Source organism: Vibrio sp. Y2-5 (genome assembly GCF_014596725.1).
Classification (GTDB): Bacteria; Pseudomonadota; Gammaproteobacteria; order Enterobacterales; family Vibrionaceae; genus Vibrio.
Window position 1 is genome coordinate 173,015 of sequence record NZ_JACVEG010000005.1, and the last position, 57,671, is coordinate 230,685.

General features: G+C 43.3%; 54 protein-coding genes and 1 riboswitch (2 of these 55 running past the window's edge). Of the genes, 37 read left to right on the forward strand and 17 right to left on the reverse strand.

Translation table 11 applies throughout. The features are described from left to right. Together radA and fusA are read left to right on the forward strand one after the other, a co-directional pair. A protein-coding gene (radA, locus tag HUO09_RS14285; protein ID WP_188234395.1) for a DNA repair protein RadA crosses the window boundary here: on the forward strand, positions 1-383 show its 3' end. The gene continues 997 nt to the left of window position 1, outside the view; 383 of the gene's 1,380 nt are visible here — the last part of the coding sequence; the start codon falls outside the window, past its left edge; it ends in the stop codon at positions 381-383. 198 nt (positions 384-581) lie between these two features. Next, positions 582-2,669, forward strand: coding sequence for an elongation factor G (gene fusA, locus HUO09_RS14290; protein ID WP_167410871.1), 2,088 nt, complete (start codon positions 582-584; stop codon positions 2,667-2,669). Between the two features lie 65 nt (positions 2,670-2,734). Here the strand turns inward: fusA and HUO09_RS14295 are convergent, their stop codons facing one another. Together HUO09_RS14295 and HUO09_RS14300 are read right to left on the reverse strand one after the other, a co-directional pair. Next, a complete protein-coding gene (locus tag HUO09_RS14295) occupies positions 2,735-4,420 on the reverse strand; it encodes an AMP-binding protein (protein ID WP_188234396.1) in 1,686 nt (561 codons plus the stop codon). Positions 4,421-4,543: 123 nt separating this feature from the next. After that, positions 4,544-5,290 carry a helix-turn-helix transcriptional regulator gene (locus tag HUO09_RS14300; RefSeq protein WP_223159456.1) on the reverse strand — a complete coding sequence of 249 codons (747 nt, stop codon included), beginning with the start codon at positions 5,288-5,290 and terminating at the stop codon, positions 4,544-4,546. A gap of 62 nt (positions 5,291-5,352) precedes the next feature. Here HUO09_RS14300 and HUO09_RS14305 point away from each other — a divergent pair, with 62 nt between their 5' ends. The 16 genes from HUO09_RS14305 (at position 5,353) to HUO09_RS14380 (ending at position 18,720) form a co-directional block, all read left to right on the forward strand. Further along, a complete protein-coding gene (locus HUO09_RS14305) occupies positions 5,353-5,586 on the forward strand; it encodes a hypothetical protein (protein WP_188234397.1) in 234 nt (77 codons plus the stop codon). A 217-nt stretch (positions 5,587-5,803) separates the two neighbouring features. Beyond that, complete coding sequence (locus HUO09_RS14310; RefSeq protein WP_188234398.1) at positions 5,804-5,983, forward strand: Flp family type IVb pilin; 180 nt, start codon at positions 5,804-5,806, stop codon at positions 5,981-5,983. A gap of 127 nt (positions 5,984-6,110) precedes the next feature. Next, a complete protein-coding gene (locus HUO09_RS14315; protein ID WP_188234399.1) occupies positions 6,111-6,287 on the forward strand; it encodes a Flp family type IVb pilin in 177 nt (58 codons plus the stop codon). Positions 6,288-6,304: 17 nt separating this feature from the next. Beyond that, positions 6,305-6,808 (forward strand): A24 family peptidase, encoded by a 504-nt coding sequence (locus HUO09_RS14320; RefSeq protein WP_188234400.1) that lies wholly within the window; start codon positions 6,305-6,307, stop codon positions 6,806-6,808. A gap of 33 nt (positions 6,809-6,841) precedes the next feature. Continuing rightward, positions 6,842-8,218: an ATP-binding protein gene (locus HUO09_RS14325; protein WP_223159457.1), complete on the forward strand. Its 1,377-nt coding sequence runs from the start codon at positions 6,842-6,844 to the stop codon at positions 8,216-8,218. Next, positions 8,215-8,961 (forward strand): Flp pilus assembly protein CpaB, encoded by a 747-nt coding sequence (cpaB, locus tag HUO09_RS14330; RefSeq protein WP_188234401.1) that lies wholly within the window; start codon positions 8,215-8,217, stop codon positions 8,959-8,961. Before HUO09_RS14325 ends, cpaB begins: the two co-directional genes overlap by 4 nt. An 8-nt stretch (positions 8,962-8,969) precedes the next feature. Further along, on the forward strand, positions 8,970-10,457 hold the full coding sequence (locus HUO09_RS14335; protein WP_188234402.1) for a type II and III secretion system protein family protein: 1,488 nt from the start codon (positions 8,970-8,972) through the stop codon (positions 10,455-10,457). Between the two features lie 12 nt (positions 10,458-10,469). Next, positions 10,470-10,724 carry a hypothetical protein gene (locus HUO09_RS14340; protein ID WP_188234403.1) on the forward strand — a complete coding sequence of 85 codons (255 nt, stop codon included), beginning with the start codon at positions 10,470-10,472 and terminating at the stop codon, positions 10,722-10,724. A gap of 12 nt (positions 10,725-10,736) precedes the next feature. Then, positions 10,737-12,080 (forward strand): pilus assembly protein TadG-related protein, encoded by a 1,344-nt coding sequence (locus tag HUO09_RS14345; protein ID WP_188234404.1) that lies wholly within the window; start codon positions 10,737-10,739, stop codon positions 12,078-12,080. A gap of 1 nt (position 12,081) precedes the next feature. Continuing rightward, positions 12,082-12,522 (forward strand): TadE/TadG family type IV pilus assembly protein, encoded by a 441-nt coding sequence (locus HUO09_RS14350; protein WP_188234405.1) that lies wholly within the window; start codon positions 12,082-12,084, stop codon positions 12,520-12,522. Further along, positions 12,519-13,010 carry a TadE/TadG family type IV pilus assembly protein gene (locus tag HUO09_RS14355; RefSeq protein WP_188234406.1) on the forward strand — a complete coding sequence of 164 codons (492 nt, stop codon included), beginning with the start codon at positions 12,519-12,521 and terminating at the stop codon, positions 13,008-13,010. Before HUO09_RS14350 ends, HUO09_RS14355 begins: the two co-directional genes overlap by 4 nt. Positions 13,011-13,030: 20 nt before the next feature. Next, the gene (locus HUO09_RS14360; protein WP_188234407.1) at positions 13,031-14,251 is read left to right on the forward strand and encodes an AAA family ATPase; all 1,221 of its coding nucleotides are present in this window, start codon (positions 13,031-13,033) and stop codon (positions 14,249-14,251) included. A gap of 17 nt (positions 14,252-14,268) precedes the next feature. Beyond that, entirely contained in the window at positions 14,269-15,759 is a 1,491-nt protein-coding gene (locus HUO09_RS14365) for a CpaF family protein (protein WP_188234408.1), read from the forward strand. An 11-nt stretch (positions 15,760-15,770) separates the two neighbouring features. Continuing rightward, complete coding sequence (locus HUO09_RS14370; RefSeq protein WP_188234409.1) at positions 15,771-16,739, forward strand: type II secretion system F family protein; 969 nt, start codon at positions 15,771-15,773, stop codon at positions 16,737-16,739. Positions 16,740-16,742: 3 nt separating this feature from the next. Beyond that, complete coding sequence (locus tag HUO09_RS14375) at positions 16,743-17,687, forward strand: type II secretion system F family protein (protein WP_188234410.1); 945 nt, start codon at positions 16,743-16,745, stop codon at positions 17,685-17,687. A 10-nt stretch (positions 17,688-17,697) separates the two neighbouring features. After that, positions 17,698-18,720, forward strand: a complete 1,023-nt coding sequence (locus HUO09_RS14380) for a lipopolysaccharide assembly protein LapB (protein ID WP_188234411.1) — start codon at positions 17,698-17,700, stop codon at positions 18,718-18,720. Here the strand turns inward: HUO09_RS14380 and HUO09_RS14385 are convergent. Further along, positions 18,714-19,868, reverse strand: a complete 1,155-nt coding sequence (locus HUO09_RS14385) for an HD domain-containing phosphohydrolase (RefSeq protein ID WP_188234412.1) — start codon at positions 19,866-19,868, stop codon at positions 18,714-18,716. The genes HUO09_RS14380 and HUO09_RS14385 overlap by 7 nt on opposite strands. Positions 19,869-20,209: 341 nt before the next feature. Here HUO09_RS14385 and galE point away from each other — a divergent pair, with 341 nt between their 5' ends. Genes galE through galM form a run of 4 tightly spaced genes read left to right on the forward strand, consistent with a single transcriptional unit; the run spans position 20,210 to position 24,534 of the window. After that, the gene (gene galE / locus HUO09_RS14390; protein ID WP_188234413.1) at positions 20,210-21,220 is read left to right on the forward strand and encodes a UDP-glucose 4-epimerase GalE; all 1,011 of its coding nucleotides are present in this window, start codon (positions 20,210-20,212) and stop codon (positions 21,218-21,220) included. Between the two features lie 21 nt (positions 21,221-21,241). Further along, complete coding sequence (locus HUO09_RS14395) at positions 21,242-22,294, forward strand: UDP-glucose--hexose-1-phosphate uridylyltransferase (RefSeq protein WP_188234414.1); 1,053 nt, start codon at positions 21,242-21,244, stop codon at positions 22,292-22,294. A gap of 11 nt (positions 22,295-22,305) precedes the next feature. Next, positions 22,306-23,457 carry a galactokinase gene (galK, locus tag HUO09_RS14400; RefSeq protein ID WP_188234415.1) on the forward strand — a complete coding sequence of 384 codons (1,152 nt, stop codon included), beginning with the start codon at positions 22,306-22,308 and terminating at the stop codon, positions 23,455-23,457. A gap of 12 nt (positions 23,458-23,469) precedes the next feature. After that, on the forward strand, positions 23,470-24,534 hold the full coding sequence (galM, locus tag HUO09_RS14405; RefSeq protein ID WP_188234416.1) for a galactose-1-epimerase: 1,065 nt from the start codon (positions 23,470-23,472) through the stop codon (positions 24,532-24,534). Positions 24,535-24,639: 105 nt separating this feature from the next. Here galM and HUO09_RS14410 read toward each other — a convergent pair whose 3' ends face one another. From HUO09_RS14410 to HUO09_RS14425, 4 genes are all read right to left on the reverse strand, one after another. Then, positions 24,640-25,659 carry a substrate-binding domain-containing protein gene (locus HUO09_RS14410; protein ID WP_188234417.1) on the reverse strand — a complete coding sequence of 340 codons (1,020 nt, stop codon included), beginning with the start codon at positions 25,657-25,659 and terminating at the stop codon, positions 24,640-24,642. Between the two features lie 183 nt (positions 25,660-25,842). Next, on the reverse strand, positions 25,843-26,394 hold the full coding sequence (locus HUO09_RS14415) for a gamma-glutamylcyclotransferase family protein (protein WP_167410850.1): 552 nt from the start codon (positions 26,392-26,394) through the stop codon (positions 25,843-25,845). Positions 26,395-26,572: 178 nt separating this feature from the next. Then, a complete protein-coding gene (locus HUO09_RS14420; RefSeq protein WP_167410849.1) occupies positions 26,573-27,511 on the reverse strand; it encodes a zinc transporter ZntB in 939 nt (312 codons plus the stop codon). A gap of 101 nt (positions 27,512-27,612) precedes the next feature. Continuing rightward, positions 27,613-29,064: a RimK family protein gene (locus HUO09_RS14425; RefSeq protein ID WP_188234418.1), complete on the reverse strand. Its 1,452-nt coding sequence runs from the start codon at positions 29,062-29,064 to the stop codon at positions 27,613-27,615. Between the two features lie 212 nt (positions 29,065-29,276). Here HUO09_RS14425 and HUO09_RS14430 point away from each other — a divergent pair, with 212 nt between their 5' ends. After that, complete coding sequence (locus HUO09_RS14430; RefSeq protein ID WP_188234419.1) at positions 29,277-30,371, forward strand: GNAT family N-acetyltransferase/peptidase C39 family protein; 1,095 nt, start codon at positions 29,277-29,279, stop codon at positions 30,369-30,371. 61 nt (positions 30,372-30,432) lie between these two features. On the opposite strand, the gene HUO09_RS14435 is transcribed toward HUO09_RS14430, so the two are convergent. After that, the gene (locus tag HUO09_RS14435) at positions 30,433-31,440 is read right to left on the reverse strand and encodes an adenosine deaminase (protein WP_188234420.1); all 1,008 of its coding nucleotides are present in this window, start codon (positions 31,438-31,440) and stop codon (positions 30,433-30,435) included. Positions 31,441-31,553: 113 nt separating this feature from the next. Continuing rightward, positions 31,554-31,653: riboswitch (purine riboswitch) on the reverse strand. Positions 31,654-31,833: 180 nt separating this feature from the next. Further along, the gene (locus HUO09_RS14440; RefSeq protein ID WP_167410846.1) at positions 31,834-32,979 is read right to left on the reverse strand and encodes a Na/Pi symporter; all 1,146 of its coding nucleotides are present in this window, start codon (positions 32,977-32,979) and stop codon (positions 31,834-31,836) included. 396 nt (positions 32,980-33,375) lie between these two features. Here HUO09_RS14440 and nhaR point away from each other — a divergent pair, with 396 nt between their 5' ends. Both nhaR and HUO09_RS14450 read left to right on the forward strand, forming a co-directional pair. Then, on the forward strand, positions 33,376-34,266 hold the full coding sequence (gene nhaR, locus HUO09_RS14445) for a transcriptional activator NhaR (RefSeq protein WP_167410845.1): 891 nt from the start codon (positions 33,376-33,378) through the stop codon (positions 34,264-34,266). A gap of 256 nt (positions 34,267-34,522) precedes the next feature. Beyond that, positions 34,523-34,816, forward strand: coding sequence for a helix-turn-helix transcriptional regulator (locus tag HUO09_RS14450; protein WP_167410844.1), 294 nt, complete (start codon positions 34,523-34,525; stop codon positions 34,814-34,816). An 85-nt stretch (positions 34,817-34,901) separates the two neighbouring features. On the opposite strand, the gene rpsT is transcribed toward HUO09_RS14450, so the two are convergent. Continuing rightward, positions 34,902-35,162 (reverse strand): 30S ribosomal protein S20, encoded by a 261-nt coding sequence (gene rpsT, locus HUO09_RS14455; protein ID WP_042484294.1) that lies wholly within the window; start codon positions 35,160-35,162, stop codon positions 34,902-34,904. 259 nt (positions 35,163-35,421) lie between these two features. Between rpsT and murJ the strand changes: the two genes are divergently transcribed. The 6 genes from murJ (at position 35,422) to ispH (ending at position 42,997) form a co-directional block, all read left to right on the forward strand. Further along, complete coding sequence (murJ, locus tag HUO09_RS14460; protein ID WP_188234421.1) at positions 35,422-36,984, forward strand: murein biosynthesis integral membrane protein MurJ; 1,563 nt, start codon at positions 35,422-35,424, stop codon at positions 36,982-36,984. Between the two features lie 71 nt (positions 36,985-37,055). Continuing rightward, positions 37,056-37,991 (forward strand): bifunctional riboflavin kinase/FAD synthetase, encoded by a 936-nt coding sequence (gene ribF, locus HUO09_RS14465; protein ID WP_167410842.1) that lies wholly within the window; start codon positions 37,056-37,058, stop codon positions 37,989-37,991. Between the two features lie 63 nt (positions 37,992-38,054). Next, complete coding sequence (ileS, locus tag HUO09_RS14470) at positions 38,055-40,916, forward strand: isoleucine--tRNA ligase (RefSeq protein ID WP_167410841.1); 2,862 nt, start codon at positions 38,055-38,057, stop codon at positions 40,914-40,916. Positions 40,917-40,930: 14 nt separating this feature from the next. Beyond that, positions 40,931-41,437: a signal peptidase II gene (gene lspA / locus HUO09_RS14475; RefSeq protein ID WP_167410840.1), complete on the forward strand. Its 507-nt coding sequence runs from the start codon at positions 40,931-40,933 to the stop codon at positions 41,435-41,437. Positions 41,438-41,580: 143 nt separating this feature from the next. Then, positions 41,581-42,012 (forward strand): FKBP-type peptidyl-prolyl cis-trans isomerase, encoded by a 432-nt coding sequence (gene fkpB / locus HUO09_RS14480; protein ID WP_042484279.1) that lies wholly within the window; start codon positions 41,581-41,583, stop codon positions 42,010-42,012. A gap of 22 nt (positions 42,013-42,034) precedes the next feature. After that, positions 42,035-42,997, forward strand: coding sequence for a 4-hydroxy-3-methylbut-2-enyl diphosphate reductase (ispH, locus tag HUO09_RS14485; RefSeq protein WP_167410839.1), 963 nt, complete (start codon positions 42,035-42,037; stop codon positions 42,995-42,997). A gap of 88 nt (positions 42,998-43,085) precedes the next feature. On the opposite strand, the gene HUO09_RS14490 is transcribed toward ispH, so the two are convergent. Further along, positions 43,086-44,570, reverse strand: a complete 1,485-nt coding sequence (locus HUO09_RS14490) for a carbon starvation protein A (RefSeq protein ID WP_167410838.1) — start codon at positions 44,568-44,570, stop codon at positions 43,086-43,088. 268 nt (positions 44,571-44,838) lie between these two features. On the opposite strand from HUO09_RS14490, the gene HUO09_RS14495 reads away from it, so the two are divergent. Further along, entirely contained in the window at positions 44,839-45,180 is a 342-nt protein-coding gene (locus HUO09_RS14495) for a DUF2799 domain-containing protein (protein ID WP_188234422.1), read from the forward strand. A gap of 60 nt (positions 45,181-45,240) precedes the next feature. After that, positions 45,241-47,031, forward strand: a complete 1,791-nt coding sequence (locus tag HUO09_RS14500; RefSeq protein WP_188234423.1) for a sodium:proton antiporter — start codon at positions 45,241-45,243, stop codon at positions 47,029-47,031. Positions 47,032-47,101: 70 nt separating this feature from the next. Here HUO09_RS14500 and HUO09_RS14505 read toward each other — a convergent pair whose 3' ends face one another. After that, the gene (locus HUO09_RS14505; RefSeq protein ID WP_167410835.1) at positions 47,102-47,425 is read right to left on the reverse strand and encodes a hypothetical protein; all 324 of its coding nucleotides are present in this window, start codon (positions 47,423-47,425) and stop codon (positions 47,102-47,104) included. A 62-nt stretch (positions 47,426-47,487) separates the two neighbouring features. Continuing rightward, entirely contained in the window at positions 47,488-48,600 is a 1,113-nt protein-coding gene (locus tag HUO09_RS14510; protein ID WP_188234424.1) for an anhydro-N-acetylmuramic acid kinase, read from the reverse strand. Positions 48,601-48,699: 99 nt separating this feature from the next. Here HUO09_RS14510 and nagZ point away from each other — a divergent pair, with 99 nt between their 5' ends. Beyond that, positions 48,700-49,689, forward strand: coding sequence for a beta-N-acetylhexosaminidase (gene nagZ / locus HUO09_RS14515; protein WP_188234425.1), 990 nt, complete (start codon positions 48,700-48,702; stop codon positions 49,687-49,689). Between the two features lie 49 nt (positions 49,690-49,738). Here nagZ and btsR read toward each other — a convergent pair whose 3' ends face one another. Continuing rightward, positions 49,739-50,455 (reverse strand): two-component system response regulator BtsR, encoded by a 717-nt coding sequence (gene btsR, locus HUO09_RS14520; protein ID WP_167410832.1) that lies wholly within the window; start codon positions 50,453-50,455, stop codon positions 49,739-49,741. Between the two features lie 26 nt (positions 50,456-50,481). Next, positions 50,482-52,158, reverse strand: coding sequence for a sensor histidine kinase (locus HUO09_RS14525; RefSeq protein ID WP_167410831.1), 1,677 nt, complete (start codon positions 52,156-52,158; stop codon positions 50,482-50,484). Between the two features lie 243 nt (positions 52,159-52,401). Here HUO09_RS14525 and HUO09_RS14530 point away from each other — a divergent pair, with 243 nt between their 5' ends. Both HUO09_RS14530 and tyrA read left to right on the forward strand, forming a co-directional pair. Continuing rightward, positions 52,402-53,475 carry a 3-deoxy-7-phosphoheptulonate synthase gene (locus tag HUO09_RS14530; protein WP_167410830.1) on the forward strand — a complete coding sequence of 358 codons (1,074 nt, stop codon included), beginning with the start codon at positions 52,402-52,404 and terminating at the stop codon, positions 53,473-53,475. Positions 53,476-53,487: 12 nt separating this feature from the next. Further along, positions 53,488-54,624 carry a bifunctional chorismate mutase/prephenate dehydrogenase gene (gene tyrA / locus HUO09_RS14535; RefSeq protein WP_188234426.1) on the forward strand — a complete coding sequence of 379 codons (1,137 nt, stop codon included), beginning with the start codon at positions 53,488-53,490 and terminating at the stop codon, positions 54,622-54,624. An 83-nt stretch (positions 54,625-54,707) separates the two neighbouring features. Here tyrA and HUO09_RS14540 read toward each other — a convergent pair whose 3' ends face one another. Both HUO09_RS14540 and ettA read right to left on the reverse strand, forming a co-directional pair. Further along, a complete protein-coding gene (locus tag HUO09_RS14540) occupies positions 54,708-55,082 on the reverse strand; it encodes a PilZ domain-containing protein (protein ID WP_188234427.1) in 375 nt (124 codons plus the stop codon). Positions 55,083-55,192: 110 nt separating this feature from the next. Next, on the reverse strand, positions 55,193-56,860 hold the full coding sequence (ettA, locus tag HUO09_RS14545; RefSeq protein ID WP_167410827.1) for an energy-dependent translational throttle protein EttA: 1,668 nt from the start codon (positions 56,858-56,860) through the stop codon (positions 55,193-55,195). A gap of 263 nt (positions 56,861-57,123) precedes the next feature. Here ettA and HUO09_RS14550 point away from each other — a divergent pair, with 263 nt between their 5' ends. Further along, positions 57,124-57,671, forward strand: the beginning of a protein-coding gene (locus tag HUO09_RS14550) for a transglycosylase SLT domain-containing protein (protein ID WP_188234428.1). The gene runs 1,396 nt beyond the window's last position; only the first 548 of its 1,944 coding nucleotides appear in the window; its start codon is at positions 57,124-57,126; the stop codon falls past the right edge of the window.

Genomic DNA, 57,671 nt, shown 5'->3' on the forward strand with positions numbered 1-57,671 from the left:
AGCAAAACCGTTTGTCACTACTGCTAGCGGTCTTACATAAACACGGCGGACTACAAATGGCTGACCAAGATGTGTTTGTTAATGTAGTGGGTGGCGTGAAAGTAACGGAAACCAGCGCTGACTTAGCATTATTGATGGCTCTGTTATCCAGTTTTCGTGACAAGCCGTTACCAAAAGATGTGGTTATTTTCGGTGAAGTGGGGCTTGCTGGAGAAATTCGTCCGGTACCAAGTGGTCAAGAGCGTTTGAATGAAGCGTTCAAGCACGGCTTCAAAAGAGCGATTGTTCCTGCTGCGAACATGCCTAAAGGTGGTGTAGCAGGTATGCAGATTCATGGAGTGAAGAAGCTTTCAGAGGCTATTGAAGCATTCGATGAACTTTAGATAGGTATCATTCCCAAAAGATAAGAGTAGAGAAAATATTTTTGAATTAGCTCGCGTCTTGGGATGGAATCGCCTATATTTCACGATCATTAGCTGTAGTTAAATATTTTTTCAGGGCAGCGGCTTGCGGGGGTATCAGTCTTGACAGATTGTGATATACTCTGCGCGCATTTTATATCCTATTAACAGAGTAAGACAATGGCAGATTTATCGAAATACAGAAACATTGGTATTTTCGCGCACGTTGACGCGGGTAAAACCACTACCACTGAGCGTATTCTTAAGCTTACTGGTAAAATCCATAAAACTGGTGAGGTTCACGATGGTGAATCTACTACAGACTTCATGGAACAAGAAGCAGAGCGCGGTATTACTATCCAGTCAGCAGCTGTAACGTGTGAATGGAAAAATCACCGTCTAAACGTTATCGATACTCCTGGACACGTTGACTTTACAGTTGAAGTATACCGTTCACTTAAAGTTCTAGATGGCGGTATCGGTGTATTCTGTGGTTCTGGCGGTGTTGAACCTCAGTCAGAAACTAACTGGCGTTACGCGAACGAATCTGAAGTTGCACGTATCATTTTCGTTAACAAACTAGACCGTATGGGTGCAGACTTCCTTAACGTAGTTGATCAAGTTAAAAACGTACTAGGTGCAAACCCACTAGTTATGACTCTACCAATCGGTCGTGAAGACGATTTCGTTGGTGTTGTTGACATCCTAAACCGTCAAGCGTACGTATGGGATGACACTGGTCTACCAGAGAACTACGAAATCAAAGAAATTCCAGCAGACATGGTTGACGATGTTGAAGCGTACCGTGAAATGCTGATCGAAACTGCAGTTGAGCAAGACGATGATCTAATGATGGCTTACATGGAAGGCGAAGAGCCTTCTATCGAAGACATCAAACGTTGTATCCGTAAAGGTACTCGTGACCTAGCGTTCTTCCCAACATTCTGTGGTTCTGCATTCAAAAACAAAGGTATGCAACTTGTTCTTGATGCAGTAGTAGATTACCTACCTAGCCCAACAGAAGTTGATCCACAAGACCTGACTGACCCACAAACTGGTGAGCCAACAGGCGAAAAAGCAATCGTTGATGCAGATCAACCACTTAAAGCGCTAGCATTTAAGATCATGGATGACCGTTTCGGTGCTCTAACCTTCGTTCGTATCTACTCTGGTCGTCTGAAGAAAGGTGATACAATCCTTAACTCAGCAACAGGTAAAACTGAGCGTATCGGCCGTATGGTTGAGATGCAAGCTGATGAGCGTACAGAACTTACTGAAGCTCAAGCGGGTGACATCATCGCTATCGTTGGTATGAAGAACGTTCAAACTGGTCACACTCTATGTGATCCAAAACACGAATGTACTCTGGAACCAATGATCTTCCCAGAACCAGTAATCTCTATCGCTGTTGCGCCTAAAGATAAAGGTTCTACTGAGAAAATGGGTATTGCGATCGGTAAAATGGTTGCTGAAGATCCATCTTTCCAAGTTGAAACTGACGAAGATTCAGGTGAAACCATCCTTAAAGGTATGGGCGAACTACACCTAGACATCAAAGTAGACATCCTTAAGCGTACTTACGGTGTTGAACTGACTGTTGGTGCTCCTCAGGTTGCTTACCGTGAAACGATCACTAAAGCAGTTGAAGATAGCTACACGCACAAGAAACAGTCTGGTGGTTCTGGTCAGTTCGGTAAGATCGACTACCGTATCAAGCCTGGTGAGCCAAACTCTGGTTTCACGTTCTCATCAACAGTTGTTGGTGGTAACGTACCAAAAGAATTCTGGCCTGCAGTAGAAAAAGGCTTCGCAAGCATGATGGAGCACGGTGTTCTTGCTGGCTTCCCAACGCTTGACGTTGAAGTTGAACTATTCGACGGTGGCTTCCACGCAGTTGACTCATCTGCAATCGCATTTGAAATCGCAGCGAAAGGCGCATTCCGTCAATCTATGCCAAAAGCTGGCGCTCAACTTCTAGAGCCAATCATGAAAGTTGACGTGTTCACTCCAGAAGACAACGTTGGTGACGTAATCGGTGACCTTAACCGTCGTCGTGGTATGATCAAAGACCAACAAGCTGGTGCTACTGGTGTTCGTATTAAAGCAGACGTTCCTCTATCAGAAATGTTTGGCTACATCGGTCACCTACGTACTATCACTTCTGGTCGTGGTCAGTTCTCTATGGAGTTCGCACAATACGCACCATGTCCTGCTAACGTAGCAGAGAAAGTTATCGCTGAAGTTAAAGAGCGTAACGAGAAGAAATAATAGTTCGTAACTGTTATAAGAAAGCCCCATCAGTGAAAGCTGATGGGGCTTTTGTTTTATTCGGTTTATTTTTCCCAGACGATCAATTGATCTTTAGGCCAGTTATGTCCAATTTCGTGATATTTTTTCTCCAAAACATGGCGCTTAATTTTCAATGTCGGAGTGAGGATACCATTGGCAATCGACCAAGGTTCTTTGATCATCAACACGCCTTTAATCTGCTCGTGAGTCTCTACCTCAGAATTAATGCGCTTGATGATTTTCGCGGTTGTTCTTTCGTATCGCGAGCGGTCAAAATTGGGAAATGCGTGAGGAACCACCAATAATATTGGTGCAGGTAAGCCTAAGCCAATTATGCACATCATCTCCACGCGCGAATATTCAAACAGTTTCTTTTCAATAGGTACTGGTGCTACGAACTTACCTTTTGCTGTTTTGAAGGTGTCTTTCTTGCGACCCTGAATGCTGAGATAGCCGTCGCTATCTATCGAGCCAATGTCACCAGTATGAAGCCATCCATCATTATCAAACGACTCTTTAGTCGCTATATCGTTGTTGTAGTAACCAGAGAAAAGCCCTTTGCTGAGAACAAGAATCTCGCCATCTTCAGCGATCTTTATTTTCACTCCCGGACCAGCATTTCCTACGGTACCAATTTTGTCTGCACGGAAAGGGTAGTTAATGGTGCTGTAGGCGAAAGACTCCGTCATTCCCCAAGCTTCAGTAATGTTTAACCCGATTTGGTGATACCAGCTAAGCAAAGAGGGGGAAACCGGTGCAGAACCACAACCCAATATTCTCGCCTTATCTAACCCTAAACCATCGGCTATCTTGCGTTTTACTATTGAGTTCACAAATGGAATTTTCAGTAATAAGTTGAGCTTTCTTTGGGGGAGTTTATCTAAAATTCTCTGTTGGAATAACGTCCATAAACGTGGAACTGAAATAAAGAACGTTGGGCGATGCATTCTGACATCTTCAATAAACGTATCAAGAGACTCAGGAAAAGCAGTTTGAACCCCACCTTGTATTGAGGTGCCGAAAATATACACACGCTCAGTAATATGTGCCAAAGGTAGATAAGAGAACAAACGATCATTGTCTTCGATTTGAATCAGATCGATCAGTTGTTGAACGGACCAAGTGAATGCTCCGTAGGTGAGCATCGCACCTTTGGGCTGACCAGAGGTTCCGGATGTGTATACCAATGACATTAACTTATCATCGTGGTGCTGTACTCTTTCCGAGCTTGGTGGGTACTGTTTAATTAGCTCTTGATACTCGTATTGGCATTTGGGAGCTGAACTGTAAGGTAAAGCGATACTGACGATGTTCGGGGTTGCCTTCATAGCTTCAATAACAGCTTCATTATCATCTAGCTTGCCTATGATTAAGTGCTGACAGCCACTATGGTTCAGGCAGTATTCAATAGTGTCTGCTCCAGCGGTTGGAAAAATAGGAACGCTCACATAATCGCCGAGCATCATCGCTAGATCGAAAATAAACCACTCTGCACAGTTTTTAGAAATAAGGGCGACTTTATCACTGGGGTTAGCTCCGAGAGCTCTTAAAGCAGAGACCAATCTTAAAGCTTTGTCCGCAACCTCAGCATAAGTAAATTCGACGAATTTTCGGTCTATTATCTGTTTCAGATAAACGTCATTAGGACGCTCTTCAGCCCATTTTAAAATCATTTCGTTTGGTGGAGGGAGAGAGCAATAAGGTTGATGTGACTCATTTGGCAGAATCATGTTCGAACTCCATACAACAGCGCTTGGTTATAAAAATAATAATTGTTATAAAAATGTTAATCAATCTAACATTAGCACGGGTTTGCTGGTTCGAAAAAGATCAAAACGTGAAAATTTGTAAATTTAACGAGCATTTATTTGTCTGAACACTCCTGGGCTGATCCCCGTTTTCTTCTTAAAAATGCGAGAGAAATAGGATACGTCGTGGTATCCACATTGATAGGCCACAAAGGCGATTTTCGCATCTGGTTCTTCAAGTAAAAGCCGCTTTGCGAGCGTAATTCGCTTACTGCAAATATAATCTCTAAAACTCACACCAACGACTTTTTTGAACAGTTTGGAGAAATAGGAAATAGAGTAGTGGCAATAGCTGGCGACATCTTCTTCTCGAATTTCTTGAGTGAGGTTGAGATCAATGTGACGCAAAATGTCCAACATCTCTTTGCTCATTGTGTGAGGAGACACTGGTGTATGTTGTAACCTGTGATCAAAGGCTTTTCGACCGGAGGAAAAACTAAGGCTAAGCTTCTCGCTAATTAAGTTTGCTGCAATGTTTGGATCCTCTTTAGATATATCCACAATGGCAAAAATCGCGTCGTTTTTATTAATTGAATTCAAAAAATTGCCTTCGTGAATAATGACTAAATATTTATTCAGGTTGGTACAAATCCTCAGTGCTGTGAGCAATAACTCTTGGCATTTATCTCTGTGAAGAAAAAATACAGCGTAGTGAATGTTAGGTTCGCTCAAAACAGAGACATCATTGCCGTGTTCAATCACGGTAAAGACAGAGTTACATGCTTCTTGCACTCGTTTTGGTAATTGCATTACTGGGCTTCCTAGCCAGTGAGCGACATGTTTTGTTGCCATAAGTGAGTTTTTATCCTTCCGTAGATAAACAACTAGATTCTTAATTTTGGTCTGTCAGGAAAATGTCAGCTTTGTCAGATTTTTGTCATAACAAGGTAAGCGTAGAGTTATGGCAGGAAAGTGCAAGTCTTCATCCAAAAGTTGCAGTATTTTTCTTTAGAAAAGGTGGGCGGATGGGAATAGAAATAGTGATGTTACTTCATAATACAGATGTAATTATTTTTAATAATTTCAAGAATGAGAAAGTACAAGTATTAGTATTTGGTCTGAAATATAGGGAACAAGCCCAGAGCTAACTTCTTGTATCAATATCTCTGAAACTCGTTTCGTAAAGGCTTGGTGATAAATATAACCCCAAATGATTAGTACAAATTCATCCTAAAGTTCGAGCATTTTTTCCAGCCAATATGATTTTGCAGTAAAAGAAAGTACCAAAAGAGAACAAAAAAGTCCTAACTGTAAACTTAAGAACTCACTACATTAGAAATGAGCCATTTAATTAGGAGGCCTCTAATGAATAAGTTTATTGAGCAAGTTAAAGCCTTTTGGGCAGACGAAGACGGTCTTAGTGCTGTTGAGTATGTTGTTGCAGGTGCACTAGTGATTTCTGTTTTAGTGGCTGGTTTTAAATTATTAGGAACTAACCTTTCTGCTAAATTGGGTACACTGAATACCTCTATAACAGCCCCATAATAACTAGTGATTGATTTAGCTCTCACGCTAGCTTTGTAACTACACAACGGGTATTTAATCTAGAGGTTTAAATACCCTACTTCTTTACCTTGTTGTTTATTTTCGCTAAGTAAAAGGAAACTACAACATGTCTAATCCAATAGATTGTTGTCGATTGTTTTGGGATGACGAAAGTGGCTTGAGTGCCGTCGAATATGTGGTTGCTGGGGCTTTGGTTATTGCTATTTTAGTGGTTGGATTTAAAAATTTTGGAGTTACCGCTTCTGGAAAGCTTTCTACCTTGAACACTGCAGTGTCCCCTTAAAGTTCATTGGCTTTATTATGATTATGGAAGTTACAGTTTGGTCAGTTTTATTCTTGATAGGTGTATTTGATGCTCGCGAGCAGCGTATTCCGAATTTTTGGGTATTAATACTGTTAATTTTGGGGATTGTATCTTCATTCGGTTCGCCCGTTGATATTAGTGAGAGGCTTATCAGTTTTAGTGTGTTGTTTGTCTTTATGTTGCTTATTTACATAGTAGGTGGAGTAGCCGCCGGCGATGTTAAATTAGCAGCAGTAATTGGTTATTTAGTGGGGTGGGAGGAACTTATTTTTTTTAGTTTTGCTTTTGCCTTTAGCTGCGTATTCATTGGTTTTATGTATCAGTTACTTAAACATTTATCTTCTGGAACTAAATACGGCTACTGGGGATATAAAGCTGTTTTGGTAAGTGTCAGTTTTAGTAGTATGACTCCAATGCAATCCAACGCAACTTATATGCCTCTTGCTCCGGTGATGATTGTGGCATTAGCTATTAACAGTTATTTTTCTCATTTTTCATAACGGTTAATCTTTTTAGAGACAGGGGAGTCTCAGATGGAATCAGAGGTCAATGAAGTCAACGAAGTTGTAAAGATCAAACCAAGCGAAAAAGGAGTTTTGACCCCTCAGGCTACTGCGCCTAAAGTTCCAACCACGTTCGATGAGCTACATATTCCTCAAGCGGTACTTGAGAATTTACTGCTTAAACAGTTAGCAGCTTACCCTAAATCTGACATTTTGCAGCTTACTCGCTTGATGGCAATCAGCAGCCATATGATTGAAGAGTTAATTGCAGTATTGCGTAAAAAATCCTTAGTAGAGGTCTACCAAGCTGAATCTAACACTTATTTAGCCCAGTCATCGGGACATGTTCGTTATGGCTTATCAGAAACAGGGATGCAGGAGGCGGATAACGCTTTTGCGCGGGATGCCTATTTAGGACCTGCGCCAGTTTCATTACAAGATTATAACGCCATGGTAAAGGCGCAAGATGTGCGTGCCAAATTAGTCACTCGTCCTGATGTTACTCGTGCAATGAGTGATGTATTTGGTGCTGAGAGGATGATTTCGGTTTTAGGTCCTGCCATTAATTCCGGCCGTGCGTTGTTACTGTATGGCGATGCGGGTACTGGTAAAACTTATGTAGCGACTCGGTTGCTCAATTCGCTCAACACCTCGGTTTATGTTCCCTACGCGGTTTATGCCGCAGGAAATATCATCAAAGTTTTATCTCAGCAGCACCATAAGCCAGTGGTGAGTAGAGATTCACCATCGATCAGTCTGACATACAAAGACCAGTATGATGGTCGTTGGGTGTTGTGCGAACGGCCTAGTATTCAAGTTGGTGGTGAATTAACTATGGATATGTTGGAAGTCAATCATTCTGAGCACAATCGGGTGTGGATGGCTCCGCTACAAATGATGGCGAACAACGGAATATTGGTGATCGACGATCTAGGACGTCAGCCTATGCCAGTCGATACTATTTTGAACCGTTGGATCGTGCCAATGGAGTATTTTTTTGACCATCTGTCCTTACCAAATGGCCAACAAATCACTATTCCATTCATTCTTACTCTAGCCTTCTCTACTAATCTAGATCCTGAAAAAATCAGTGACCCCGCTTTTCTGCGCCGGTTGGGATACAAAATTCAATTTCATCCACTCGAACGTTCTGAATACCACGCTCTGTGGGAAAACATGGCGAGTGGTCGATCGTTAACCGTTCAACCAGCATCTTTTGATAGTTTGTATGACTTACATAGGATACACAATGTGGGTTTTTATCCTTGTCTACCGAAAGACATCATAGGAATCAGTCGAGACATCATAGCATTTGAAGAAGCCGATCCTGTTATTACGCCGGAAATATTGACACGGGCTTGGGAAGTTTACTTCACTGCGGATGGTAAAGGAGGAGGCGCTCGATGAGTCGCAATCAAATAATCCTGTTATTTTTACTTTCAATTATCTTCGGTTTGGGAGCGGTGTTTTTTGCTAAGCAGTGGATGGACAGGCAATCGCAACCTCAAACAGAGGTAGAAGTCGTTGAGCGAGAACCCATTGTTGTGGCTGCTATTGAAGTGCCCGCCGGAACCATTCTCGACGAGCAGCATTTTACCACCAAATTGCTTGAAAAATCGTGGCGTTCGGAGAATCAGTTTACCGATGTAGCGGAGTTAGTTGGCATGGTGGCCGCAGACAATTTATACCCGGATGAGATCATTATTGCTCAACATGTAAACGCTCCAGGGCAAGGTGCAACGCTTGCCACCTTAATTCCTGAAGATAAACGCGCTGTCACGATACGAGTCAATGATGTTATAGGCGTCGCCGGATTCCTTCTTCCAGGTAATCGCGTCGATATACTTAACACCGTCAAATATGGGCAAAATTCTGCATCCACGACCACGGTCTTAAAAGACATTAAAGTGTTAGCTGTAGACCAGACTGCGCGAACCAAAGAAAACAAACCAATTATTGTTCGAGCTGTAACTCTTGAGTTAACCCCGAAAGAAGCTGAAAAATTGCTCAGTGCGAACACGAGAGGGGCAATACAACTGGCTCTGCGTAATCCTCAAGCCATAGAGCCTAAAGTGGTTCAACCGTATGTCGCTCCGAGAGTGACAATCATTAAAGGAACGAATTCATCAAGTGTTCGGGTCAGGGAGTGAGGTGAGTGATGAAAAAAATAATAATTGCACTGGCACTATGTTTTGGATTGACTCAAACGAGTGTTGCAGCAACTCAAAGTGGTAAAACAGTGAATGTTCCCCATCATAAATCGACCTTTGTCGAATTAGCAGGCAAAGCGACACGAGTGTCGTTGGGCGACCCTGATGTTCTCGATATTGTAATGTTGAAGGCGGATGAACTGTTTTTAATCGGCAAAAAACTGGGCTCAACCAACTTAATGGCTTGGAATAGTAGAGGTGAATTGATTGAGTCAATTAATATTGAAGTTACCCATGATGTTAATAATTTAAAAGCTAAGCTATTTGAACTTTTGCCAGAGGAAACGATCAATGTGCAAAGCGCTCAAAATCGATTGATACTTAGTGGGCAAGTGAGCTCTTTAGAAAAAATGAACTTAGCGTTGCGTTTAGCGGAAACTTACGCAGCAGGTCAAGCGGCTGATGATGAAACAGGGTCGAGAAACTCTCAAGCGAGTAGTACAGGTGTTATCAACTTAATGAGTATTGGTGGCGCACAACAAGTGATGCTTGAAGTAACCGTTGCTGAAGTTCAACGCAGTTTGGTTCGCCGCTTTGGCACCAATTTCAACTTCTTTCAAAATAATGGCAAGTTCTCCATAGGTGGAACAACTACTGGTGGCGGAATTGGCTCTTTCCCTGCTTTACAACCTGGTGGGTCCAACCTTATTGCGCCAATTTTTTCTTCTTCGGCTGTAGATAGTACCGGTTTGTTGTCTTCGTTTATTGACGGAAATACGTTGTTTACATTGGCATTGGATATCGCAAAAGAAACAGGGGTAGCTAAAGTGCTTGCGGAGCCAAATTTAACAGCGTTAAGCGGTTCCAACGCTGAATTTTTGGCTGGAGGGGAGTTCCCTATACCAGTGCCAGACCAAGATGGTATTACTATCGAATACAAAGAGTATGGTGTGGGCGTGAAATTTACCCCAACAGTGTTGAGCGATAAGAAAATTAATTTAAATTTGGCGGTAGATGTTAGTGAAATTGCGACTTCTACAAGCCTGTCATTGAGCGCTTCGGGTACAAACGCTACATATTATATCCCTCCTATTACTCGACGCAGTGCCTCTTCGACAATTGAGTTAGCTGATGGTCAGACGATTGGCATTGCAGGTCTACTTAGTGAAAATGTCAGAGATTCAGCTTCGAAAGTTCCGGGGTTAGGTGATGTGCCAGTATTAGGGCAACTATTTGGTAGTAAAGAGTATATTTCTGGGGAAACAGAACTCGTCATACTCGTAACTCCTAGACTGGCGAAACCTATCGATCGTTCTAAAATTAAACTACCCACTGATGCTTTCGTTGAGCCTAATGATGTCAAATATTACCTATTGGGTAAGGGGGCATATCTGAAGAAACCAGACGAAATTCATCACGCGAAGTCAGAAAATTCACAAGCACTCGAGTATTCTGAAAAAGGTGGTAGTGAAGGATCATTTGGGCATGACATGTAAGGGGATTACAAAATGAAATACTTGTTGCTAATGATCGCGTCAATGTTGGTACTTACAGGTTGTTCTAACCCTCATCCTATGGGGAGTTATGTGGCTCAAGTAAGGCAGGAACAAATTTATAACCCGAATGCAACCTTAGAAAATTTGGCTGTTATACCAACCGGTAATGGTGAAAAAATGGAAGGTATTTATAGTACTTACACAGGTAAGAAAGGTGAGTCTATAGATAGTGCAAAGAGCCAAGTTTTAGTGGGATTTGCCAAATAAGTTGAGGCCAATATGAAAACACACCATCCAGTTCGCGGAATGCGAAAACAGCGAGGTCTGGTTGCTGTGATTGTGACAATCGCACTGTTTTCTTTTATGGGGATTGCAGCACTAGCGGTTGATATTAACCATGCGCTCATGAACCGTACTAAGTTACAAAACAGTGTTGACTCCGCCGCGTTAGCTGCGGCGTTGGTTCTTGATCGCTCTGACTTTACCAACGGCACAGCCGCAAGCGCTCTTGCTATCGCGTCAGGGGCAGCCAAAGATGCCCTCGCACAAATGGCGACGGCAAATGGAAATACCGAGTTAGATTTTGTTTCCGCTCCGGTTGAGGTCAATATTACCCTAGCAAATCGAGCGGATTTTACTGGTGGGTATGATCCTGCTGGCGATGATCATTATGTGAGGGTTGCGGTAAGCAACTTAGCTTTAAACAGTTTTGTCATGCAGCTGTTTGGCCTTGATAAACGGTTGTCAGCCAGCGCCGTTGCGGGCCCAAGTGCAGGCGGCGGTAGCTGTAATCTGGTTCCAATGGCTGTATGTGAAATGGACGCAAGTGACACCGCTAACTCAGGTTTTGACTACAACAGTGTTTATGCTCTTAAACTGGCTACGAATACATCTGATATGGGGGCTGGTAACTTTCAACTACTCAATTATGACACTGACTATAAGTTATCTGAGCAACTTGCCGGTAGCTTTCAAGGGTGTGCTTCCGTTGGTAATACTGTGAGGTCAAAACCGGGTAATACAATAGGGCCGGTTGGTGACGGGCTCAATATGCGCTTTGGTGATAAATCGAACCTTGAAGCGGCTGATTTTCCTGCCGATTCAAATACGACTGAAGCTGAGCTAAGTGATCTTTATAAACTTGATCATAAGGATGTGAATACGATAACCGATGTATTTGAAAAAATAGCGGAAGCGGAAACGGCATTAGCGACCAATGTTAATCCTAAAAATAACAAAGAACTTACTGACGCTGAGGTTGCTGAATATGAAGCGGTATTGGCAGATTATCCACTCAATAGCCAAGAAGATCTCACTTTTAATTATGAGCAATACCAAGCTACAGGAAACGACCGTCGCCGTTTAGCGGTACCTATTATTGATTGCAGTGCCGATGCGTATGGTGACCCATCTCCAACTGGGGCTAGTGACTACAATGTGAAATCAGTAGGTTGTTTTTTCTTGTTGCAACGAGCACCGACCAACAATGGGGATAAACAAGAGATCTACGGAGAGTATTTGGAAAAATGCCCAACGCCGAATGTTCCTTATAACGGTGTCAGCAATAGCTTAGGGACTTATCGTATTGTGCTCTATGACGATCCTTTCAATAAGGAGTCCTGAAATGCGTAGCTCTGTCGATAAACAATCGGGTATTGCCGCCGTTGAGTTTCTGGTGACGTTACCTGTCTTGCTATTTATCTTTACCGTCGTCATTGAATTTGGAAACGCTTTTATTCGTTACAGTACCTTGAACAAATCGGTACAAAATGCAGCGCGTTATGCGGTGGTGGATATATATGGAACAGCAACATCAGGTTCTATTGCTAATGACACCGACATAAAGAACATGGTGATGTACGGCAAGAAATCTTTTGATCAAGGGGAAATACCTACGCCGATTCTAGATTCACTGAAATGGGAGAACATTTCGGTGACACCTGTAGGTAATTACGTGGTGATCAGTGCGAACTATGACTACCAGTCTATTCTTAATCTGCTGCCTATCGATGCGCTGGATAAATTAACTATTCGTTCTTCAGCAGTGATGAGGGTTGCGCCATGAGGAGATTACGTAATCAGTATGGTATTACCATAGTGGAATTCACACTCGTCGCTTCCACCTTGTTATTGCTTGTATTTGCCATTTTGGAGCTGGGCTATTTTACTTTTAACTTACAAGCTCTGAATGACTTAACTCGCAGAGCGGCTCGTATTGCTACCGTTTGTCAGGTGGATGACGGTGATGTGATAAAAAGTTTGGCATTGTCAGAGTTTGTGCCCAAAGGATTTACTAATGCAAATCTGGCAATTGATTATTTGGATGCAGATGGAAAGCCAGTACCTAATATTTTGGCCGATGATGCACCAATTCGCTTTGTTAGAGCGCAAGTGGTTGAGTACAACTACGGCCTGTCGGGAATACTGAATTTTCTTGGTGATAATGGTGTTATATCAGTACCTGCGTTTGAAACTGTGCTAGCCGCGGAGTCATTAGGGGTCGGGCGACTTGATCCATCAACAGGTGACGGTGTTTATATTGACTGCAAATAAAAAAAATCTAGGGAGCCTCTATGGGAGAAGCAGTTAAATTGTCTCGTAGTGACAGCAATAACATTCGCATAAAGACCAATTTGTCTATATGGATTTTGTATTCAAGTGATGCATTCAAGCTACATATGATGAATGAGCTGTCTCAGTGTAATAGTCTAAATTTTGAAGCAATATCACTTCATGGTGTTGTCGCAGATAGTTTTAAACACTTTACTCCACCCGATCTTATTTTTGTTGAAACTGGTCCGAATTGGGCACAAAAAGTGGTGGAATTGCAAAACTACGATGGGCCGATGATCGAAGATAGTGAGGTGAGCACCTCATTAATTATATTCGGAGACGAGAGTGATAATGGTGCTTTAAAAATAGCTCTTCGGTTAGGTGCTACAGATTTTATCTCCGATCAAGCATCAGTTTTGGATTTGATGCCCTTGTTGAAAAATGTAGCTGAAGAAAAAATAGCGGCACGAAAATTAGGGCAGTTGTTTGTATTTATTAACACTAAAGGTGGTTCTGGTGCGACAACCGTTGCTCTAAATACAGCAGTTGAAGTCGCCATGCAGCATAGAGAGAAAGTGTTATTACTGGATTTGGATATTCATTTCGGTGTCGTGATGGATTATCTCAATATTAATCCGGCTTATAGCATTAATGATGCTATCGCTAACGCTTCTGATTTGGATGAAATTTCACTGCATGCGTTAGTCTCAAAGCATCCATCGGGCTTGCATGTTTTAAGCTTTAAACATGAAAATCATAATGAGAATTTTGATAAAGCAATGCAAATGGGGAAGCTATTACCAACGCTGTTGGAATTTTATCCTTACGTATTTGTTGACCTTTCCGGTGGTGTTGACCGAATGTTTTCGCCCATTTTGTCGCGAGCTAGTAAAGCATTTCTAGTCACACAGCAAAATTTAGTCGCTGTTAAAAACATGTCTCGTATTCTAAAAGCGATGACCTTTGAATATGGAATTCCGCGCGATCAAATTGAAATCATTGTTAATCGTTATGAAAAACGTCAGCAAATACGACTAAAAGATATTGAACAGACAATTTCAGGAGTTCCAATACATGTTATCCCTAATGATTTTAAAGCTGCTATTGAAAGTGCCAACTTAGGTAAGCCATTTGTCGAGTCGAGAAAAGGCAGTTCAATTACAAAATCTGTAGCCGACTTATCACAGACATTAGCGCCAGTTAAAGAGAAAAAAGGGTGGCTGAAACGTCTATTTTCCTGATGGATTAGGGAGAGAGTATGTTTTTTAAACGTAAGAATATTAGTTCTGATTTCCAAGAGGAGCTTTTAAAAGAAGAAAGTCCTCCGAAGGCTGACTTACAAGTAAAGCCTAAATCTAGTCCTACATTGGGAAATCAAGAAAAGGCTGGGGCTCCAAAACAAGATGAAAGCCCACTTCAGCGCAAATTACGGGAAGCTGAAGCTAAAAATAAACAAATAGATGACACTCGAAAGCAGCTAGAACAAGAGCAAGCGACTAAGCACTATTATCATCGCCGTCTACTTGAAACATTAGATTTGGCACTACTGTCCAGTTTAGAGAAAGACAGGGCTAAAAAAGATCTTCATGATGCTGTGGTTCAGCTAATGGCGGAAGATCAAAGTCATGCTCTGAGTGCAGAAGGGCGTAAACGTGTCATTAAACAGATTGAAGACGAAGTCTTTGGATTAGGGCCTTTAGAACCCCTTTTAAATGATTCGACGGTTTCAGATATTTTGGTCAATGGGGCAAAGAGTGTCTATGTCGAACGGCGAGGTAAACTGGAAAGAACACCTTATACCTTTCTTGATGATCGTCATCTACGTAGCATCATAGATCGGATTGTTAGTCAGGTAGGTCGTCGTATCGATGAATCTTCGCCAATGGTGGATGCTCGCCTAGCTGATGGATCTCGGGTGAATGCGATTATTCCTCCACTCGCATTAGATGGTCCTTCGGTATCTATTCGTCGCTTCGCTGTCGATAAACTGACAATGGAAAACCTATTGTCTTTTAACTCTATCTCGGAACAGATGGCGCGTTTTGTTGAGGCTGCGGTAAAAGGTGAACTCAATATCCTTATATCTGGAGGTACTGGTTCAGGTAAAACCACCACGTTAAATATTTTCTCTGGCTTTATACCGAGTGATGACCGAATCATTACCATAGAAGACTCCGCTGAGTTGCAATTGCAGCAACCCCACGTTGTGCGCTTGGAAACACGCCCAGCAAACCTCGAAGGAAAAGGCGAGATTACTCAAAGGGATCTGGTTAAAAACTCATTACGTATGCGACCTGACCGAATAGTACTCGGTGAGGTACGTGGCAGTGAAGCAGTGGATATGTTGGCAGCAATGAACACGGGGCATGACGGCTCGTTGGCAACCATTCACGCCAATACCCCTCGTGATGCATTGAGTCGGGTTGAAAATATGTTTGCTATGGCTGGCTGGAATATATCGACTAAGAATTTACGTGCACAAATCGCTTCAGCTATTCATTTGGTTGTGCAGATGGAGCGTCAGGAAGACGGTAAACGCCGAATGGTCAGTATTGCCGAAATCAATGGGATGGAAGGCGATATTATTACTATGTCAGAAATTTTTAAGTTTCAACGCCAAGGTATGGATGAAGAAGGGAATGTCATAGGATATTTTACTGCAACAGGAGTAATTCCTCAGTGCCATGACTCACTCTCTAAACGTGGTTGGCATTTGCCTTATGACATTTTCAACGAGACGTTTGAATAAGGAGATAGGCAATGGAACAAGATTCGCTGTATTTTTTCGCACTGCTCTTCGTTGCTGTCTTTCTTATTTCTCAAGCTTTTTTAATGCCAGCTGCGGGAAACAAAGCGAAGCATAAAGCCATTAGTAAAAGGCTGAAAGAAAGCCAATCTCAGGTCGATGAACAAAGTCGCTCATTGTTAAATGAGCATTACATTAAAAGCTTGTCTCCAATAGACCAAAAATTGGTGAGCTACAGCTATTTCGCCAATATGAAAAAAAATCTAGAGCTAGCGGGCATTGGAAAATCATTAACGCAAGTGGTTATCTATACTATTATCAGCCAAGTATTGTCCTTGTTTCTTTTTATTTTCCTAGGCGCTGAGCTCTATATTGCTTTTATGGTTAGTTTTATTGTCTGGCTGGTTTTGTATTTTGCTATTAGTGGAAAAATATCAAAACGGTTAAGTAGATTTGAAGAACTTTTCCCTGATGCTCTGGATATTATGAAGCGTATGTTATCCGCTGGACATCCTATTACATATTCGTTCAATGAAGTCGGCAAGGAATTACCAGAACCAATAGGAAGTGAATTTAAGAATACCTTTAATCTTTTAAATTATGGTTACGACATCAGATTAGCCATGATGCAAATGGTAGAACGTAACCCAACCGTATCAATGTTTGCCTTTTCAAGTGCGGTTTTATTGCAAAAAGAAACTGGCGGGGATCTCGCTGAAAATTTAGACAAAGTTTCAAAAGTATTACGTGCTCGATTTAAGTTGCAGCGAAAAATAAAAACTTTGTCTGCTGAAAGTAAAATGTCAGCCTGGGTGTTAATGTTAGCGCCTTTCGCTATTTTTATTATGTTAAGTATTATTAGTCCCGGATATTTGGAGCCTCTGTATATGGATCCTAGAGGCCACCGCTTATTAATGTATGGTGGTATAGGGTTGTTTATTGGTGCTTTGTGGATACGAAAAATTATTAACTTCGAGGTTTGATGTATGCAGGAGCTGGTCAATTATCTACAGAACTTCAAATTAACTGAAGAGAACCTGATTCTGCTGATGGTTATGTTCACCAGTATTTTGGTCGTAATTACTTTCTTTTTACTTGTGTTTGGCCGATCTAAACAGTCTAGCGTTCGTAATCGTTTACAGACCTATAAAATGGAAGTAGAGCTTACAAAGAAAAATAGCAAAATTGATAATGCGCTTGAAACTCTGTCGCCTATATTCACTACCAGTAATGTTAAAGATAAAGAAACGGTGCGTCATCAACTGATGCATGCAGGATTTCACAATGAAACGGCACTCACTTACTTCTATGTGACTAAAACACTCTCTACACTCATCGGGCTTTTTGCCGGAGTTCTCTATTACACGTTCTCAGACAGTGAGCAAAATCCGCTGTTTATTTTAATCATTTGCGTGGCGGTAGGTCTCTTTGTCCCTAATCTCTTTTTAAGACACTTGGTTAAAAAACGCCAGTCACGTATCCGTGCAGGTGTTCCTGATATGCTCGACCTGTTAGTGGTATGTACCGAATCGGGCTTAGGCTTAAATGCTGGTTTGATGCGAGTATCAAAAGAACTTGGTATGTCTCATATGGATCTAGCCGATGAGTTGGATACGGTCTGCCTGAAAATTAAGGCTGGTTTTGATATGTCAGAAGCATTTCAAGGGTTTGTTGAACGAACCGGTGTTGAGGAATTGGCTGGTTTAATCAGTATGCTATCTCATGCATCAAGGATCGGCGGTAGCTTGTCTCAAACATTACGCGATTACACAGAAGATTACCGTGATAAACGAAATCAGGAAGTGGAAGAGATTGCAGCTAAAATACCAACCAAAATGATCTTTCCTTTATTGGTTTGTATTTGGCCAGGATTTTTTATTGTTGTACTCGGACCTGCAATTATCAGTTTAATGGAAGCTTTCGGGCAATAAAGGATAAATGATGAAAAAATATAACTATGCCACTCTCTTATTGATCTCCGTATTAGCAGGCTGTGCTAGCGATTCAGATAAACAATCCAAGTTGTTTGATAGTGAGCTCTATGATGGTCGGCCTGTGGAAACATTCAGCACTGATGCTGCACCACTAACCGAAACGGAAGCGATAAAACGTGGTGATTATGCATTAAGGCAGAACAATTCTGATTTGGCGCTTTACGAATATATTCGTTCTTTAGATTTTCCCGACTCACAATATAGTGACAAAACCTTATATACCATCGGCCGTATTCATCAGTCTCGTGGCAATTATGAACTTGCAGAGCGAGCTTATCTTTTGGCGTTAGAGCACAATCCAAATAATGTTCAGGTTCTGGAGCAATTGGGTTCGAACTACAGTAAGCAAGGTAAAGTTGATGAAGGTCGAAGCTACTTTTTACGAGCGATTAATGCTGACCAATTGCGCTTAAATTCAAGATTAACACTGGACGATGACGCGACTGTGTCAGAGATAGAAGCGTTGAACAGTGACAATATGTCTCCAGCGGTTGCCTACATGGGGTTAGGTATACTCGATGATGTTAAAGCACAGCATGAAATAGCTCAGGCGTTTTACAACCATGCTTTAAAAATTCAGCCTAAATCGAGTAAGGCACTGATGAACATGGGATATTCTCATTATATGAGTGGAAATTACACCGACGCGACACGATTTACCTTAGCTGCGCTTGAACAAAAACCGGACAATGAGAAAGCGTTGAATAACTTGGCTCTCATTTATCTAGCCAAAGGAGAGACCCAACGTGCATTGAATGTGTTCATGCGACGTATGGATCCTCCAGAAGCGTTAAATAATGTGGGCTACTTTTTGATGCTTCAGGGAAAACCAGAAGAGGCCATCCCTTATTTACAGCAAGCCATCGACAAAAAGCCTTCTTACTACAAGATTGCTAATGAAAACTTAGAACGTGCCTTGGCCGAAGTACGAGCAAAAACGCCAGAAAAAGCAGAAATGATGTCTCAGTGACGATCAAGCCTATCTTTGGGATCTGGCTCAGGATAGGCTTCAATCACTCTCTTCAAATATTCTTGATGATATCTCAGCCCATTTACGCAGTGTTTATCTAACTTGCCGTTAGCGACCATTTTTTCTAATTCAAGTAACGCAAATGGAACGGACCAAGCTTGTTTATAGGGGCGATGACTGGTTAAAGCATCGAAAACATTCGCAACCGTGATAATGCGGGCAGAAATTGGAATGTCCTCTTGGGTTAAACCGTAGGGGTATCCGCTACCATCCAAGAACTCATGATGATAAGCGACGATCTCTTTTAGCACGGCAACACAAGGGTGATCCGGCGAGCCCATTTCATCAATGATCTTATTGATGATCTCAACGCCTTTTTCGACATGATCCTTTAATTGCCCCCTTTCTTCATGTCCCAGTGAGCTCGATTTGGTTAACAGGCTTACCGGAATAGACAGTTTTCCAATATCGTGACATTTGGAAAACTGCGTAATGTTCTCAATGAGTTCGTCATCTAATTCGTAGACGTGTGCGACTTCAAGTGCAATTACTTTGGCATATCGACTTATCCTCTCTTTGTGTTCTGAAGATTCTTGCCAGTGTTCTTGAGATTGCGAATGAACATGACTGGCTGAATCCAGTAATGAGTGCACCACGTCGTATTCAGAAGTCACAATAAAACGAATAATTTCTAAGAAAGGTTTAAGTGATTCGGTAATGGACTGGTTGAACAAGTCTTTTTGAAACGAGTTTAAGAAGATGAAACCGATAAATTTCTTATTTTGGAAAACGGGAACAGCAAGCGATGAACGATAGCCTTGCTCGATAAGCCATTTTGAGTGGGGAGACTTGGCATCGAGCTGATTTGGGATGTCGCCCAAACAGCGACTCTCTCCTGTTTCTGAACAGATTTTCAATGCGGGCAATTCTGATAAGGGGAATTCGTAATGCAAGAGTTCGAAGCCATGAAAAGTGCTATCAGCATAGGTTTTGAGGTGATCGTTCTCTTCATCATAAAGAGCAAAAGAAATACGGTCGATTTCAGGAGCCGACACAAGCATACGCTGATGAATATCAGCAAGCTGATTATTCAGCGTTCCGGTGGAAGCGAAATAGCTGTGAACGCTATTTTTGCTGTGCGTATCCATTATCTTCCCCCCTCCTGATTCTTTACTCAACGTTGACCCAATTCATTCGCCTATAGCTACTTAATAAGTTTAGTTGATATTGCCTTTTTCTGTTCAATTAATAACCAATAAATAGACTTCAAAATCTTTATGTGAAATCGTTTACCCATTGTTGAAAAAGGAGTTTTTCTAAATTTTTCACTCAGTGATAGACTGTTGATTTCTAAACTCCCCCTGTGTTTATGACAATTTGGTGTAATTTGTGTAAACGTTTCCACAATGCAGCGGTGATCACAGATTGATTACGATATAGCCTGATACACTCTTGGACATTAAATTCGATGATGTTTGAGGGAAGTGAAGTGAAAGTATTGGTCACTGGCGGTATGGGATACATAGGTAGCCATACTTGCGTGCAAATGATTGACGCTGGGATGGAACCGATCATCCTCGATAATCTGTGTAATGCGAAAGAAAAGGTATTGGACCGAATTGAAATGATTTCTGGCCTAGCACCTGTTTTCTATCAAGGGGATGTCCGTGACGAAACGTTACTTGATTCCATTTTTGCTGAGCATGATATCAAAGCGGTTATTCACTTCGCTGGCTTGAAAGCGGTAGGGGAATCAGTGGCTAAGCCTCTTGAATACTACGACAACAATGTTAACGGCTCTTTAGTTCTTGCTCGTTCTATGCGTAAAGCGGGAGTGAAAAATATTATCTTCAGTTCGTCTGCCACTGTGTATGGTGACCCAGCTTCAGTGCCAATCACCGAATCTTTCCCTACAGGTGCAACAACTAACCCTTATGGCCGCAGTAAGTACATGGTGGAAGAGTGTTTATCGGATCTTTTCAACGCAGAACCGAGCTGGAGCATTACTTTACTACGCTACTTTAACCCTGTTGGCGCGCATCCATCAGGTTTGATGGGCGAAGATCCGCAAGGTATTCCAAATAATCTCATGCCATATATCGCGCAAGTCGCAGTAGGGCGCAGAGAAAAACTTGCTGTGTATGGGAATGATTATCCGACACCCGATGGCACTGGTGTTCGTGACTATATTCACGTGATGGATTTAGCCGATGGTCATCTTGCCGCATTAACTAAAGTTGGCCAGAAGAGTGGTTTACATATCTTTAATTTGGGCACAGGTAAAGGTTCTAGTGTGCTCGATATGGTGGAAGCATTTAGCCAAGCTTGCGGAAAAGCAGTGGCTTATGAGATTTGTCCTCGCCGTGCTGGTGATATTGCAGAATGTTGGGCGAGCACTGAAAAAGCTGAGCGTGAACTGGGCTGGAAGGCAACCCGCAGCGTAAAAGAAATGACAGAAGATACTTGGCGTTGGCAGGTTGCTAACCCACAAGGTTACTAGTTTGAGAGAAGAATGAACGCTATGTCGAATACTGAATTTAATCCTGTCGATCATCCACATCGTCGCTTTAACCCATTAACAGGTCAGTGGGTGCTTGTTTCTCCTCACAGAGCTAAGCGCCCTTGGAGTGGTCAGGATGAAACCCCATCTGTTGCTGAGCTACCTGCTTATGATGCGAAGTGTTTCTTGTGTCCTACCAACGAGCGTATTTCTGGTGACAAGAACCCAGACTACAAGGGCACTTATGTATTTAACAACGACTTTGCCGCGTTAATGCCGGACTCTCCTGATGCACCTGAAAATGAACATCCCCTATTTAAGGTGCAAGGCGTTCGCGGTCTAAGCCGTGTCATCTGCTTCTCGCCGGATCATAGCAAAACATTGCCAGAACTATCTCCTCAAGCGATTCGCGGGGTGATTGATACCTGGAATGAGCAGATTGAAGAGCTAGGTAAAGATTATCTGTGGGTTCAGGCTTTTGAAAATAAAGGCGAAACCATGGGGTGTTCTCAACCACATCCACACGGTCAAATCTGGGCCAACAGCTTTTTACCCAATGAAATAGAGCGTAAAGACAACAACTTACGAACCTACTACCAAGAAAAGGGCTCAAACCTGCTGGTGGATTACGTACAGGCTGAGCTAAAAGACGGTTCAAGAATTGTCGTTGAAACAGAACATTGGGTAGCGCTAGTGCCTTATTGGGCTGCTTGGCCATTCGAAACCATGCTATTGCCAAAAACACACATTCGCCGCATGAGTGAGCTGAGTGATGAAATGCGTGATGATCTTGCTGTTGCGATTAAAAAATTAACCAGCCGTTATGACAACCTGTTCCAGTGCTCATTTCCATACTCAATGGGCTGGCATTACGCACCGTTTTTTACAGATGGTCAGAACATTGAACATTGGCAATTACATGCGTTGTTCTATCCGCCGCTACTGCGTAGCGCAAGTATTCGTAAATTTATGGTTGGTTATGAAATGCTGGCGGAAACTCAGCGTGATTTAACCGCAGAACAAGCCGCTGAGCGACTACGCTCGTTATCAGACGTACATTACAAAGAACAATAAGTGGAACAGTTATGAGCTTAATTAATAGTGTTGAAACTGCATTTGAAGAAGTACTGGGTTATAAGGCAAGCCATCTTATTCAGGCTCCCGGTCGCGTAAATCTGATTGGTGAGCATACCGATTACAACGATGGTTTCGTTTTACCTTGTGCGATCAACTACCAAACTGTGGTTGCGGCTTCTCCTCGTTCTGATTCAAAGGTCAAAGTTGTTGCTGTGGATTATGGCAATGCTGTGGACGAATTCGATTTAACTCAACCAATTGAGTTTATTGAAAACAAAATGTGGGCGAACTACATTCGCGGCGTAGTGAAATACTTGATGGAACGCGGCTACTCTTTTAACGGCGCAGATATCGCAGTGAGCGGTAATGTTCCTCAAGGTGCAGGTTTAAGTTCTTCTGCTGCGCTAGAAGTTGTTATTGGCCAAACTTTTAAAGAACTCTACAGCTTACCTATTAGCCAAGCGGAAATCGCCTTAAATGGTCAACAAGCAGAAAACCAGTTTGTCGGTTGTAACTGCGGCATCATGGATCAACTGATCTCTGCGGAAGGCCAAGCAAACTCTGCGCTTCTTATCGACTGTCGCAGTCTAGAAACCAAAGCGGTATCCATGCCTGAAGATATGGCGGTCGTGATCATCAACTCGAACAAGCAACGCGGTTTAGTCGACAGCGAGTACAACACCCGTCGTCAGCAGTGTGAAGAAGCGGCACAAATCTTTGGTGTGAAAGCGCTTCGCGATGTTTCTATCGAAATGTTCAATGACAAAATTGAACAGCTCGATCCTGTTGGCGCTAAACGCGCTCGCCATGTAATCACTGAAAATGAACGTACCCTGCAAGCGGCAGGTGCTTTAAGCGATGGTGACTTAAAACGTATGGGTGAGCTAATGGAACAGTCACATGCTTCTATGCGTGATGATTTTGAAATCACAGTGAAAGAGATCGATGCGCTGGTAGATATCGTTAAAGATGTTATTGGTGAACAAGGCGGCGTCCGTATGACCGGTGGTGGTTTTGGTGGCTGTATCGTAGCGCTGGTTCCGCCATCATTGGTTGATGACATCGAGAAGGCTGTTGAAGAGCGTTATCCGCAACAAAGTGGTCTTACGGCTACGTTTTACGTGTGTCAGGCAAAAGCTGGCGCTGGTTTGATTCAGTAAAGGGCGTTAACAATGACCCATTCCTTATTTGAAACAATGACCCAATCACCTGCTTACGATGGCAAGCCTGCAATGCTGGTAGAGCTGACGAATACCAGTGGTGTGCAAGTGGTGTTTATGGATATTGGTGCAACGTGGTTGAGTTGCCAAATACCTGTCGCAGGCGAAATGCGCGAAGTCTTGCTTGGCTTAAGCACTATGGAAGACTTCAAGCAGCATGGCAGCTTCTTAGGCGTAACCGTTGGTCGCTATGCAAACCGCATTGCAAACTCTCAATTCTCTTGGCAAGGCGAAACCTATACGTTAGCGGCCAACCAAGGTGTGCATTGTTTGCATGGTGGTAAAGATGGTTGGAGTCATCGCCGCTGGCAAATCGTCAATCAAAGCAAACAGAAAGTTGAATTCTCAATTTTCTCTGCTGATGGTGATCAAGGATTTCCGGGTAATGCGACAGCATCGGTGACTTATGAGTTAACAGACGATAATCAGGTCGTGATTAGTTACCGAGCATCAACCGATAAAGCGACACCGTTGAATCTGACCAACCATGCCTATTTCAACTTACTCGGTGCTGATACTGGCGTTGATATTCTAGACCACAAACTGCAAGTAAGTGCTAACTACTATTTGCCAACCACATCTGAAGGTATTCCATTGGGTGAGCTTGCGAGTGTTGAAAATACCAGTTTCGATTTCCGCACAGCGAAAACGGTCAGACAGGATCTATTAGCTGATGAGCAGCAGCAGAATTGCAAAGGCTATGACCACAGCTTCTTACTCGATGACAGTTGCAAAACAGGTCAAACGGTCGCTACCGTTGAAGCGCCAGACGGTTCTCTGTCTATGCAGGTGTTGACCGATAAACCCGCGATCCAGTTTTATGGTGGCAACTTCTTAGAAGGAACGCCTAACCGAAAAGGCTCCACATACAAACAGTATCAAGGTCTTGCTTTAGAAACTCAGTATTTACCAGATTCACCGAATCATTCTGATTGGCCTCAGGAGAGCTGTTTTACTCTTCCCGGCGAAGAATACGCTTTTACTACTGTGTATAAGTTCAACATTTTGGCGAGCTAACCCGTAGGGTACATAGTGAACTCAAGGGCTGGGGGGATAAGGTTTACAGCTCTTGGGAGAAAGCGAGTTTGCCCTCACTTCTGAAGAAGTGGGGGCTTTTTTTGCTTATTCAGTAGCGCTATTGGAAGGGGCTTTGTCAACTGAGTCTCTGCGTACTAGGGTTGGAGAAAAACACATTGGCTCTTTGTCCAGAGGTTCATCTTTAGCCAGTTGTAACGCGAGTTTTGCCGCTTTTTCCGCCATCATTTGGATAGGGTAACGAATCGTTGTCAGGCGAGGGCGTACATAGCGGGCAATTAAACCGTCATCGAATCCGATAACCGACACCTCTTGCGGTGTTTTCACACCATTCTCTTCCAGCACGGAAAGGGCACCTGCGGCCATATTGTCGTTATAGGCAACCACACCAGTAATATCCAAAGATTTAGTCAGCAAATTAGTCATGGCTTCTTCACCGCCTTCACTGTCTGGCGCGGCAAGCTCTAAATAACTGGCTGGTAGAGAAATATTGTGTGCAGCAAGAGCATCTTTGTAACCTTCGATGCGTTGGTCAGCATCTTCAATGTGATGAGAAGAACTGATACAAGCGATCTTCTCATGCCCATGGCGGATCAGAAATTCAGTCGCTAGGTAAGCACCTTTGTAGTTATCTAAAGAGATACAACGATCGGCGAGCTCTGGAATATGGCGGTTGATCAGCACTAATGCTTTGATCTCATGCGCGTAGGCAATCAGTTCTTCATCAGAAAGCGCTTTTGAGTGAATAACCAAAGCGTCACAGCGACTGTTAATCAGCAGATCGATAGCTTGGCGCTCTTCTTCTGCCTCATGGTAACCATTACCGATCAGCAAGTGTTTACCCGCCTGATGGGCAATATTATCGACAGCTTTAACTAGCGTACCAAAAAAGGGGTCAGAGACATCACTGACTAAAACACCAATGGTATTTGTACTTTGGCTTACTAAAGCACGGGCGGCAGCGTTCGGGCGGTAGCCAAGATCTTTCATCGCCTTTGTGACTGATTCGATAGAAGCTTTACTTGCTTTGGGAGATTTATTGATCACGCGTGAAACCGTTGCCACTGAAACGCCAGCGTCACGTGCTACGTCTTTTATGGTTGCCATGAGAGACCTCGCTACATAAGAAAGGTTATTTAACAATGTGAGTGAAAATATGGCAACGAATCAGTTAAATAATATACAGATATGAGAGCTTGAGCTTAGATTTGATAAAGGGTAACAGGGAGTGTAAACGTTTTTAGTTAACGTGAATTCCTCCCATTCTTGTAATAGGAGGATAGAATCGTTTTATCGGACGCTGGCGATCAGGTTATCAATCAAAGAATGCTTGGATTGACACACACCTGCAAGTCTAACGTATTTAGGATTATGGCGGTCATTGAGCAGAGGATAATGCCATCCAACAGTATGCTCTACAAAGTGTTTCGCGAATGCCTCTGAGACTTCTAAACAACCGCATATAACGGTATCGACATAGCTCTGAACAATCGGACTTTTCTCGCAAGGTTGAAGGTGGTGTTCAGTAACATATACCCAAATCGCTTTGCTGGTGTCGAATTCAATGTCGCTTTCAATTTGATTTGGGTGAAGCGAAACTCGTTGATAACCACTTTCACGGCGATCGAATTCGACCAGCGCTGAGTCGTCAATTTCCAGCAGCACACCGTTAACTTGACCTTCACCTGTGTTCACCACGAGCGGGGAGATAGTATAAGTGTCATCAATTTTTCCCCAAGAGCGGACTAAACCATGGGCAATGACAGGAATCGCTGTGCCTGTTTGCCCTGTTAGCTGTCTGGAGTGTGAATTCATCAGGCTTCCATAGCCAAAAATATACATGTACTCGTCCTATTTGAATCTGTAGCTGTGTTAACTGCATTCACTCACCCTAATCACATAGTGGCCTATGCTCATAGGGATTCATTCATTTGTCGCCTTGCTACAAATCCAAATAGTTAGAGTATTAATAGCTATTTGAATCTGTAGCTGTGTTAACGGCTTCTTTCATTAATCAGTTTTAATTTTTCGAGAAAAACTCTAGTCGTTTCAATATCCAAAACTCAATGGCGAAGATTCCCACTAAACTTGCGCAGAATAGCCCAAATGCTATCGGCGAATCTGTACCAGGTATGCCCCCAACGTTAACACCTAATAATCCGGTTAAGAAGCTGGTCGGTAAAAAAATCGCTGCAATCACAGAGAACAGATAGGTGTTCTGGTTCATTTTTTCTGCGTGATACTGGCGCAACTCGCCTTTAATGATTTCTAACTCACTGAGGAAGAAGTCGAGTGTTTCGTTGATGCGGGTAATAGTGTTCACGCTATGGCGTAAGCGCATATTCTTGAAGTTGGACAATGGAACATCTGAAGACAAGTAGTCGTCAATGGCGTACTGCTGAGGCTTGATAAAGCGTTTGATTTTGAGGAGTGCCTTATGAGTGTCCATCATGTCTTCGCTCAGCTCTAATTCGCTGTCAAACATTTCAATTCTGTCTTCAACAGAATCAAGGTAGTCGTCGATGTTTTTATTGAGTCCATCAATAATGTTCAACACGAGATCCGCAAGCGTTTTTGGACCTTGACCTTGTTGCAGAGATTCTCGGATCGCGTTGATGGTTTTGGATGGGATCTTACGGGTAGAGATCAGCACACCCTGATAATAAAGAATGCGAACACTGAGCATATCCGCAGGATCGGCATTATCGTTGAGATTGACGCCTCTCAATATCAATAAGAAATTCTGTTCATCGTATTGCTCGAACAATGGGCGTGTATCTTCAACTAACAAGCTGTCGACGATAGAGGCGGGAATGGCGTTATCAAGAAGCCATTCCCTCACCCCCGGCATATCTCGTTGGCAGTGATACCAATGATGAGCTTCGATTGAGGTAACCTGATCTGTTGGTTGAATTGCTTGTTGTCCGGAAAATTGCCAGTGATCGATTACAAAATCCATAGTGATCCTTTTGAAGCATTTATCTTTTACAAATTGGCTTAGTTAAAGCTTATGTTTTTATAAAACAGCCCAAGATGATCTTGGGCTGTAGGAGCGTTTGACTAGAAACCACGCATTTGAATACGGCGCAGGAACTCAGTCATCACTCGGTCGTACAGTAAGTCACCTAAGAAAGCATCCTCTACATGATGATCAATACTTGGGTTATCGTTAACTTCGATAACATAAACCTGACCGTCAATCTCTTTTAAGTCAACGCCATACAAACCACTACCGATAAGGTTGGACGCTTTAACAGCGACATCTACCACATTTTTCGGTACTTGTTTCAAGTCGAGAGTTTCAAAGCCACCAGAAGAAACACGGCCGCTATTGTGGTGTTGGTAAATTTGCCAATGGCCTCGGCTCATCATGTATTTACAGGCGAAGATAGGTTGGCGGTTCATTACACCAATACGCCAGTCAAAGTCGGTCGGCATAAAGGCTTGAGCCAAAATAAGCGCGCTTTTCTCGAACAAAGTAGACGCTTCTTTTTCCAACTCTTCTTCAGTACGAACTTTCACAACGCCACGAGAGAAAGCACCATCTGGAATTTTCAGCACCATTGGTAATTCGAGCTGAGAAAGCAGTTTTTCTTTCCAGTCACTGTCGAAGCTTTTTACAATTACGCCTTTAGGTGCTGGCACATTGTTGCGTTGCAATAACTCGGTCAAAAATACCTTATTGGTACATTTCATGATCGATTCAGAATCATCCATCACAATCAATCCCATCTTTTCAGCGGTTTTTGCAAAACGATAGGTGTAGTTGCTGATATTGGTCGTTGCACGAATGAACAATCCATCAAACTCGCCTAAACGCGATAGGTCGTCAGGTGAAATGGTTTCTAAGTTCATGCCCAAGCGGTTTGCTGCACGAGTAAAGCGTTTTAGCGCTGAAGCATCTGAAGGAGGCATTTTTTCTTCAGGATCAACCAACATCGCCACATCGTAGCGGTATTTTTTCTCTTGCTTTGGTTTACGCCATACTTTTGTTGAGAACATTTCCAGAGACTCGATGAAGAAGTCTTGTTCTTGATCTTCCAAATCTTGGAATGGGTATGGCGCAATTCGGTTGATCTGCCATTGCCCTTGATATTTGTGCATTTTCAGTTCAATGACTGGCACCATGAACTGCTCGAACAGGCGTCGAGCAAGCTTATCTAATCCCGGCTCTGGCGTACGCCCGAAGTAGATTTTACAGTGAATAGAATCGGTGTTTTTGCACAGTTTATTGAGTTTCAATAAACCGGAAGAGAGCAAAAATGGCTGGTTAATATCGTTAATTGCCATTACGCGCGGAATAACGCGATGCCCACGAGCCTCTGCCATTAAAGAGCAGTAGTAGCCGTTGCTCATGTAATCATAATCACGACACAAATTGACCACCTGTACGCTGCGAAAATTGTTCTTCCAGTCTGCATCAAGGTATTGTGCAACGCTGACAACTTGTTCTGAAGGGAAGTATTGTTGCCAGTCGCTTGCTTGGTCGGTCACGATTAAAAGGTTTGCCATATTATTTTGATTCCTATTGCTAGAGTCTACATACGCTAAAGTTAGATTCCCGCATCACAGTAAACAGCTTTACTGCTCATCACTCCCAATGGTTCGATACGATTAAGTGTAGACAATCACTCGAATTTTATTGTTCATTACCTAGCTGCATGCTTAGTTGCTTTGGGTGTATTATTGAACTGCAATCTTGCTTAATTTCTTAAGGACATCGTATGGACTTTCGTCTTGCGAAAAGTGCTGATCTCTCTGCGCTTAATGCGTTAGAACAACAGCTATTTGAAGGAGATAAAATCTCTCCGCGTCAAATGAAGCGTTTTTTACACTCCAACCAAGCTGTCATTTTTGTGGCAGATTCTGGTGAGGAATTGGCTGGATATGCATTGCTACTATTTCATCAAGGTACACAGCTATCAAGGTTGTATTCAATTGCCGTTAAACCTGATTTCAGAGGACGGAGAATTGCTCAGAATTTGGTTGAGCAATGTGAGCGTGCAGCTCTTGATCAAGGCTCCACTACATTAAGGCTAGAAGTTCGTGAAGACAATACGGCAGCAATAAATTTATATGAAAAAATGGGCTATAAAACACTGAAAGTCCTGATTCATTATTACGACGATTTGTGTAACGGTCGTCGCTTACAGAAACGTCTTACGCCACATGGTCCAAAAGTGCAGTTACCTATGCCTTTGTACGTTCAAACCACCCCTTTTACCTGTGGCGCGGCTTGTCTGTTAATGAGTTTCTCTTATCTGGATAAAACCTTCGAACCCACACGAATTCAGGAGATGCAGCTGTGGCGTGAAGCGACAACCATTTTCATGGCAGCTGGGCATGGTGGTTGTAGTGGGCAGGGTTTAGCACTTGCTGCGACTCGTCGCGGTTTTCATGTCGAGCTATGGAGTCAGTCTAAGAGCACGCCATTCATTGATAGTGTTCGTGACGTGAACAAGAAAGCGGTCATTGAGTTGGTTCATCAGGATTTCTGCCAACAGCTAGAAACACAAGATGTGACGACCATTGATGCACCGCCAAGCCAAGAGCAGTTGGAAGAGTGGGTAAGACACGGTGCCTGTGTACTGCTGCTTATCAGTACCTATCGCTTTGATGGTAAGAAAGAACCTCACTGGATTGTATTAAGTGGTATGAGTGAGAAGTTTTTCTTCTTCCATGATCCGCATGCTGAAGGTGAGGAACACGCGATTGCGTCAGCGTTTGTGCCACTGGGTAAAAAGGCGCTGTGCCAGATTTTAGGTTTTGGGAAGCAGAAACATACCGCGTGCGTAGTCATTACCCCTAAAGCGTCTTAATTCATTCGTCTACTGCCTCTCTCGATTCTTTTGGAATCAGAGAGGCAGATTGTTTTCGTAACTATACGTATTGAGCCAAGTACGCTTGCGTTTGTTCCACCATACGCGCTTTTTCTTGGTCAGAAATGAAACTCGCTTCAATCGCATTCAAAGTGAATTGCGCTAACTCTTGGTAAGACATTGGGTGAGCATCTGCAACCGCGTTGAAATTATCTGTCATGTAACCGCCAAAATACGCAGGATCGTCCGAGTTGATGGTGACACAAAGTCCCTGACGTAACAGTTGCACTATGTTGTGCTGCTCCATTTGCTGGAAGACTTTCAATTTCAGATTGGAAAGCGGGCATACTGTTAATGGCATACGTGTTTGCTTAAGCTCTTCGACTAATGCTGCATCTTCAACACAACGCACACCATGGTCGATGCGCTGTACGCCCAAAAGGTCGATGGCGTTGCGAATATTCAGAGCAGGACCTTCTTCACCAGCATGAGCGACCGTAACAAAACCTGCGTTTCTTGCTTCACGGAATACATTTTCAAACTTCTCGGGCGGGTGACCTTGCTCGGAAGAATCCAATCCTACACCAACGATTTTTTCTTTGAATGGTAATGCCTGATGCAAGGTTTCCAGTGCCGCAGTTTCGCTCAAGTGACGTAAGAAGCACATAATGATTTGGCTAGAAATACCCAGCTCAATCTGTGCTTGTTCCAGTGCTCGACTAATACCGTTAATTACGGTTTCGAACGCGATGCCACGATCGGTATGCGTTTGCGGGTCAAAGAAAATCTCGGTATGAATAACATTGTCTTGCTTACAACGGAGCATATAAGCCCAAGTCAGGTCAAAGAAGTCTTGTTCATGGATGAGAACATTCGCGCCCTGATAATAGATATCGAGAAAAGACTGAAGATTGGAAAATTGGTAGGCCGCGCGTACTTCTTCTGGAGAAGAGAAGGGAATGTCGATGTGGTTACGTTTTGCCAGTTCAAACATCAATTCAGGCTCAAGAGAACCTTCAATGTGCAAATGCAGTTCGACTTTCGGCAATTGTTGGATAAATCGTTTCATATATGCTCTTAATCCTCATGTGATTAATCGCTTTTCATCTTGAGTGGTGTTTTACCTTTAACACCTTATCGGTATGTGAGGTAAATGGAGCCCATACAAAGAGAAAGCGATAACCTATTCGCTTAACTCTTCGTAATCAGAATTTTACGGATCCTGGTAGAGACCCCCACACCGTATCAGTGGGGTTATACGAAGCAACTTTTACTATTTTCAAATCGACAGTTAAAAAGGCTTACTGTTAGATTTAAAAATAAGAAACTTTAAACAAATGATAACTTAAATATTTGTAATTGCCACTTCTAACAATAATCTAAGATGCGGTTTTAACTTCAGATATAAAAAGTAGATATAAAAAAGCTCCCCTTGTAGGAGAGCTTTGAAAATACATTCGATTTAAGACAGGGCAAGAATTGCACTTGGGATAACGATGAATACTGAGAGTAAGTATCCCGCCACCACTGCCTTACTTTTAACCGCCATGTCAGAGATGTAATCAGCGCCTTTCAACGGAATTTCGCGCAAGAATGGAACACCGTAAATCAAGATTGTCGCTAGCACGTTGAATGACAGGTGGACCAGTGCAATTTGTAGTGCAAATACTGCAAACTCACCTGAAACCGCTGTTGCTGCCAACAGAGCTGTAATACAGGTACCGATGTTGGCACCCAGTGTAAATGGATACACTTCGCGAACTTTTAGTACACCTGAACCTACAAGCGGAACCATCAAGCTGGTTGTTGTTGATGATGATTGAACCAATACTGTTACTACTGTACCTGAAGCAATGCCGTGTAGAGGACCGCGACCAATAGCATGTTGCAGAATGTCACGAGCACGGCCAACCATTAGGCTCTTCATCAGTTTGCCAATGACAGTAATCGCAACAAAGATGGTAGCAATACCAAGAACCACTAATGCAATACCACCAAACATATCACCAAGAACAGCGAGTTGATGTTTTAGTGCGCCTACTACAGGGCTGGTGATAGGTTTGATGAAGTTCAAACCTTTCATGCTCATATCACCGCCAGCAAGGAAAGGTGATACCAGCCAGTGTGAAATTTTCTCTAGCAGACCAAACATGATCTCTAAAGGAAGGAAAATCAAAACCGCGAGCAAGTTGAAAAAGTCGTGAATAGTTGCACTTGCAAATGCGCGTTTGAACTCTTCTTTATTACGGATATGACCAAGGCTAACAATTGTATTGGTCACTGTTGTACCAATGTTAGCGCCCATCACCATAGGAATTGCGGTTTCGATAGGTAAACCACCGGCAACCAAACCTACGATGATTGATGTTACTGTACTTGACGATTGAATCAGGGCGGTTGCCACTAAGCCAATCATTAATCCTGCAACCGGGTGAGAAGCAAACTCAAAAAGAACTTTTGCTTGTTCTGCTGCTGCCCATTTGAAGCCATCGCCTACCATTGTTACGGCAAGTAATAGCAAATAAATCATGAAAGCCAAGTTTGTCCAGCGAAGCGTACGAGTCGTTGACGAGATCGGAGCCGCTGTTGAAGCTGCTTGGTTTATCATTGTTTTCTCCATTGACCTTATTAACTACATTTGGTCTGTTGTTGAATCTGTCGGCGATAGTAGAACCCGAATATTTCAGTAATATGACAGTACTGTAATAAATCGATATTTTTGTTAGTTAGATTCAATTTGGAGATGAAGTGTTTTTTGATGTGATTTTATCTGTATGAATATTAACGATATTTTCTCTTTACTTCGATTTGGTTAGCGGTGGAAATGAAATAATTTCATGAGTATCTAAGCGCTAAGCATGACGCAATAGTCACAAAGTTAATAGTAAATGTAGGAAAAAGTGTAATTATTCTTTTATTTACTCGGTATTTTCGAATTTATTGATTGGTGGCGGGAGTTTGGTTTAACCTTATTGATTATTTGGCTACTGAGTTTCCAGCAACTATGTCTCATCTTAACTATAACCACCTTTATTACTTTTGGATGGTCTGCAAACAAGGTTCAGTTACTAAAGCCGCAGATGCTTTGTTTCTCACACCTCAAACGGTGACTGGTCAAATCAAAGCTTTTGAAGAGCGTATGGATGGGAAACTGACCAAGCGTAATGGCAGAAGTATTGAACCGACAGAACTTGGGCAATTAGTGTTTAAGTATGCAGATAGAATGTTTGGCTTGAGTTACGAGATGTTGGATATTGTTAACTACAGTCAACGTTCCAATGTGCTTTTTGATGTTGGGGTCGCGGATGCACTGTCTAAAAGATTAGTGAGCAAGATTCTGATGACTACCATTCCAGAAGACAACAGTATTCATTTACGCTGTTTTGAGTCTACTCACGAACTTCTCCTAGAGCAGCTATCCCAACATAAGCTTGATATGATTCTTTCTGACTGTCCTGTTGATTCGAGCCAAAGCCCGGGTTTATTTAGTAAGAAACTCGGCGAAAGTCATATGGGATTCTTTGCCCGTAATCATCTTGGCAAAGTCTCATTCCCTGCTGTTTTAGAAGAGCGTAAGTTGTTGATGCCGGGAAGTCGTACATCAATGGGAAGAAAAGTACGTCAATGGTTCGATCACCAAGGCATTCAGCCAAACATTCTTGGCGAGTTTGATGATTCGGCGTTGATGAAGGCCTTTGCTCGATATCATCCAGAAGCGATTTTCTTAGCACCACTGCTTTATGTTACGGAAGTGGCTGATGATTCTTCATTACAATTGATTGCGCCTATCGAAGAAGTGAAGGAAGAGTATTACGTTATCTTTGCTGAACGTATGATTCAGCACCCTGCAGTAAAAAATATTTGTGACGCAGATTTCACTAAATTGTTTGAATGAGACTTTTGTCATTATTTACAGTTGGATTAACTTCACACAATTTGATAAAAAGAACAATTATTACACAGGACTAATTAATTCGAGCAGTAATAAAGACGCAAGTTATGAATCAATAAGAATTCAGATGCGTCGCAGAAATAAAATTAACTGATATTACCAAAACACTTTACCCCGCTAATATGCCGCATAACTAGTTGAATTAGTTAATCATGTCGACTTAAAGAGCGTTTAGAAGTTGTTCCTAGGGGACTTATTCATGAATTTACAAGAAATGGAAAAGAATTCCGCTCAAGCGGTTGTTTTACTCAAAGCGATGGCGAATGAAAGACGCTTACAAATTCTTTGCTTGTTGCACAACCAAGAGTTGTCGGTAGGTGAGTTATGCGGAAAACTAGAATTAAGCCAATCAGCACTTTCGCAGCACTTGGCATGGTTGAGACGCGACGGGCTAGTGAACACTCGTAAATCTGCTCAAACCGTCTTTTATACGTTAAGTAGTGATGATGTGAAAAAGATGATTGAGTTGCTTCACAACCTGTACTGTGAGTAACCGACTCAGAAAAAATGAGTTAAAGCAGAAAATAAAAAAACCGGCAAAAGCCGGTTTTTTTCATCGCTGATAATTCAAGCCAGAATTATAGAGCTTTGATAGCTGCAGCGAAGCGAGACTTATGACGAGCTGCTTTATTCTTGTGAATAAGGCCTTTAGTCGCCATGCGGTCTAGGATTGGTGTAACTACAGCGAAAGCAGCAGTTGCAGTTTCTTTGTCGCCTGCTTGGATAGCAGCAACAGTTTTCTTCATGTAAGTGCGCATCATAGAACGACGGCTAGCATTGTGCTGGCGACGTTTCTCAGCTTGGATAGCGCGCTTCTTAGCAGATTTACTATTTGCCAAGGGTCTAACTCCCAAAAACTTTTCGTTAGGTAACATTTTAAGGGCGAGGAATATCCCCTATTTGCTCTAAAATGTCAAATGATTTGTGCAAAAACCCACCTGCACCAAACAAGTTTGGTATAAAAAGGCCTTCGCGGTTAAGATGGCGTGGATTCTAACAGTATTTTTTTTTCAATGCTAATACTTATCTGCTCTCTGAATGACATTCTTTGCATTCAGTGGGCGACTATGTTGTTTTAGCTTGTTTTTCGAGGTTATCGTGAGCAAACGCTTACTCAAGTCTGGCATGATTGTCAGTGCTATGACACTTATCTCCCGCGTGATGGGATTAGTCCGTGATATCGTGGTTGCAAATCTTATGGGAGCCGGTGCCAGCGCAGATGTATTCTTCTTCGCCAACCGTATTCCCAACTTTTTACGCCGTTTATTTGCCGAAGGCGCTTTTTCTCAAGCCTTTGTTCCAGTGCTAACTGAATATCATGCTTCTGGTGATATCAACAAAACTCGAGATTTGATCGCTAAAGCGTCGGGCACTTTAGGGGTACTAGTCTCTATTGTTACTGTGCTTGGCATTGTGTTCTCTGGTGTTGTTACTGCAGTGTTCGGTGCTGGTTGGTTTCTTGATTGGTTGAATGATGGGCCTGCGGCGCCAAAATTTGAACTGGCGAGTTTGCTACTTAAGATTACCTTTCCTTATTTATGGTTCATTACCTTTGTCGCTTTGTCGGGCGCGATACTAAACACCCTTGGTAAGTTCGCGGTTTCATCGTTTACGCCCGTATTTCTAAACGTAATGATTATCCTATCGGCTTGGTATATTTCGCCGAATTTGGAACAGCCAGAGATTGGTTTAGCAATAGGTGTGTTTTTAGGTGGTTTGGCTCAGTTTTTGTTTCAACTGCCGTTTTTAATCAAAGCCGGAGCCTTAGTTAAGCCCAAATGGGGATGGAAAGATCCTGGAGTGGTCAAAATTCGCACTTTGATGATTCCAGCTCTGTTTGGTGTGTCTGTGAGCCAAATTAACCTTCTATTTGATTCCTTTGTTGCGAGTTTCCTGCAAACGGGTTCTATCAGTTGGCTTTATTACTCAGATCGTTTGTTGGAGTTTCCGCTGGGTTTGTTCGGCATTGCAATAGCAACAGTGATTTTGCCTGCGTTATCGCGCAAGCATGTTGATGCGCACAGTGAAGGCTTTTCTCATACCATGGATTGGGGCGTGCGTATGGTGACCTTATTAGGTGTCCCTGCAATGTTAGGTTTGATGGTGTTGGCGAAACCGATGCTGATGGTGCTCTTCATGCGTGGTGAGTTCTCAGCTAATGATGTTGAACAAGCGTCGATGTCGCTACTGGCTTATGCCGCTGGTCTGTTGAACTTTATGCTTATAAAGGTACTTGCTCCGGGCTACTACTCCCGACAAGACACTAGGACACCAGTCCGTTACGGCATTATTGCTATGGTGAGCAATATGGTATTTAACGCCATTTTTGCTTGGTTCTATGGCTTCGTAGGCTTGGCTGCGGCAACGGCATTATCTGCTTTCATTAATATGGCTCTGCTTTATAACGGTTTGCATAAGCAAGGCGTTTATCAGCTTTCACGCAAAACAATGTTGTTTTTTGTTCGATTGATTGTTGCTGGTGGCGCTATGGTAGCTGCCATTTTATGGCAACTAGAAGATATGTCGGTTTGGCTTGAATGGCACTTCCATAGCCGCGCATTAATGCTGGCTGCACTTATTGCTTTAGGTGCAATTGTTTATTTACTCACCGCATTGATTCTTGGCGTACGCCTAAAGGATTTAAAAGCGGCGACAGAATAATGTTAATTAGGGTATAATCCGCCAGTTTCGCACCAATATAACTGAGAACTATAGGTTTCAAACGTATTCCAATGGAATTAATACGCGGTATTCATAATATCAAAGCACAGCATAATGGTTGTGTGTTGACGATTGGTAATTTTGACGGTGTTCACTTAGGACATCAGCAAGTTCTGCAGAAAGTCTCTGAACAAGCCAAAAAACTGAATTTACCTTCAGTCGTAATGACATTTGAACCGCAGCCTATGGAGCTTTTCTTAAAAGACAAAGCTCCTGCTCGGTTAACTCGTTTGAGAGATAAGTTTGTTCAACTGAGCAAACTGGATATTGATCGACTATTGTGTGTGAATTTTAACCATCATTTTGCCAGTTTAGATGCGGACAGTTTTATCCGTGACTTGTTGGTAAAACGTTTGGGTGTTAAGTTTCTGGTTGTTGGCGACGATTTTTGTTTCGGCCGTGAGCGCAAAGGTAATTTTGCTATGCTCAAAGAGGCTGGAAAAAAATACGGTTTTGAAGTCGTTAGCACGGAAAGTTTCTGCTTAGAAGAGCTTCGAGTGAGTAGTACAGCGATTCGAGAATCGCTGGCCGAAAACGATCTGGCTGGAACGTCAGAAATGCTAGGAAGAAATTATAGTATTAGTGGTCGAGTTTCCCATGGTCGAAAACTTGGCCGTACTATCGGATTTCCTACGGCAAATATTCCACTAAAACGCTGTGTTTCACCTGTGTCTGGTGTGTATGTTGTCGAAGCTTATGGGCTCGGTGAACAACCTATTGGTGGTGTGGCGAATATTGGTCAGCGACCAACAGTAAACGGTGTTCGTCAGCAGCTAGAAGTGCACTTATTTGACTTCCAAGGCAATTTGTATGGAAAGCAGTTAGAAGTAGCACTTTTGCATAAGCTAAGAGATGAAAAGAAGTTTGAGTCGTTTGATGCGCTTAAACAACAAATAGAATTGGATGCTGAAGCGGCTAGGGTGTGGTTGCTTCAGTTTAAGAATTAGCCAGTTGATTCCACTGGCTAAAATAATGTCTAACTTCGCCCAATACAACGGAATTAAGAATCGATGAGTGACTATAAGAATACCCTGAACTTACCTGAGACAGGGTTCCCAATGCGCGGTAATCTGGCCAATCGTGAGCCAGAAATGTTAGAGCGTTGGTATAAAGAAGATCTATACGGTGAAATCCGTAAAGCTAAAAAAGGCAAAAAATCTTTCATCCTGCATGATGGCCCTCCATATGCCAACGGTGATATTCACATTGGTCACGCACTTAATAAGATTCTTAAAGACATTATTATTAAATCTAAAACGCTTTCTGGATTTGACTCTCCATATATTCCGGGTTGGGACTGTCACGGCCTACCAATTGAGTTGATGGTCGAAAAGAAAGTGGGCAAACCAGGCCAAAAAGTGACTGCTGCTGAGTTCCGCGAAAAATGTCGCGAATACGCTGCAGGTCAAGTTGAAGGCCAAAAAGAAGGCTTCAAACGTCTTGGTATTCTAGGTGAGTGGGACAAACCGTACCGCACTATGGATTTTGCAACTGAAGCAAATATCATCCGTGCGCTAGGCAAAATTGCTGACAACGGCCACTTACTAAAAGGTTTCAAACCTGTTCACTGGTGTACAGATTGTGGTTCAGCACTGGCTGAAGCGGAAGTTGAGTACAAGAACAAAGTATCACCGTCTATTGATGTTCGTTTTAAAGCGGCAGATGAAGCGACGCTACTGTCTAAGTTTGATCTTAAATCTGATCACGCAGGAGAAGGTGATGTTTCAATCGTAATCTGGACAACAACACCATGGACGCTTCCAGCGAACCGCGCTGTGTGTCTGCGTGAAGATCTTGAATACGTTTTGATCCAAGTTGAAGCTAATCCTGAAAAAGATCAGCAGCCAGAGCGTATTATCGTTGCTTCTGAACTAGCAAAAGAAGTGATTGACCGTGCGGGTATTGAACATTTCCATAATTTAGGTTTTGCGAAAGGCAGCGACTTAGAACTGGCTCAGTTCCAACACCCATTCTATGACTTCACTGTTCCAGCGATCCTTGGTGATCACGTAACAACGGATTCAGGTACAGGTGTAGTTCACACTGCGCCGGGTCACGGTCAAGAAGACTTTGCTGTTGGTCAGAAATACGGTCTAGAAGTAGCAAACCCAGTAGGCTCAAACGGTGTATATCTTCCTGATACTGAGTTCTTTGCTGGTCAACACGTATTTAAAGCAAACGATGCGGTTGTTGAGTTGCTAAAAGAAAAAGGCGCTTTACTGCATCATCACGCTTATGAACACAGCTACCCACACTGCTGGCGTCATAAAACACCAATCATTTTCCGTGCAACGCCACAATGGTTCGTTTCTATGGATCAAGCAGGTCTTCGCGCACAAGCTCTAGAGTCAATCAAGAGCGTTCAATGGATGCCTGAATGGGGTCAAAGCCGTATTGAAGGCATGATTGAAGGTCGTCCAGAATGGTGTGTATCTCGTCAACGTACTTGGGGTGTACCAATTGCTCTGTTCGTGCACAAAGAGACTTCTGAACTTCATCCAAACAGCCCTGAACTGATTGAAAAAGTTGCGAAGCTGGTTGAAGAGAAAGGCATTCAAGCTTGGTGGGATGTTGATCCCGCTGAATTGCTTGGTGCAGACGCTGAGAAATACGAAAAAGTATTAGACACGCTAGACGTATGGTTTGATTCTGGTGTTACTCACTACGCAGTGGTTGATAACCGTGAAGAGTTCAACGGCGCGGAAGCGGATATGTACCTAGAAGGTTCTGACCAACACCGTGGCTGGTTCCAGTCTTCTCTGATTTCATCTATCGCGATGAAAGGTAAAGCTCCATACAAAGAAGTATTGACTCACGGTTTCGTGGTTGATGGTCAAGGCCGTAAGATGTCTAAATCTATCGGTAACGTGGTTGCACCTAAAGATGTGACCAACAAACTTGGCGCAGACATTCTTCGCCTATGGGTTGCTTCAACTGACTACACTGGTGAAGTTGCGGTTTCTGATGAAATCCTGAAACGTAGTGCAGACTCATACCGTCGTATTCGTAACACAGCACGTTTCTTCCTAGCTAACCTAAATGGCTTTAATCCAGCAACCGATATGGTTGCGGCGGAAGATATGGTTGCTCTGGATCGCTGGGCTGTGGCTCGTGCACTAGCTGCACAACAAGAAATTGTGAAAGCATATGATGAATACAACACACACGCTGTTGTTCAACGTCTAATGCATTTCTGCTCTGTGGAAATGGGTTCTTTCTATCTAGACGTGATTAAAGACCGTCAGTACACAGCGAAGAAAGGTGGCCACGCTCAACGTAGCTGTCAAACTGCACTTTACTACATCGTAGAAGCTTTGGTTCGTTGGATGGCGCCAATCATGTCGTTCACAGCGGATGAAATCTGGAACGAAATGCCAGCTAAGCAAGAAAACGGTGAAGAGCGTAGCAAGTTTGTATTCACTGGTGAATGGTACCAAGGTCTGTTTGGTCTTGCTGAAGGTGAAGAGCTTAACAACGAGTTCTGGACTGAAATCCAAGAGATTCGCGGTGCTGTGAACAAGCTTCTTGAAAATGCTCGTAACGAGAAAACCATCGGTGGTTCACTACAAGCTGAAGTGACTCTGTTTGCTGATGACGCGTTAGCTGCGAAAATCAACAAGCTGGAAGATGAACTTCGCTTCGTTCTACTGACTTCTAAAGCGGCGGTTAAACCAGTATCTGAGAAGACAGAAGCTGCTCATGAAACTGAGATCGAAGGTTTGTTCGTTCAAGTTAGCAAAACTGAGGCAGAGAAGTGTGACCGTTGTTGGCACCACTCTGCGGATGTTGGCACTATTGCTGGTCACGAGAAAATTTGTGGTCGCTGTGTGTCGAACGTAGATGGCGAAGGCGAAGTTCGTAAATTCGCATAACCAAAGGCGTTTACATGACTCAACAAGCATTAACGCTAAAACAATCAGGAGTGCGCTGGCTATGGCTAGCCCTCTTGGTGTTTGTAGCTGACATCGGCATTAAGTTGGTGGTCATGAATGGCATGGGGTACGGGTGGGAGAATCGTATTGAAATCCTACCGTTTTTTAACCTGTTGTACGTTCATAACTATGGCGCGGCTTTTAGTTTCTTGAGTGATCAAGCAGGCTGGCAACGTTGGTTCTTTACTGCAATTGCATTTGTTGTAACAGGTCTACTCGCATTTTGGATGAGACGTCTACCTGCCAGCGATAAATGGAACAACATTGCATATGCGCTGATTATTGGTGGCGCTGTGGGTAACGTGTTTGACCGCGTTGTTCACGGATTTGTTGTTGATTATCTTGATTTTTACTGGGGTAATTACCACTGGCCGGCATTCAATTTAGCCGATAGTGCAATTTGTATTGGTGCTGCGATGATTATCTTAGATAGCTTCCGTGGCAGTAAAAAAGCGGCGTAAGTTCTATCGAAACCTAATAACCCTAAGCGCTGTCCGTTGATTCGGAGAGCGCTTTTTGTTAGAAGAACAGCCAATATTTAAAATTCAATTAAAAGAAATAAACGAGACGAAAAAGATCTCGAACAACCTTAAGGAAGCCCAACGTGACAACAATTAATCAGAACTCTGCTGTAACTCTGCATTTTACTATCAAACTAAAAGATGGCTCAGTGGCCGACAGTACACATAATTTAGGTAAGCCTGCTAAGTTTGTGATTGGCGATGGTAGCTTGAGTGAAAACTTTGAAAAATGCCTTATCGGAATGACGGCGGGACAAAGCCAAGCGATCGAATTGATTGCGGAAGATGCTTTTGGGCAGCCAAACCCAGACAATATCCACCACATGGACAGAGCGAAGTTTATCGGTGAAACCGAGGTGGAAGTGGGGACCATTATGGCGTTTAGCGGTCCTGACGGTATGGAAATTCCGGGTATTATTACGGAAATTGTAGGCGACTCCGTGACGGTGGATTTTAACCACCCGCTAGCTGGACAAGATGTTATCTTTGATGTCGAAATCTTGTCTGTCGAATAACTGATTACTTATTAATACATCCATGAGCAACAACATGAAAATACTGTTAGCTAACCCTCGCGGCTTCTGCGCTGGTGTTGATCGTGCCATCAGCATTGTAGAGCGTGCATTAGAAATGTATCAGCCACCTATCTATGTTCGTCACGAAGTCGTACACAACCGTTTTGTGGTTGAAGGGCTAAAACAACGTGGAGCGGTTTTTGTCGAAGAACTGCATGAAGTTCCAGATAACAACATTGTGATTTTCTCTGCTCATGGTGTTTCTCAAGCTGTGCGTCAGGAAGCGAAAGAACGCGACTTAACCGTCTTCGATGCAACTTGTCCGTTAGTGACTAAAGTACATATGGAAGTGGCTCGTGCAAGCCGCAAGCATATGGAAGTGGTGCTTATCGGTCATGCTGGGCATCCTGAAGTTGAAGGCACTATGGGGCAATACGCCAGCGATAAAGGCGGTATGTATCTGGTAGAAAAACCAGATGACGTGATTGCTCTGGTAGAGAAAGTGAAAGATCCAAGCCATCTGCATTATGTTAGCCAAACGACCTTGTCTGTGGATGAAACGGCAGATGTGATCGATAAGCTACGCGAAGTATTCCCTGAAATTCAAGGCCCGCGTAAGGATGACATTTGCTACGCGACACAGAACCGTCAGGATGCCGTACGTATCCTTGCGAGTGAAGTAGACGTAATGATTGTGGTCGGTTCTAAAAACTCATCTAACTCAACGCGATTGAAGGAGCTGGCAGAGAAATTAGGTACGCCGGGTTATCTGACGGATTGCCCTGAAGATGTTCTTCCAGAATGGGTCGATGGTAAAAACAAAGTGGGTGTAACGGCGGGTGCCTCAGCTCCTGAAGAGTTGGTGAACCAAATTATTAATCGTATTAAAGAACTTGGCGCTACCTCAGTAGAAGAAGTGCTAGGCCGCGAAGAGAACATGTTCTTCGAAGTACCAAAAGAACTACAAATCAAGCAGGTTGATTAATTTCATATCTTTTTGATTCAAAAATTGAATAAGAAAAAGGGCTCCGACGGGAGCCCTTTTAGTATTTATAAGACTTTATTGATACAGATTAAACCGTTTCAGTCACGCCTGTAGGTTTCTCTTCGTCAGCAAATTCAGTATCGCCTTTGCCTTTAGAGATTTTGATTACGTAAGCTGTGATAGCTAGCGCCGCAACAACACCAATGATAGTTGATAGTTGCATTGGCTGACCAAAGCCAAGCGTACCGTTGTTTAGGATAAAGGTGATACACACTGAAGTCATGAATGCTGCTGGAACCGTTGTGATCCAGTGGAACTTGTTATGACGTAGTAGGTATGCAGAAGCTGTCCACAACATCATTACTGCTGTTGTTTGGTTTGCAAAACCGAAGTAACGCCAGATGATACCGAAATCTACTTGAGTCAGTACGCCGCCGATAATGAATAGTGGAATAGCCATTAGTAGACGGTTACGCATGGTTTTCTGTTCCATGTTGAAGTACTCAGCAAGGATCAGACGGCTTGAACGGAACGCAGTGTCACCAGAAGTGATTGGTAGGATAACCACACCTAGGAACGCGATGATGCCACCGAATACGCCTAGTAGACCGAATGAAGCGCTGTAAACTACGTTACCTGGACCACCGTTAGCCACTGCTGCTTGAAGACCTTCAAGTGAGTCGAAGAACGATAGAGCGATAGCACACCAGATTAGCGCGATGATACCTTCACCAATCATTGCTCCGTAGAATACGAAACGACCATTGGTTTCGTTTTCAATACAACGAGCCATTAGTGGAGACTGAGTTGCGTGGAAACCAGAGATAGCACCACAAGCAATGGTGATGAATAGTGCTGGCCACAAAGGCATATCTTTAGGGTTCAGGTTGCTGAACATGTCGCTTGGTTCAAAGCCACCTAGAATTTGGTGTTCGCTAGAGAACGCGATAGCCGTGATCAGACCAACAGACATGAAAATCAACAGTGCGCCAAACAGTGGGTAGAAGCGACCGATGATTTTATCTACAGGAACGATAGTAGCGATGATGTAGTAAGCAAAAATGATTACAACCATAGTGCTCATGCTTACTGTTAGGCTAGTTTGCTCGTTGATTAGGTTAGTGATCATGCCAGCAGGCGCTGATACGAATACCACACCAACAAGTAGTAGAAGGACAATGGCAAAAATGTTCATAAAGTGTTTTGCGCCATTGCCTAAGTAACGACCTGTCATGGTCGGAACAGATGCACCACCGTTACGAATCGAGAGCATGCCTGAGAAGTAGTCGTGAACTGCACCAGCAAAGATACAACCAACAACAATCCATAGCATTGCTGCAGGGCCGTATAGAGCACCCATGATTGGACCGAAGATCGGACCAACACCAGCGATGTTTAGAAGTTGAACAAGGTAAACTTTTGGTGTTGACATGCGAACGTAGTCGACGCCGTCAGCTTTAGTATGGGCAGGGGTTTTACGGCTTTCGTTAATGCCGAAGATTTTTTCTACGATAGCACCGTAGATGAAATATCCAGCTAGCAGTGCTGCTACACAGGTTAGGAACCACAACATAGCGATTGTCCTTTGTTATTGGATTATGAAATAAGCTCAATTTGCATACTAAACGGTTGCTAGGCGAGAAACATTCGCTTTCCTAGTGAGTGGTCGAATAGCGATTTAAGTGGTTTCTGAAGTAAATAAGCGGTCTCTGATATTGTTCAGTGGCATTCTGAGAAAGTGAGCGGTTCTGTTGATGGATTTGAGGATTTAGCAGGAAAGAATGAACAATCAGTGGTATACCTAAAGAGCTAAAGATTTTGGGCTAAGTTGAAGGTAAATAATGAAAAAAACAATAATAGTGTCGATGGTGTTAGGGCTTTTGGGGTGTGCGGCAACGGACAGCGAACTGGCGAAAGAAGGCAACTGGTATCAAATAGGTTATCAAGATGGCATGGTTGGACATTCACAACGTTCATACAAGATATTGTCAGAGCTTGGGGATGTTCAAGAATCGGATTATGAAAATGGCTACTCGGAAGGCATTGCCGAATATTGCAATCCTAATTTCGCTTACCAGATTGGCGTGAATGGTCAATATTACGAAGGTGTTTGTGAAGGGACAGATCAAGCGCAGCGATTTCGTATGGAATGGCAACGTGGCTGGAATGAGTACAATAACTAACTGAAATATTTTGCTTTCCCCTTTTATTACGTCTCAGTTGCAGAATGTTGAGGTGCTACCATGCACGATGAATCACTCGCGTTAGTGTTTGCCAGTGTTGGTGTTGTTGGTTTGTTTTGTCAGTGGTTAGCTTGGCGCTTACGTTTACCAGCAATATTGTTTTTGCTACTGGCCGGCATTATTGCAGGCCCTCTCACGGGTATTCTTGTTCCTCAACAACTGCTCGGGGATCTGTTATTCCCACTCGTTTCGTTGGCGGTTGCCGTTATTCTGTTTGAAGGTAGCTTAACCCTTAACTTCAAAGAGATACGCGGAGTCAGTAACACCGTGTGGAGCATAGTTTCCATCGGTGCGGTGATCTCTTGGGCTATCACCTCCTTTGCGGTTCATTCCTTACTCGGGTTTGATTGGACGCTCGCATTTCTTTTTGGCAGTTTGACCGTGGTGACGGGACCTACCGTCATTGTTCCACTACTCAGAACAGTAAGACCAAATACAAAACTGTCGAATATTCTGCGCTGGGAAGGCATTCTGATTGATCCATTAGGCGCGCTGTTCGTTGTGATGGTGTATGAATTTATTGTCTCTAGTAGTGAAGCGCACAGCCTGCACGTATTTGCACTTATCATCGCGGTTGGATTAGGGTTAGGCGTGTTATCCGGAGCTGCGGTCGCTTATATATTACGTAAAGGGCTCATGCCGGAATATCTTCAACCTTTTGGTGTTTTGAGTGTGGTGTTGGGAATCTTTGCGTTCTCAAATTACATTGAATCCGAATCCGGTTTGTTGACGGTGACAGTGATGGGCATGTGGCTTGCCAATGCTAAGGACGTCAATATCCGCCATATACTGCACTTTAAAGAGAACCTGACTATCTTGCTGATAACAGGCTTATTCATCTTGCTAGCAGCGCGTATTCAATTGAGTGACTTTATGACATTAGGTTGGAGTGCGTTATTGCTGTTTGTTGTCATGCAGCTTATCTCTCGACCTGCGTCTATCATGCTTTCCACATTGCGCAGCAATTTAGCTTTCAAGGAAAAAATCTTCCTAGCATGGGTCGCGCCGCGAGGCATTGTTGCAGCGTCTATTTCATCATTGTTTGCCATTAAGCTTAGTTCTATTGGTATGACTGAGGCCGAGTTGCTGGTACCGCTTACCTTTATGGTGATTATCGGTACGGTTGTTTTGCAAAGCGCTACGGCGCGACCGATGGCATTAGCGCTGCAAGTGGCAGAACCAGCCCCTAAAGGTTTTCTTATTATTGGAGCGAATGATGTGGCTCGTCAGTTGGGGTTGGCGATCATGAAGTACGATTGTCGTGTGGTGCTCACCGATTCCAACTGGGACTATATTCGTCAAGCCAGAATGGCGGGGTTAGAGAACTATTACGGCAATCCAATTTCAAGCCATGCGGATGAATATCTCAACTTGATTGGAATTGGGCATGTGGTCGCTCTCAGCCCTGATAAGCACTTTAATATCATGGCGTGTATGCAGTTCTTATCCGACTTTGGTGAGAAACGCGTTTTTTGCTTGCATGATAAGGTCAATGGTAATACCAAAGATAAACACGTAGTGGCGCAGGAATATCATGGTTTGTCTTTTCTTGGCGCGGATGTCAGTTATAAGAAACTGGCGAGCCTGATCAATCAGGGGGGTGAGATTAAACACACCAAACTGAGCGAAAACTTCACTTATGACGATTACCTGAAGAAACATCAGGAGAGTTATGTGCTACCGCTTTTCTTGGTTGATGCTCGTAATAGAGTACAGATCTGCTCTGATCTGAATACATTCGAGCCGAAAGAAGGTGAAACCGTGGTGTCGTTGATTAAACCTCAGTCTTAGGACGAACAGCATTTATGTAACGCGAGCCTAATATTAGGCTCGCCATCCGACTCTTCAGCGTTGCAAGTTGCTACTGATCTTTAATCACCTTGTGCAGCACACCGTCAGATTCAGAGAGCTTCTCTTTTGCAACTTCGGCATCCACTCCCGTCAGCAACATCAAAATCGCGACCTTGGCGCTATATCCGCATTCCTGTAACAGAGACTGCGCAGTTTGGGCATCACAGTCTGTGGCTTGAGTGACAATGCGAACAGCACGTTTCTTTAATTTTTCTTGTTCATTTTCAGCTTTATGATGAGGTTTCGGCGATTGAAAATGCTTCTCCAAATCATTGAGCTCTTGCTCTTTTGACACAATATGAGAAAGCGCGGATAAAAGTGCGTCGTTAGCCATGAATCACCTCAATAACCTCTAATTTAAGCCGTGATGGTTACTGCTATTTTTGAGTTCTAATATTAATTCGAAAAGTATACGACGCCTAAGCTTGCAAGGCGAGAGGCTCCTGTTACGGCAGGCAAATTACTTGGCAAATTATGCATTCTTCGTTGGGCAAGCCAAGCAAAGGCCATGGCTTCCATATAGTCGCTATCTACGCCCTTGCTAATCGTCGGAGCAACGACCCAGTTCGGCAGAAGAGATTGGATTCTTTCCATCAGCAGAGGGTTTTGCGCGCCGCCGCCACAAACTAACAACTCTGGCTGTGATCCAATCGCGAACTTAGTCACTTGGTCACAAATGGTCACCGCGGTAAATTCACACAAAGTACGAAGAACGTCTTCTGGTGAGTAATGGGTGCGTTCGAGGTATTGTTCTAACCAAGGTATGTTAAACAGCTCACGCCCTGTGCTTTTCGGAGCAGGTTCAGACAAATAGGGCTCCTGACAAAAACGTGCCAGTAATTCAGGTATGACTTTGCCTTGTTTAGCTCTGGAAGCATCTTTGTCATAGCCTTCATTCCAATTCCGTTGACACCAAGCGTCCATCAGCATGTTGCCCGGACCTGTGTCATATCCAACCACTTCACCATTAGGCTTAAGAACTGAGATGTTTGAGATGCCCCCAATGTTGAGTACAACAACACTTGAGTCTTTAACTTGGAAAATTGTGTGGTGAAAAGCTGGAACCAAAGGTGCGCCTTGACCGCCTAATGCCATGTCTTTTCGTCTGAAATCCGCAACGGTGGTAATGCCCGTTTTGGCGGCAATTATGTTGCTGTCGCCTAACTGCATCGTAAATGGTTTGGCACCATTAGGCTGGTGGAAGACCGTTTGTCCATGGCTGCCAATGGCGTGAATCTGTTGTTTATCAATATTCGATTTATTTACCAGAGCTAAAGCTGCGTCAGCAAACAGGTGACCAAGCTCATGATCGATTTCACCAATTTCAGGTAAATGGGTTGCCTGACCGATACAAATATTTAAAACGCGCGATTTGAGTTCAGAGGGAAAAGGAAAGAAATCGTGGTCGATGAGCTCTATTTTATCGTCTTGTATCGCTACTAAAGCGGTATCCACACCATCCAGACTCGTTCCAGACATAATTCCAATGTACAGTTCACGCTCACTCATTATGTAATCTCACCGTCAGATCTAAACAAACTCATTGTAATTGAAAAATAAACTGAATAACCTCACCCGCAGTGACATATTTTGAAATTAGGAGAAATAATGGGACCGTTATGGCTTGATGTGGAAGGCTATGAATTAACCGCAGAAGATCGCGAGATTTTGCAGCATCCTACGGTTGGTGGCGTCATATTGTTTGCTCGCAATTATCATGATAACCAACAGTTGTTGGCGCTAAACAAAGCGATTCGCCAAGCGGCAAAGCGTCCTATCTTGATTGGTGTTGATCAGGAGGGCGGTCGAGTTCAGCGTTTTCGCGAAGGTTTTAGTAAAATTCCGGCCGCTCAGTTGTATGCAAAGAGTGAGAAGGGCGTAGAGCTGGCAAAGCAAGGCGGATGGCTAATGGCAGCGGAGCTGATTGCTCACGATGTCGATTTGAGTTTTGCGCCGGTACTAGATAAAGGTTTTGAATGTCGCGCAATTGGCAACCGTGCGTTCGGTGATGATGTCTCGACTGTGTTGAAATACAGCAGTGCGTTTATGCAGGGAATGAAATCGGTAGGAATGGCAACAACAGGGAAGCACTTCCCTGGTCATGGCGCGGTGATTGCAGATTCTCATCTAGAAACCCCTTACGATGAACGTAAAGTCATCAGTGATGATATCTCGATCTTTAAAGCGCAGATTGAGGCAGATATTCTTGATGCTATGATGCCTGCTCACGTTATTTACCCGCATTTTGATGATCAGCCTGCCAGTGGTTCTCCTTATTGGTTGAAAAAGGTATTGCGCCAAGAGATGGGCTTTAAAGGAATTATATTCTCTGACGATTTAAGCATGGAAGGCGCGGCAATCATGGGATCGCCAGCAGAGCGATCACAACAAGCGCTGGATGCAGGCTGTGACATGATTCTGATGTGTAATAAGCGTGAAGCTGCGATTGAAGTGCTGGACAATTTGGCGATTGTTGACGTTCCTCAAGCACTTCAGTTATTGAAGAAGCAAAACTTTAGCTATCAAGAGTTAAAAGCTATGCAGGAGTGGAAACAAGCGGTTTCGGCGATGCAAAGAATCATAGAGCAGCACAACTAATTAACAGGCGAGCAGTGCGGTAAATAAAAGGCTCCATAAGGAGCCTTTTTTAATGGAATCCGAGTTTTTCTTTGAGCTCTTTCAGGTAGCGACGGCTGACTGGTACTTTGTGCTCTGAACGGGTAATGATTTCCGCTAAGCCATTCTCAAGCAGCTTTATCTCTTTGATTGCTTTGAGGTTAATTAAATACTGACGATGACAACGCAGAAGTTGAGTTTTTTCTTCCAGAACCTTGAGCGTAAGCTGGCTGGTGGCTCTTTGGTTGTGAGTTTGAACATGCACACCACCAATATCAGTAAATGCGTATTCCACCTCGATTGTGGGAATAATCATAATACGGTTCAGCCCGATACAAGGTACTTGGTCCAGCATTGCTGGCGCAATGGAAGAATAGTCTTGTTTTTGTGTTGTGCTGCGTTGCAGACGTTGAATGGTTTTATTCAAACGTGCAATTTCAATCGGTTTCAGCAAGTAGTCAAAAGCGTTGTCTTCAAATGCTTGTAAAGCATATTGATCATAAGCGGTGACGAACACAACCTTGGGCATAGTTTCTGGATCGAGCATGCTCAACATTTCAATACCTGTGATCTGCGGCATTTGAATATCGAGAAAGACAACATCGGGTTTGAGTTGGTTTATTTTTTTAAGACCTTCAATCGCGTTGTTCGCTTGACCAATTACGCTGATTTCGCCACTTTCTTCAAGCAATTCTGTCAGTTCTTCACGCGCGAATAGTTCGTCGTCAATCACAAGTGCTGAAAGCATTTCTAAACCCTTATTTGTTTTCTAAATTAAGAATTTTCTAGATTAGGAATGAGGAAGCTCATTCGTGTGTATTGACCCGGCTCAACTTCGATTTTCAGTGCGGAGTTTTCGCCGAATTTATTGGTTAGCCGTTTCGCCACAATCTGCATGCCTAGACCATCATGATCATCACTTGGCGGCTGATAGCTGCCAGCATTGTCCTCGACCACGATTCGGTAGCCGTTATCCACCGGTTCGCTGTAAATACGAACTTTGCCATCTTCAAGCAAGTTGGACGTACCGTGTTTAATCGCGTTCTCGACTAAAGGTTGTAAGGTGAAAGTCGGTACATTGCGTTCCAACAATGAGCTATCGATATCGATCTCGACATCAAGGCGGTCACTGAAACGAGCTTTTTCTATCGTCAGGTAGGCGTTGACATGAGCGAGCTCGTCGCGGAGTGTCACGGTTTCTATATTTTGCTTCAAGTTACTGCGGAAAAACTGCGATAGATGCTGAATTAATTCACGCGCTTTTGTCGGATCCCTGCGAATAACGGCACTGATAGTATTCAGAGCGTTAAACAGAAAGTGAGGGTTAATCTGAGCTTGCAACAGCTTAATTTCAGCTCTGGAAAGCAGGATTTGTTTCTGTTGATACTCACCATACAGAATCTGACTGGAAAGTAGCTGAGCGATACCTTGCGCCATTGACATATTAATGGTCGAGAACAGCTTGCGCTTCGGTTCATACAGCTTAATGGTACCAATGACTCTGTCACCCGCTCTAAGCGGAATAATTAACGCAGAGCCGAGCTTACAGGTTGGTGATAATGAGCATTGATAAGGTTGTTCCTTACCATCGAGATAGATAATGGCGTTTCCTGAGATCGCATCAAGCGTGCTTTGAGAAGATATCGGAGTATTGGGTTTGTGGTGATCATCGCCGATGCCAACGAAAGCGAGAATTTTTTCTCTGTCGGTAATGGAGACTGCTCCAACGTTGGTGAGTTCGTAAACAATACGGGCAATTTTGTCGGCATTTTTAGGGTTAAAGCCTTGAGCAAGAATACCAACAGAGCGCTCTGCAATGTTTAACGCACGGCGAGAAAAAGTCGCGGAATACTCTTCGAATATGGTTTTTCTGTCTTGCAGAATACTCATAAACAGCGCAGCACCCACTGAGTTGGCAATGATCATTGGCGCTGCAATGGTGGATACTAGGTCGTAAGCTTCATCAAACGGTTTGGCTACAATTAGAATCAGCAGCATTTGGACGATTTCAGCAAACAGAGTGACGGCAAAAACGATACTAGGGCTGAAAACCAGTCGTCCTTTACTGTTTCTGAGCAGGTAAGTGTGAAGTAATCCGCCAATAAGTCCTTCGGCGGTTGTGGATATCGCGCAGGCTAAATCGGTAAATCCACCTAATGTGTAGCGGTGAAGTCCTCCAGTTAAACCAACGAAGAAACCAACCACTGGACCACCGAATAGCCCACCTATTACTGCGCCGATTGCACGAGTGTTGGCTATGGCATCATCAATTTGCAGACCGAAATAGGTACCCATAATGCAAAACAGTGAAAACAGGGTATAGACACTTAATTTATGATCAAGACGGCTGGAAATATTAAGCAGAGGGAGAAACAGAGGTGTCTTACTCAACATGTAAGCTAAAACTAAGTAGACACACATCTGTTGTAATAAAGAAAGGATCAAATCCATAGTTCAGCCAGCAAGCAAATGTTGAAGAATGAGGGTATTTTATGAAAGTTATCGACAATAAAACACGATTTAATCGCATTCAGTGACTTAAAGCTTGTATTTATATTTGTGTAAATAATATTTTACATGTGTGTTTTTTTAAATTTACACTTGAAATCTTTTTATAGCCTGATAAGTTGTGTTCTATTGAGTTTGAGCTTCAGTGTATAAGTTTAGTGTAAATTTTTTAATACAGGTGATGAGATGAAAAAAAGTGAATTAAGTGATATCAATATTATTGATGAACAGGTATTGATCACACCAGACGCGCTAAAAGCGAAATTACCTTTAAGTGATGATAGCCGTCGTTTCATCCGTGAATCTCGTCAGACTATCGCAGATATTATTCATAAACGCGATCATCGTTTACTTGTGGTTTGTGGTCCTTGTTCTATCCATGATGTTGAAGCGGCAAAAGAGTACGCCAAGCGTTTAAAAACCTTGTCAGAAGAGCTGAGCGATCAGCTTTACATTGTGATGCGTGTTTACTTTGAAAAACCGCGTACTACGGTTGGTTGGAAAGGCTTGATTAACGATCCGCATCTGGATGGTACTTTCGATATTGAACATGGTTTGCATGTTGGGCGTGAACTGCTGGTGGATCTGGCTGAAATGGATATTCCTCTGGCAACTGAAGCGCTTGATCCTATCAGTCCTCAATACTTGGCAGATACTTTTAGCTGGGCGGCGATTGGTGCGCGTACAACGGAATCTCAAACTCACCGCGAAATGGCGAGTGGTCTTTCAATGCCTATCGGTTTTAAGAATGGTACCGATGGTAGCCTTTCTACTGCGATTAACGCGATGCAAGCTGCATCATCAAGCCACCGTTTCATGGGTATCAACCGTGAAGGACAAGTGGCACTGTTGACGACTCAAGGTAATAGCAATGGTCACGTGATTCTGCGTGGCGGTAAGCAAACCAACTACGATTCAGTGTCTGTGGCTGAGTGTGAAGAAGATTTAGCAAAAGTTGGCTTAGATGCGGCTCTGATGATCGACTGTAGCCATGCGAACTCACGCAAAGATTACCGCCGTCAGCCACTCGTGGCAGAAGATGCAATCCATCAAATTCGCGAAGGCAACCGTTCAATCATAGGTTTGATGATCGAGAGCCATATTAATGAAGGTAACCAGTCTTCAGATATACCAATTTGTGAGATGAAGTACGGTGTTTCTATTACAGATGCATGTATTAATTGGGATACAACTGAGGCACTATTGCGTAAGGCTCACAAAGAGCTGACTCCGTTTCTCGAAAACCGCCTGAAAGGATAAAAAGGATAAACCATGGCTGTTGAATTGAATGAATTGCGTGATCAAATCGATGCTGTTGATAAGCAGATGGTAGAGCTGCTTGCTCGTCGACTGGCATTAGTGGAAAAAGTGGGTGAAGTGAAAAGCCAACACGGCCTTCCAATTTATGCTCCAGATCGCGAAGCGGCAATGTTAGCTTCTCGTCGTGAAGAAGCTGAGAAGAAAGGCGTACCACCGCAATTAATTGAAGACATTCTTCGTCGCACCATGCGTGAATCCTATGCCAGTGAAAAAGATTCCGGTTTCAAATGTTTGAATCCGGAACTACGCTCAGTGGTTATTATTGGTGGTAAAGGTCAGCTAGGGGCCTTGTTTGGCCGCATGTTCAGACTTTCAGGTTATCTGGTGAAAGTGCTTGGCAGTCAAGATTGGGATAACGCAGATGAACTGTTGAAAGATGCTGGTCTTGTTGTAGTGACTGTTCCAATTCATAAAACCATTGGTGTTATTGAGAAGCTTAATAATCTGCCTGAAGATTGCATTCTGTGTGATTTAACTTCGATCAAGTCTAAACCGCTTAAAGCGATGATGGCTGTGCACAAAGGTCCAGTGGTAGGTTTGCACCCAATGTTTGGTCCTGATGTACCGAGTTTGGCGAAACAGGTGATTGTTCATTGTGATGGCCGTGGAAAAGAGCAGTATGAATGGCTGTTGAAGCAGTTCTCTATTTGGGGCGCTAGCCTTTGCAATATTGATGCTGAAGAGCACGACCATGGGATGACCTTGATTCAGGCACTGCGTCACTTTACGTCGTTTGCTTATGGCTACCATTTATCGAAAGTAAAACCCAATATTGCTCAACTGCTGCAATTGAGCTCGCCAATTTATCGTCTTGAACTTGCGATGGTTGGACGCTTGTTTGGTCAGGACCCAAATCTTTACGGTGATATCATTCTGTCGTCTGATGAAAACATTGAGATGATTCAGCGTTTTCAACGTAGTTTTGGTGAGGCGGTGAGTCTGATTGAAAGTCGCGATAAAGCAGGGTTTGTAGCAAGTTTCGAACAGGTTAGTGAGTGGTTTGGCGATTATTCACAACAGTTTATGACAGAAAGCCAGAATCTTTTGAAACAGGCGAACGATTCAATTCATCGTCCCCATTCAAGTTAAAGTAGATAACTGAAATACCAAAAAAAAGCGCTGCCTGTTGGTCAGTGCTTTTTTTGTTGGTGTTAATGAAACTTAAGCTTTGACTACTCAGCGTAGTCGGCTAAATCCACTAAGTGCTCCAGTTCGCGATGCAGTAGTTCATCACTGCCGACATTCAGTTCAACCAGACGGCGTAAGTGGCCAATACTTTCAATATCGATATGGTCGATTTTTAGGTGCAATATACGTTCATTTTGTATGATAAGTGTCGCGGAGAGATTGATGGTGATATCGCTATCCGGGAGTGTGAACGTGACGTCGACAATACTGTTTTTATCCAGCTCGGGTTCATCAACCGCCCACAGTAAAAGCCCTTTTAATGATAAATCTTGAATGCAAGTGGCCAACTGATAATCGCCTTGTGTAAGCGTAGCTGGGGCTTGATAGATGATGCGTGAAAAACGTCGGCGTTCAATCATAAATGTATCTCTCGTTAAACATATTCAAAAGCATAGCAAAGGTTAGGCTATTAAACAGATACATAGATTAAAAAGGCCGCTATATAAAGCGGCCTTGAATCATTTAGATGTTACTTAGAAATACGTTTGTATTTGATACGGTGCGGTTCTGCTGCTTGTGCACCAAGCGTTTGCTTCAACCAATCCATGTATTCGGTGTAGTTACCTTCGTAGAAGTTAACTTGGCCTTCATCACGGTAATCCAGAATGTGCGTTGCAATACGGTCTAGGAACCAACGGTCGTGCGAGATAACCATTGCACAACCTGGGAACTCAAGCAGCGCTTCTTCAAGAGCTCGAAGCGTTTCAACGTCTAGGTCGTTGGTTGGTTCGTCGAGTAGCAGTACGTTACCGCCTGCTTTTAGCAGTTTAGCTAGGTGAACACGGTTACGCTCACCACCAGACAACTCGCCAATCACTTTCTGTTGATCCACGCCTTTGAAGTTAAAGCGAGAACAGTAAGCACGTGCTGGGATCTCGAAGTTGTTGATCTTAATGATGTCAGCGCCTTCAGAAATCTCTTGGAATACGGTGTTTTTGTCGTTCATGCTGTCACGGAACTGATCAACAGACGCCAGTTTAACCGTTGTACCCAATTCAATTTCACCTGAATCTGGCTGTTCAACACCGCTTAGCATTTTGAATAGGGTAGATTTACCCGCACCGTTGGCACCGATAATACCGACGATTGCACCTTTCGGCATGCTGAAAGACAGGTTATCGATCAGTACGCGATCATCAAAAGACTTCGTCAGGTTACGAACTTCAAGAACTTTATCACCTAAACGCTCACCTGGCGGGATGAACAGTTCGTTAGTTTCGTTACGCTTCTGATGTTCACCACTTTGCAGTTCTTCAAAGCGAGCCATACGAGCTTTAGATTTCGCCTGACGACCTTTAGGGTTCTTGCGTACCCATTCAAGTTCTTTCTCGATAGTTTTCTGACGAGCACTCTCTTGAGAAGATTCTTGTTTTAGACGCTCATCTTTTTGCTCTAGCCAAGAGGTGTAGTTACCTTGCCATGGGATACCTTCACCACGGTCAAGTTCCAGAATCCAGCCAGCCGCGTTATCTAGGAAGTAACGGTCGTGCGTGATAGCAACAACGGTCCCCGTGTAATCCACAAGGAAGCGCTCTAACCAAGCTACTGACTCTGCGTCTAAGTGGTTGGTTGGTTCGTCAAGTAGCAGCATGTCTGGTTTTTCAAGAAGCAGACGACAGATAGCAACACGACGACGTTCACCACCAGAAAGCACAGCAATTTTTGCATTCCAATCCGGTAGACGAAGTGCGTTTGCGGCACGTTCTAAAGAGTTCTCCAGATTGTGGCCATCTTTCGCCTGAATTAGCGCTTCCAGCTCACCTTGCTCTTTCGCCAGTGCGTCAAAGTCTGCATCTTCTTCGGCGTAAGCAGCATAAACTTCGTCTAGACGAGTTAAAGCACCAGCAACATCGGCTACGGCTTCTTCAACGACTTCACGCACAGTTTTAGATTCGTCAAGAACAGGCTCTTGAGGCAGGTAACCGACTTTTAGACCTGGTTGTGGACGTGCTTCGCCATCAATGTCTTTATCGATACCGGCCATGATACGTAGTAGGGTAGATTTACCCGCACCGTTTAGACCTAAAACACCAATTTTGGCACCTGGGAAGAAACTTAGAGAGATGTCTTTTAGAATTTGACGCTTAGGCGGGACGATTTTGCTCACCCGCGACATGGTATATACGTATTCAGCCATTGCCGATTGTTCCTAATCTATCGTTCAGAATAAAGTCGCTATTCTATACCAAAGTTATCGTATTTGTTACTAGCGGGTGTTGACCTTTGTTATTCGATATTCAAGGTAATAGAGCGTTAAATGTTCAGTGTGTGAATGCATATATTGGTGAATTATTCATTTTGTCACATTATTCACATCAACTTTACATCCCACCCCTTTACATTTGCCACTAGAATTAGCGTAATGGAACGTAAGTAGTACTCAGTAAAGGATTAGAGTTCATGGCGCCCCTGCATTCCTCAAAGCCGTCTCGTATTTTGTTGTCAATGATTGCATTCAGTTCATTGTTTAGCGGCACAGCGTTTTCCGACTCTATCGACCTTAATGCTCAGCGTGATTTGTACGATCAGGCTCAGGAGTGGTTGGATGATAAGAATGTTTCGCAGTTTGAAAAGGCGAGACCGAAACTCGCAAGTTACCCGTTGACTCCGTATTTAGATTATCGAGCGATTCTCATCGACATTGGCGATAAGCCACCCATTACCGTCAGAGTTTTTATTGACGGTCATAAAGATTTTCCATTCTCTGGCCGTATTAGTGCCCCTTATCTTGATGCCTTAGCAGGGCAAAAGAAGTGGAGTACGTTACTGCAATTTCAAACCTCAGAGCCGAATGGTCAAACCTATCAGTGCCACTATTACAACGCTCATTTACAAGTAGGCAAGCGTGAAAAAGCGTTTGGCGGAGCGAAAAAGCTCTGGATGAGTGGCGCAAGTATTTCAGACGCTTGTGACCCGCTATTCAAAGCTTGGGAAAAGTCGGGTGGGTT

Excerpts from the sequence above, each read along its gene's own strand:
- fusA (WP_167410871.1), top strand. The coding sequence starts at position 582 with ATGGCAGATTTATCGAAATACAGAAACATTGGTATTTTCGCGCACGTT.
- HUO09_RS14295 (WP_188234396.1), bottom strand. The coding sequence starts at position 4,420 with ATGATTCTGCCAAATGAGTCACATCAACCTTATTGCTCTCTCCCTCCA.
- HUO09_RS14300 (WP_223159456.1), bottom strand. The coding sequence starts at position 5,290 with ATGGCAACAAAACATGTCGCTCACTGGCTAGGAAGCCCAGTAATGCAA.
- HUO09_RS14305 (WP_188234397.1), top strand. The coding sequence starts at position 5,353 with ATGTCAGCTTTGTCAGATTTTTGTCATAACAAGGTAAGCGTAGAGTTA.
- HUO09_RS14310 (WP_188234398.1), top strand. The coding sequence starts at position 5,804 with ATGAATAAGTTTATTGAGCAAGTTAAAGCCTTTTGGGCAGACGAAGAC.
- HUO09_RS14315 (WP_188234399.1), top strand. The coding sequence starts at position 6,111 with ATGTCTAATCCAATAGATTGTTGTCGATTGTTTTGGGATGACGAAAGT.
- HUO09_RS14320 (WP_188234400.1), top strand. The coding sequence starts at position 6,305 with ATGATTATGGAAGTTACAGTTTGGTCAGTTTTATTCTTGATAGGTGTA.
- HUO09_RS14325 (WP_223159457.1), top strand. The coding sequence starts at position 6,842 with ATGGAATCAGAGGTCAATGAAGTCAACGAAGTTGTAAAGATCAAACCA.
- cpaB (WP_188234401.1), top strand. The coding sequence starts at position 8,215 with ATGAGTCGCAATCAAATAATCCTGTTATTTTTACTTTCAATTATCTTC.
- HUO09_RS14335 (WP_188234402.1), top strand. The coding sequence starts at position 8,970 with ATGAAAAAAATAATAATTGCACTGGCACTATGTTTTGGATTGACTCAA.
- HUO09_RS14340 (WP_188234403.1), top strand. The coding sequence starts at position 10,470 with ATGAAATACTTGTTGCTAATGATCGCGTCAATGTTGGTACTTACAGGT.
- HUO09_RS14345 (WP_188234404.1), top strand. The coding sequence starts at position 10,737 with ATGAAAACACACCATCCAGTTCGCGGAATGCGAAAACAGCGAGGTCTG.
- HUO09_RS14350 (WP_188234405.1), top strand. The coding sequence starts at position 12,082 with ATGCGTAGCTCTGTCGATAAACAATCGGGTATTGCCGCCGTTGAGTTT.
- HUO09_RS14355 (WP_188234406.1), top strand. The coding sequence starts at position 12,519 with ATGAGGAGATTACGTAATCAGTATGGTATTACCATAGTGGAATTCACA.
- HUO09_RS14360 (WP_188234407.1), top strand. The coding sequence starts at position 13,031 with ATGGGAGAAGCAGTTAAATTGTCTCGTAGTGACAGCAATAACATTCGC.
- HUO09_RS14365 (WP_188234408.1), top strand. The coding sequence starts at position 14,269 with ATGTTTTTTAAACGTAAGAATATTAGTTCTGATTTCCAAGAGGAGCTT.
- HUO09_RS14370 (WP_188234409.1), top strand. The coding sequence starts at position 15,771 with ATGGAACAAGATTCGCTGTATTTTTTCGCACTGCTCTTCGTTGCTGTC.
- HUO09_RS14375 (WP_188234410.1), top strand. The coding sequence starts at position 16,743 with ATGCAGGAGCTGGTCAATTATCTACAGAACTTCAAATTAACTGAAGAG.
- HUO09_RS14380 (WP_188234411.1), top strand. The coding sequence starts at position 17,698 with ATGAAAAAATATAACTATGCCACTCTCTTATTGATCTCCGTATTAGCA.
- HUO09_RS14385 (WP_188234412.1), bottom strand. The coding sequence starts at position 19,868 with ATGGATACGCACAGCAAAAATAGCGTTCACAGCTATTTCGCTTCCACC.
- HUO09_RS14395 (WP_188234414.1), top strand. The coding sequence starts at position 21,242 with ATGTCGAATACTGAATTTAATCCTGTCGATCATCCACATCGTCGCTTT.
- galK (WP_188234415.1), top strand. The coding sequence starts at position 22,306 with ATGAGCTTAATTAATAGTGTTGAAACTGCATTTGAAGAAGTACTGGGT.
- galM (WP_188234416.1), top strand. The coding sequence starts at position 23,470 with ATGACCCATTCCTTATTTGAAACAATGACCCAATCACCTGCTTACGAT.
- HUO09_RS14410 (WP_188234417.1), bottom strand. The coding sequence starts at position 25,659 with ATGGCAACCATAAAAGACGTAGCACGTGACGCTGGCGTTTCAGTGGCA.
- HUO09_RS14415 (WP_167410850.1), bottom strand. The coding sequence starts at position 26,394 with ATGTATATTTTTGGCTATGGAAGCCTGATGAATTCACACTCCAGACAG.
- HUO09_RS14420 (WP_167410849.1), bottom strand. The coding sequence starts at position 27,511 with ATGGATTTTGTAATCGATCACTGGCAATTTTCCGGACAACAAGCAATT.
- HUO09_RS14425 (WP_188234418.1), bottom strand. The coding sequence starts at position 29,064 with ATGGCAAACCTTTTAATCGTGACCGACCAAGCAAGCGACTGGCAACAA.
- HUO09_RS14430 (WP_188234419.1), top strand. The coding sequence starts at position 29,277 with ATGGACTTTCGTCTTGCGAAAAGTGCTGATCTCTCTGCGCTTAATGCG.
- HUO09_RS14435 (WP_188234420.1), bottom strand. The coding sequence starts at position 31,440 with ATGAAACGATTTATCCAACAATTGCCGAAAGTCGAACTGCATTTGCAC.
- HUO09_RS14440 (WP_167410846.1), bottom strand. The coding sequence starts at position 32,979 with ATGATAAACCAAGCAGCTTCAACAGCGGCTCCGATCTCGTCAACGACT.
- nhaR (WP_167410845.1), top strand. The coding sequence starts at position 33,376 with ATGTCTCATCTTAACTATAACCACCTTTATTACTTTTGGATGGTCTGC.
- HUO09_RS14450 (WP_167410844.1), top strand. The coding sequence starts at position 34,523 with ATGAATTTACAAGAAATGGAAAAGAATTCCGCTCAAGCGGTTGTTTTA.
- ribF (WP_167410842.1), top strand. The coding sequence starts at position 37,056 with ATGGAATTAATACGCGGTATTCATAATATCAAAGCACAGCATAATGGT.
- ileS (WP_167410841.1), top strand. The coding sequence starts at position 38,055 with ATGAGTGACTATAAGAATACCCTGAACTTACCTGAGACAGGGTTCCCA.
- lspA (WP_167410840.1), top strand. The coding sequence starts at position 40,931 with ATGACTCAACAAGCATTAACGCTAAAACAATCAGGAGTGCGCTGGCTA.
- ispH (WP_167410839.1), top strand. The coding sequence starts at position 42,035 with ATGAGCAACAACATGAAAATACTGTTAGCTAACCCTCGCGGCTTCTGC.
- HUO09_RS14490 (WP_167410838.1), bottom strand. The coding sequence starts at position 44,570 with ATGTTGTGGTTCCTAACCTGTGTAGCAGCACTGCTAGCTGGATATTTC.
- HUO09_RS14495 (WP_188234422.1), top strand. The coding sequence starts at position 44,839 with ATGAAAAAAACAATAATAGTGTCGATGGTGTTAGGGCTTTTGGGGTGT.
- HUO09_RS14500 (WP_188234423.1), top strand. The coding sequence starts at position 45,241 with ATGCACGATGAATCACTCGCGTTAGTGTTTGCCAGTGTTGGTGTTGTT.
- HUO09_RS14505 (WP_167410835.1), bottom strand. The coding sequence starts at position 47,425 with ATGGCTAACGACGCACTTTTATCCGCGCTTTCTCATATTGTGTCAAAA.
- HUO09_RS14510 (WP_188234424.1), bottom strand. The coding sequence starts at position 48,600 with ATGAGTGAGCGTGAACTGTACATTGGAATTATGTCTGGAACGAGTCTG.
- nagZ (WP_188234425.1), top strand. The coding sequence starts at position 48,700 with ATGGGACCGTTATGGCTTGATGTGGAAGGCTATGAATTAACCGCAGAA.
- btsR (WP_167410832.1), bottom strand. The coding sequence starts at position 50,455 with ATGCTTTCAGCACTTGTGATTGACGACGAACTATTCGCGCGTGAAGAA.
- HUO09_RS14525 (WP_167410831.1), bottom strand. The coding sequence starts at position 52,158 with ATGGATTTGATCCTTTCTTTATTACAACAGATGTGTGTCTACTTAGTT.
- HUO09_RS14530 (WP_167410830.1), top strand. The coding sequence starts at position 52,402 with ATGAAAAAAAGTGAATTAAGTGATATCAATATTATTGATGAACAGGTA.
- tyrA (WP_188234426.1), top strand. The coding sequence starts at position 53,488 with ATGGCTGTTGAATTGAATGAATTGCGTGATCAAATCGATGCTGTTGAT.
- HUO09_RS14540 (WP_188234427.1), bottom strand. The coding sequence starts at position 55,082 with ATGATTGAACGCCGACGTTTTTCACGCATCATCTATCAAGCCCCAGCT.
- ettA (WP_167410827.1), bottom strand. The coding sequence starts at position 56,860 with ATGGCTGAATACGTATATACCATGTCGCGGGTGAGCAAAATCGTCCCG.